This is a genomic window from Streptomyces sp. NPDC034099, assembly GCF_055575415.1.
The window spans coordinates 1-56,013 of sequence record NZ_JBVISR010000005.1 but is presented as its reverse complement, the minus strand read 5'-3'; the positions used below and the strand labels follow the sequence as shown (position 1 = coordinate 56,013).

47 protein-coding genes and 2 pseudogenes (1 of these 49 only partly in view) are annotated in these 56,013 nt (G+C 73.5%); 13 read left to right on the top strand and 36 right to left on the bottom strand.

Annotated elements, in window-relative coordinates; all coding sequences use genetic code 11:
• Nucleotides 1-399, top strand: the 3' portion of a protein-coding gene (locus ACZ56V_RS15970) for a DUF6328 family protein (protein ID WP_241965406.1). 24 nt of this gene lie to the left of the window's left edge; the window shows 399 of its 423 coding nt (coding positions 25-423); the start codon falls outside the window, past its left edge; its stop codon occupies nucleotides 397-399.
• Nucleotides 400-441: 42 nt separating this feature from the next.
• Here ACZ56V_RS15970 and ACZ56V_RS15965 read toward each other — a convergent pair whose 3' ends face one another.
• The 10 genes and pseudogenes from ACZ56V_RS15965 to ACZ56V_RS15920 all read right to left on the bottom strand — a co-directional run bounded on the left by ACZ56V_RS15965 (nucleotide 442) and on the right by ACZ56V_RS15920 (nucleotide 13,483).
• Nucleotides 442-870 (bottom strand): SsgA family sporulation/cell division regulator, encoded by a 429-nt coding sequence (locus ACZ56V_RS15965; RefSeq protein ID WP_398910213.1) that lies wholly within the window; start codon nucleotides 868-870, stop codon nucleotides 442-444.
• 93 nt (nucleotides 871-963) lie between these two features.
• Nucleotides 964-1,941 carry an LLM class F420-dependent oxidoreductase gene (locus tag ACZ56V_RS15960; protein WP_398910211.1) on the bottom strand — a complete coding sequence of 326 codons (978 nt, stop codon included), beginning with the start codon at nucleotides 1,939-1,941 and terminating at the stop codon, nucleotides 964-966.
• Nucleotides 1,942-1,998: 57 nt separating this feature from the next.
• Nucleotides 1,999-3,630, bottom strand: coding sequence for a serine/threonine-protein kinase (locus ACZ56V_RS15955; RefSeq protein ID WP_468942756.1), 1,632 nt, complete (start codon nucleotides 3,628-3,630; stop codon nucleotides 1,999-2,001).
• 146 nt (nucleotides 3,631-3,776) lie between these two features.
• A complete protein-coding gene (locus ACZ56V_RS15950; protein ID WP_468942753.1) occupies nucleotides 3,777-4,736 on the bottom strand; it encodes a threonine/serine dehydratase in 960 nt (319 codons plus the stop codon).
• A gap of 100 nt (nucleotides 4,737-4,836) precedes the next feature.
• Nucleotides 4,837-5,515, bottom strand: a pseudogene (locus ACZ56V_RS15945) (AIM24 family protein).
• A 58-nt stretch (nucleotides 5,516-5,573) separates the two neighbouring features.
• Nucleotides 5,574-6,878: a CAP domain-containing protein gene (locus tag ACZ56V_RS15940; RefSeq protein ID WP_468942750.1), complete on the bottom strand. Its 1,305-nt coding sequence runs from the start codon at nucleotides 6,876-6,878 to the stop codon at nucleotides 5,574-5,576.
• An 85-nt stretch (nucleotides 6,879-6,963) separates the two neighbouring features.
• Nucleotides 6,964-9,930 (bottom strand): helix-turn-helix transcriptional regulator, encoded by a 2,967-nt coding sequence (locus ACZ56V_RS15935; protein WP_468942747.1) that lies wholly within the window; start codon nucleotides 9,928-9,930, stop codon nucleotides 6,964-6,966.
• Nucleotides 9,931-9,984: 54 nt separating this feature from the next.
• Nucleotides 9,985-10,338, bottom strand: coding sequence for a UBP-type zinc finger domain-containing protein (locus tag ACZ56V_RS15930; protein ID WP_398910200.1), 354 nt, complete (start codon nucleotides 10,336-10,338; stop codon nucleotides 9,985-9,987).
• Nucleotides 10,335-11,810 (bottom strand): ATP-binding protein, encoded by a 1,476-nt coding sequence (locus tag ACZ56V_RS15925; RefSeq protein WP_468942744.1) that lies wholly within the window; start codon nucleotides 11,808-11,810, stop codon nucleotides 10,335-10,337. Before ACZ56V_RS15925 ends, ACZ56V_RS15930 begins: the two co-directional genes overlap by 4 nt.
• Nucleotides 11,807-13,483 carry an NAD(P)/FAD-dependent oxidoreductase gene (locus tag ACZ56V_RS15920; protein ID WP_398910196.1) on the bottom strand — a complete coding sequence of 559 codons (1,677 nt, stop codon included), beginning with the start codon at nucleotides 13,481-13,483 and terminating at the stop codon, nucleotides 11,807-11,809. Before ACZ56V_RS15920 ends, ACZ56V_RS15925 begins: the two co-directional genes overlap by 4 nt.
• A 210-nt stretch (nucleotides 13,484-13,693) precedes the next feature.
• Between ACZ56V_RS15920 and ACZ56V_RS15915 the strand changes: the two genes are divergently transcribed.
• Complete coding sequence (locus ACZ56V_RS15915; protein WP_467384077.1) at nucleotides 13,694-14,566, top strand: universal stress protein; 873 nt, start codon at nucleotides 13,694-13,696, stop codon at nucleotides 14,564-14,566.
• A 16-nt stretch (nucleotides 14,567-14,582) separates the two neighbouring features.
• Here ACZ56V_RS15915 and ACZ56V_RS15910 read toward each other — a convergent pair whose 3' ends face one another.
• From ACZ56V_RS15910 to ACZ56V_RS15900, 3 genes are all read right to left on the bottom strand, one after another.
• A complete protein-coding gene (locus tag ACZ56V_RS15910; RefSeq protein ID WP_398910192.1) occupies nucleotides 14,583-15,815 on the bottom strand; it encodes a DUF4032 domain-containing protein in 1,233 nt (410 codons plus the stop codon).
• 9 nt (nucleotides 15,816-15,824) lie between these two features.
• Nucleotides 15,825-16,571 (bottom strand): MBL fold metallo-hydrolase, encoded by a 747-nt coding sequence (locus ACZ56V_RS15905; protein WP_468942739.1) that lies wholly within the window; start codon nucleotides 16,569-16,571, stop codon nucleotides 15,825-15,827.
• Between the two features lie 77 nt (nucleotides 16,572-16,648).
• On the bottom strand, nucleotides 16,649-17,281 hold the full coding sequence (locus tag ACZ56V_RS15900) for an alpha-ketoglutarate-dependent dioxygenase AlkB (protein ID WP_398910189.1): 633 nt from the start codon (nucleotides 17,279-17,281) through the stop codon (nucleotides 16,649-16,651).
• Nucleotides 17,282-17,409: 128 nt separating this feature from the next.
• Between ACZ56V_RS15900 and ACZ56V_RS15895 the strand changes: the two genes are divergently transcribed.
• Nucleotides 17,410-18,033, top strand: coding sequence for a TetR/AcrR family transcriptional regulator (locus ACZ56V_RS15895; RefSeq protein ID WP_468942736.1), 624 nt, complete (start codon nucleotides 17,410-17,412; stop codon nucleotides 18,031-18,033).
• A 23-nt stretch (nucleotides 18,034-18,056) separates the two neighbouring features.
• The gene (locus ACZ56V_RS15890) at nucleotides 18,057-19,730 is read left to right on the top strand and encodes an FAD-binding dehydrogenase (RefSeq protein WP_467384121.1); all 1,674 of its coding nucleotides are present in this window, start codon (nucleotides 18,057-18,059) and stop codon (nucleotides 19,728-19,730) included.
• Nucleotides 19,731-19,762: 32 nt separating this feature from the next.
• On the opposite strand, the gene ACZ56V_RS15885 is transcribed toward ACZ56V_RS15890, so the two are convergent.
• From ACZ56V_RS15885 to ACZ56V_RS15875, 3 genes are all read right to left on the bottom strand, one after another.
• Entirely contained in the window at nucleotides 19,763-20,116 is a 354-nt protein-coding gene (locus ACZ56V_RS15885) for a DUF488 domain-containing protein (RefSeq protein WP_467384083.1), read from the bottom strand.
• A 61-nt stretch (nucleotides 20,117-20,177) separates the two neighbouring features.
• Nucleotides 20,178-20,429: a WhiB family transcriptional regulator gene (locus ACZ56V_RS15880; protein ID WP_104631312.1), complete on the bottom strand. Its 252-nt coding sequence runs from the start codon at nucleotides 20,427-20,429 to the stop codon at nucleotides 20,178-20,180.
• 124 nt (nucleotides 20,430-20,553) lie between these two features.
• Nucleotides 20,554-21,468 carry a LysR family transcriptional regulator ArgP gene (locus ACZ56V_RS15875; protein ID WP_398910183.1) on the bottom strand — a complete coding sequence of 305 codons (915 nt, stop codon included), beginning with the start codon at nucleotides 21,466-21,468 and terminating at the stop codon, nucleotides 20,554-20,556.
• 77 nt (nucleotides 21,469-21,545) lie between these two features.
• Here ACZ56V_RS15875 and ACZ56V_RS15870 point away from each other — a divergent pair, with 77 nt between their 5' ends.
• Complete coding sequence (locus tag ACZ56V_RS15870) at nucleotides 21,546-22,160, top strand: LysE/ArgO family amino acid transporter (protein WP_398910181.1); 615 nt, start codon at nucleotides 21,546-21,548, stop codon at nucleotides 22,158-22,160.
• 81 nt (nucleotides 22,161-22,241) lie between these two features.
• Nucleotides 22,242-23,576: an MFS transporter gene (locus tag ACZ56V_RS15865; RefSeq protein ID WP_398910179.1), complete on the top strand. Its 1,335-nt coding sequence runs from the start codon at nucleotides 22,242-22,244 to the stop codon at nucleotides 23,574-23,576.
• A gap of 7 nt (nucleotides 23,577-23,583) precedes the next feature.
• Here the strand turns inward: ACZ56V_RS15865 and ACZ56V_RS15860 are convergent, their stop codons facing one another.
• The 3 genes from ACZ56V_RS15860 to ACZ56V_RS15850 all read right to left on the bottom strand — a co-directional run bounded on the left by ACZ56V_RS15860 (nucleotide 23,584) and on the right by ACZ56V_RS15850 (nucleotide 26,077).
• On the bottom strand, nucleotides 23,584-24,039 hold the full coding sequence (locus ACZ56V_RS15860; protein ID WP_104631308.1) for a cyclic nucleotide-binding domain-containing protein: 456 nt from the start codon (nucleotides 24,037-24,039) through the stop codon (nucleotides 23,584-23,586).
• A 294-nt stretch (nucleotides 24,040-24,333) separates the two neighbouring features.
• A complete protein-coding gene (locus ACZ56V_RS15855; protein ID WP_468942729.1) occupies nucleotides 24,334-25,812 on the bottom strand; it encodes an aminotransferase class I/II-fold pyridoxal phosphate-dependent enzyme in 1,479 nt (492 codons plus the stop codon).
• A 49-nt stretch (nucleotides 25,813-25,861) separates the two neighbouring features.
• Nucleotides 25,862-26,077 carry a hypothetical protein gene (locus ACZ56V_RS15850; RefSeq protein WP_356367048.1) on the bottom strand — a complete coding sequence of 72 codons (216 nt, stop codon included), beginning with the start codon at nucleotides 26,075-26,077 and terminating at the stop codon, nucleotides 25,862-25,864.
• Between the two features lie 154 nt (nucleotides 26,078-26,231).
• Here ACZ56V_RS15850 and ACZ56V_RS15845 point away from each other — a divergent pair, with 154 nt between their 5' ends.
• From ACZ56V_RS15845 to ACZ56V_RS15825, 5 genes are all read left to right on the top strand, one after another.
• Complete coding sequence (locus ACZ56V_RS15845; RefSeq protein WP_356367050.1) at nucleotides 26,232-26,690, top strand: ATP-binding protein; 459 nt, start codon at nucleotides 26,232-26,234, stop codon at nucleotides 26,688-26,690.
• Between the two features lie 183 nt (nucleotides 26,691-26,873).
• Nucleotides 26,874-27,743, top strand: a complete 870-nt coding sequence (locus ACZ56V_RS15840) for a SigB/SigF/SigG family RNA polymerase sigma factor (RefSeq protein ID WP_468942724.1) — start codon at nucleotides 26,874-26,876, stop codon at nucleotides 27,741-27,743.
• Between the two features lie 77 nt (nucleotides 27,744-27,820).
• The gene (locus tag ACZ56V_RS15835; RefSeq protein ID WP_468942721.1) at nucleotides 27,821-28,096 is read left to right on the top strand and encodes a DUF5133 domain-containing protein; all 276 of its coding nucleotides are present in this window, start codon (nucleotides 27,821-27,823) and stop codon (nucleotides 28,094-28,096) included.
• Nucleotides 28,097-28,233: 137 nt separating this feature from the next.
• Nucleotides 28,234-29,067: a DUF1206 domain-containing protein gene (locus ACZ56V_RS15830; protein WP_398910169.1), complete on the top strand. Its 834-nt coding sequence runs from the start codon at nucleotides 28,234-28,236 to the stop codon at nucleotides 29,065-29,067.
• A gap of 28 nt (nucleotides 29,068-29,095) precedes the next feature.
• On the top strand, nucleotides 29,096-29,530 hold the full coding sequence (locus ACZ56V_RS15825) for a hypothetical protein (RefSeq protein WP_042825638.1): 435 nt from the start codon (nucleotides 29,096-29,098) through the stop codon (nucleotides 29,528-29,530).
• A gap of 23 nt (nucleotides 29,531-29,553) precedes the next feature.
• On the opposite strand, the gene ACZ56V_RS15820 is transcribed toward ACZ56V_RS15825, so the two are convergent.
• The 10 genes from ACZ56V_RS15820 to ACZ56V_RS15775 all read right to left on the bottom strand — a co-directional run bounded on the left by ACZ56V_RS15820 (nucleotide 29,554) and on the right by ACZ56V_RS15775 (nucleotide 45,285).
• Complete coding sequence (locus ACZ56V_RS15820) at nucleotides 29,554-31,800, bottom strand: FUSC family protein (RefSeq protein WP_398910167.1); 2,247 nt, start codon at nucleotides 31,798-31,800, stop codon at nucleotides 29,554-29,556.
• Between the two features lie 143 nt (nucleotides 31,801-31,943).
• On the bottom strand, nucleotides 31,944-33,320 hold the full coding sequence (locus ACZ56V_RS15815) for an NAD(P)/FAD-dependent oxidoreductase (RefSeq protein WP_398910166.1): 1,377 nt from the start codon (nucleotides 33,318-33,320) through the stop codon (nucleotides 31,944-31,946).
• Between the two features lie 231 nt (nucleotides 33,321-33,551).
• A complete protein-coding gene (locus ACZ56V_RS15810) occupies nucleotides 33,552-35,291 on the bottom strand; it encodes a PP2C family protein-serine/threonine phosphatase (RefSeq protein WP_468942716.1) in 1,740 nt (579 codons plus the stop codon).
• Nucleotides 35,288-36,349 (bottom strand): ATP-binding SpoIIE family protein phosphatase, encoded by a 1,062-nt coding sequence (locus tag ACZ56V_RS15805; RefSeq protein ID WP_467384096.1) that lies wholly within the window; start codon nucleotides 36,347-36,349, stop codon nucleotides 35,288-35,290. Before ACZ56V_RS15805 ends, ACZ56V_RS15810 begins: the two co-directional genes overlap by 4 nt.
• Nucleotides 36,349-36,789 carry an anti-sigma regulatory factor gene (locus ACZ56V_RS15800; protein WP_468942712.1) on the bottom strand — a complete coding sequence of 147 codons (441 nt, stop codon included), beginning with the start codon at nucleotides 36,787-36,789 and terminating at the stop codon, nucleotides 36,349-36,351. The genes ACZ56V_RS15805 and ACZ56V_RS15800 overlap by 1 nt, the downstream gene beginning before the upstream one ends.
• Nucleotides 36,789-37,220 carry an STAS domain-containing protein gene (locus ACZ56V_RS15795; protein ID WP_467384100.1) on the bottom strand — a complete coding sequence of 144 codons (432 nt, stop codon included), beginning with the start codon at nucleotides 37,218-37,220 and terminating at the stop codon, nucleotides 36,789-36,791. Before ACZ56V_RS15795 ends, ACZ56V_RS15800 begins: the two co-directional genes overlap by 1 nt.
• On the bottom strand, nucleotides 37,217-38,116 hold the full coding sequence (locus ACZ56V_RS15790; protein ID WP_468942709.1) for an STAS domain-containing protein: 900 nt from the start codon (nucleotides 38,114-38,116) through the stop codon (nucleotides 37,217-37,219). Before ACZ56V_RS15790 ends, ACZ56V_RS15795 begins: the two co-directional genes overlap by 4 nt.
• 158 nt (nucleotides 38,117-38,274) lie before the next feature.
• Nucleotides 38,275-38,667 carry an STAS domain-containing protein gene (locus ACZ56V_RS15785; RefSeq protein WP_398910159.1) on the bottom strand — a complete coding sequence of 131 codons (393 nt, stop codon included), beginning with the start codon at nucleotides 38,665-38,667 and terminating at the stop codon, nucleotides 38,275-38,277.
• A 118-nt stretch (nucleotides 38,668-38,785) separates the two neighbouring features.
• Nucleotides 38,786-41,293 carry a SpoIIE family protein phosphatase gene (locus ACZ56V_RS15780; protein ID WP_468942706.1) on the bottom strand — a complete coding sequence of 836 codons (2,508 nt, stop codon included), beginning with the start codon at nucleotides 41,291-41,293 and terminating at the stop codon, nucleotides 38,786-38,788.
• Nucleotides 41,290-45,285, bottom strand: coding sequence for a HAMP domain-containing protein (locus tag ACZ56V_RS15775; protein WP_467384103.1), 3,996 nt, complete (start codon nucleotides 45,283-45,285; stop codon nucleotides 41,290-41,292). Before ACZ56V_RS15775 ends, ACZ56V_RS15780 begins: the two co-directional genes overlap by 4 nt.
• Nucleotides 45,286-45,706: 421 nt before the next feature.
• Between ACZ56V_RS15775 and ACZ56V_RS15770 the strand changes: the two genes are divergently transcribed.
• Nucleotides 45,707-46,180 (top strand): ATP-binding protein, encoded by a 474-nt coding sequence (locus ACZ56V_RS15770; RefSeq protein ID WP_467384105.1) that lies wholly within the window; start codon nucleotides 45,707-45,709, stop codon nucleotides 46,178-46,180.
• Between the two features lie 6 nt (nucleotides 46,181-46,186).
• On the opposite strand, the gene ACZ56V_RS15765 is transcribed toward ACZ56V_RS15770, so the two are convergent.
• Together ACZ56V_RS15765 and ACZ56V_RS15760 are read right to left on the bottom strand one after the other, a co-directional pair.
• Complete coding sequence (locus ACZ56V_RS15765) at nucleotides 46,187-46,621, bottom strand: ATP-binding protein (RefSeq protein ID WP_398910153.1); 435 nt, start codon at nucleotides 46,619-46,621, stop codon at nucleotides 46,187-46,189.
• A 131-nt stretch (nucleotides 46,622-46,752) separates the two neighbouring features.
• Entirely contained in the window at nucleotides 46,753-48,660 is a 1,908-nt protein-coding gene (locus ACZ56V_RS15760; RefSeq protein WP_468942702.1) for an AMP-dependent synthetase/ligase, read from the bottom strand.
• 154 nt (nucleotides 48,661-48,814) lie between these two features.
• On the opposite strand from ACZ56V_RS15760, the gene ACZ56V_RS15755 reads away from it, so the two are divergent.
• Entirely contained in the window at nucleotides 48,815-49,051 is a 237-nt protein-coding gene (locus ACZ56V_RS15755; protein ID WP_398910149.1) for a DUF6480 family protein, read from the top strand.
• Between the two features lie 28 nt (nucleotides 49,052-49,079).
• On the opposite strand, the gene ACZ56V_RS15750 is transcribed toward ACZ56V_RS15755, so the two are convergent.
• The 5 genes and pseudogenes from ACZ56V_RS15750 to ACZ56V_RS15730 all read right to left on the bottom strand — a co-directional run.
• Nucleotides 49,080-50,171, bottom strand: coding sequence for a glutamate--cysteine ligase 2 (locus ACZ56V_RS15750; RefSeq protein ID WP_468942698.1), 1,092 nt, complete (start codon nucleotides 50,169-50,171; stop codon nucleotides 49,080-49,082).
• Nucleotides 50,172-50,243: 72 nt separating this feature from the next.
• A complete protein-coding gene (gene glgB / locus ACZ56V_RS15745) occupies nucleotides 50,244-52,469 on the bottom strand; it encodes a 1,4-alpha-glucan branching enzyme (protein ID WP_468942695.1) in 2,226 nt (741 codons plus the stop codon).
• Between the two features lie 3 nt (nucleotides 52,470-52,472).
• Nucleotides 52,473-53,834 carry a maltokinase N-terminal cap-like domain-containing protein gene (locus ACZ56V_RS15740; protein WP_398910144.1) on the bottom strand — a complete coding sequence of 454 codons (1,362 nt, stop codon included), beginning with the start codon at nucleotides 53,832-53,834 and terminating at the stop codon, nucleotides 52,473-52,475.
• Between the two features lie 28 nt (nucleotides 53,835-53,862).
• On the bottom strand, nucleotides 53,863-55,581 hold the full coding sequence (gene treS, locus ACZ56V_RS15735) for a maltose alpha-D-glucosyltransferase (protein WP_468942691.1): 1,719 nt from the start codon (nucleotides 55,579-55,581) through the stop codon (nucleotides 53,863-53,865).
• A pseudogene (locus ACZ56V_RS15730) lies at nucleotides 55,578-56,013 on the bottom strand (alpha-1,4-glucan--maltose-1-phosphate maltosyltransferase); the annotation flags it as partial. The gene treS and the pseudogene ACZ56V_RS15730, both read right to left, overlap by 4 nt.

Here is a 56,013-nt window from a genome sequence, read left to right as displayed (position 1 = left end):
GTCCGCGTCGCGCAGATGGGCGTGCAGATCCTGTTCGGCTTCCTGCTGACGGTCGTGTTCCAGCCGAAGTACGAGAGCCTCTCGGACACCGATCAGATGATCTACCTGATCACGGTGGTCCTCGGCGCCGTGACGACCGGTGCCCTGATCGGCCCGGTGTCCCTGCACCGCCTGGTCTCCGGACGGCGGGTGAAGCCCCAGGCCGTGCGGTGGGCGTCGCGGCTGACCGTGCTCGGCCTGGTGCTGCTGCTCGCCACGACGGCCTGCTCGCTGCTGCTGATCCTGCGCGTCGCGACCCACGACGGTTTCGTGCCCTACCTCGTCACCGGAGTGGTGCTCTGGTATCTGCTGTGCTGGTTCGGGATCCCGCTGTGGACCCGGCACCGCCACACCCGCTGAGCAGCCGCGGTCCGCGGTCCCGCGGCTGTCACCCCTCCGCCGTCACCCCTCCGCCGTCAGCTCGGCGAGGAAGTCGTCGACGTGTACGCGTTCCCGCCCCGGCCGGACCACCGTGTGCGTCTCGCGCAGGAAGGCGTCGACGGCCGCGGCCCACGCGAACACCACGGCACGGTGGCGGCCTCCGTCGGCCCGGTCGTCGCCCAGGAGTTCGATGCGCAGCTCGTCCCACATCCCCCGGGACTCCGGCCGCAGCCGCACGTCGCCCACGCCCACCGGACGGGTGAGCCCCTCGGCGACCATCTCCCGGTCCAGCGCCCAGCGGGCCAGCACCCGGCCGTCGTGGCTGAAGACCACGGTGAGGGCGAACGGGTCCGCCGCGTCGTACCCGAAGTGCGCGAGCACGGGGAACCGGTGGGCGGTGTCGCCCGCCTGGAGCTGCACGACCAGGGTCTTGTGCACGGCGGTGTTCACGAGGGCCTCCAGGAGGACGGACGTAAAGCCTCCTAGTACCCCGCACAGCGGCAAGATGCTCAGCCATCCGGGTGATTCGCCTGTCCCGGGGTTTCAGTCGCGGCCGAACTCCTCGCGCAGCGCGGGCAGCAGGGTCTTCTCCGACCAGTCCAGGAAGGCGGGTTGCGACTCGCCGCCGATCTGCACCAGGGCGATCTCGGTGAACCCGGCCTCGACGTAGGGGCGCACGGCTGCCACGAAGGCGTCCGGGTCGTCGCCGCACGGGATGGACTCGGCGACGTCGTCGGGCGTCACGAACTGCGTGGCCGCCTCGAAGGAGTCCGGGTGCGGCAGTTCGGAGTTGACCTTCCAGCCGCTGCCGAACCACCGGAACTGCGCGTGGGCCCGCTTGATCGCCGTGTCCCGGTCGGGGTCGTAGGAGACGGGCAGTTGGCCCACGCGCGGCTTGCCCGTTCCGCCGTGCCGGTCGAAGGACTCCAGCAGCCCCGCCTTCGGTTCGGTGGCGATCACCAGGTCGGCGGACTCGCCCGCCAGCTTGCAGGAACGCTCGCCGGAGACGGCGATGCCGATGGGCGGCGCGCTCTCCGGCAGGTCCCACAGCCGGGCCGACTCCACGTCGAAGTGCGTGCCGCGGTGGTTGACGTGACCGCCCGCGAACAGTCCGCGGATGATCTCCACGGCCTCCTGGAGCATCTCGTGCCGTACGTCGACGGACGGCCAGCCGCCGCCCACCACGTGCTCGTTGAGGTTCTCGCCCGATCCGAGACCCAGCCGGAACCGGCCCCCGGACAGCAACTGAAGCGTCGCCGCCTTCTGCGCCACCACCGCCGGGTGGTAGCGGAACGTCGGACACGTCACGTACGTCATCAGCGGGATGCGGGAGGTCGCCTGCGCCGCGGCGCCCAGCACGCTCCACGCGTAGGGGGCGTGGCCCTGTGAGCGCAGCCAGGGGAAGTAGTGGTCCGAGGTCACCGAGAAGTCGAAGCCCGCCTCCTCGGCCCGCACCAGATGGCCGACGAGTTCCCGCGGGCCGGCCTGCTCGGTCATCATCGTGTATCCGATGTGTGCCATGGCGGCCGAGTCCCCGCACGGGCCGAGGGAAAACAGGTGGAAACGGCGCGGAAGGGGTCAGCTCGCATCCTCCCGGAAGGTCGCCAGGAAGGCGGCGAGCGCCCGCTCGTTCGCGGTGTCGTCCCAGTCGCCCGCCGGAGTCGTCCAGCGCAGCGAGAAGCTGCGTCCGCCGCCGAGCAGGAAGCCGCGGCCGAAGGTGTGGACCCGGGTGCCGTCGCCCCCGGCCAGCCACTCCATGTCGGCCGCCGCACGCCCCCGGTAGGTGGTCGCGCGGATCTCGCCGATCCGTCGGTAGTCGTCCGAGCGTGCGAGGTCCGGCTCGACGTCGTCGCGCCAGACGGCCACCGGGTCCGTGCCCGCGCTCCTGCTGTAGGTGACGGCGAGGGTGCGCGGGTCGCCGGACGCGCCGAAGACCACCCGGTACGCGCCGTCCGGCACCCGCGAGGTGTCCAGTCGGCGCCAGCTGCCGGGAAGGGCGACGGAGAAGCCCTCCGGCGCCTCGTAGCGGCGGAACCCGGCCGGAACGGGGACATCCGGCCGCGACGGTGAGGCGCTCGGGCTCGGGCTGACGGCGGGGGAGGAGGGCGGCGCGGAACCGGAACCGGGGCCGGGACCGGAGTCGGAGTCGGAGCCGGTGGGCGGGGCGGCGGGCGACGAGGAGCGCTGCCGGGCGTCCGGGGCGGCGCCGTCGTCCGTGCCGGGGAGCCCGTCGGTGACGGTGAGGACCGCCAGGACGGCGACCGCGACGGTCACGAGGGCCAGGGCCGTCCCGGCCGCCATGGCCCGCCGCGACCGGTCGCGGCCGGCCCGCCGGGCGGCGGCGTACACACCGCGCAGCCCCGGCCGGGTGGCCACCTCGGTCACGGGGGTGCCGGGTTCCTCCGTCAGCGCCCGGGTGAGGGCCGCGCGCACCACCGGGCGGGTCAGCCGCTCCCGGGAGTTCTTGCGCAGCAGTCCCTGCACGGCCCGGGCGAGCGGACCGGCGCGCACCGGCGTGCGCAGCGGCAGCCGGTCCACCCCCCGCAGCGTGGCCTCCGGCCGGCCCCGGTCCCGGAACGGCGGCCGGCCCTCGACCATCGTGTAGAGGATCGCGCCCAGCGTCCACAGGTCGGCCGCGGGCCCGATCCGCTCGTCGCGGGCCTGCTCGGGCGAGGCGTACGCGGGTGCGGTCAGCCGCGGGGCGAGGGTGGCGCCGGCCAGCCCGAAACCGGTGACGACGACGGAGCCCTCCTCGCGCACGAACACCTGCCCCGGGCTCAGCTCGCCGTGCGTCACGCCGTGGGTGTGCGCCGCCTCCAGCACCGCCAGCAGCTCCAGGCCGACGCGCGCGGCCCGGGCGTGGTCGAACGCGCCCCGGCGGTCGAGGAGGTCACCGAGCGGAACACCGGCGACCCATTCGGTCACCGTCCACAGCATGCCGTCCGCGACCACCGCGTCGAGCACCACGGCGATCCGCCCGGGGCACAGCGAGGCCATGGTCCCGCCGGTGCGGATCACCCGGTCCGGGGCCCGGCGGACGGCCTCACCGGGCCCTGCCTCCGGCAGCGCGATCTGCGTGACCAGGCACGGGCGGCCCGTCGTCGCGTCCTCCCCGGACCAGCAGACACGGTTCGTCTCGCGCTGGACGACCTCGAACAGGCGGTAGCGCCCGGCGACCAGCTCGTGTGGGGAGACGTGCGCCCTGCCCATGGCCCTCCCTCGTTCGCACCGCCGGCTCTCTGCTCGACCAGAGGTACGTCGGGGGGACGGGGATGCGTTCAGCGAACGCGCCCGGCGGCCCCGTTTCTGACCCTTCTTCAAAAACGGGGCCCGCCGGGGCCGCACCAGGTCCCGCGTCAGCGCAGTCCGAAACGGTCCGCCCACACCGCCATGTCGGCCACCGTGGCATTGCCCCCGCACACCACGAGCCCGATCCGGGCGTCGCCGCCCACCCGCTCCACGACCCGCCGGGCCGCCGGGAGCAGACAGCCGGCGGCGGGCTCGGTCCACACCTTCGCGTGCTCGGCGAGTGCCAGCGAACCCCGCACCGCCTCCCGGTCCGGCACCACGAGCACCTCGCTGACCAGCTCCGCCACATGGTCGTACGTCACCTGGGAGACGGCCGGCGCGCTGAGCGTGGTGACGACCGAGGACAGGGGCACCGCGAGCGGCCCGCCCGCCGCGAGCGCCCGGGACATGGCCTCGGCGCCCTCGGTCTCCACGCCCCAGATCCGCACCCCCGGCCGCAGCGCCCGCAGCGCCGCCGCCACGCCCGCGATCAGCCCACCGCCGCCGATGCTCACCAGCACGTCGGTGAGGTCCGGGGCGTCCTCGGCGAACTCCAGTCCCACGGTGCCCTGTCCGGCGATCACCACGGGGTCGTCGAAGGGGTGGACCAGGGTCAGCCCCTCCTCACGGAGCCGGGCGACGAGCGCGAAGGCACTGTCCATGCCGTCGGTGAGCCGCACCATCGCGCCCGCCTCCTCCGCGATCTCCACGGAACGGGCCGGAGCCGTACGCGGCATGACCACCGTGGCCTTCACGTCGAGGGCGGCGGACATCACCGCCACCGCGATGCCGTGGTTGCCGCCGCTGACCGCGACGACACCGGCGGCCCGCTCGGCCTCGGTCAGCGACAGCAGCTTCGCCGTGGCACCGCGCGCCTTGAACGAGCCGGTGCGCTGGAGCAGCTCCAGCTTCGCGGTGACCGGGACGCCGAGCAGCGCGGACAGCCCCGGGCTGGGCACGGTCGGGGTGCGTACGACATGTCCGGCGATCCGCTCGGCCGCGGCTTCGATCTCCGTGATCCCGATCAAGGCACTCTTCCTTCCGGCGCGGGCGGTGATCCGCGCCCCCTCGCACCCTTTCGCGCGACGCACCCAAGGTCAACACGGATCCCGGGGGAGGAAGAAGGGGTCAGTGCTGCTGCGTCTTCTGCGGCGTCGCCTCACTCGGCCGCACGACGACGAAGCCCTCGCCCTGGAGCAGCAGCTGGACCGCCTCGCCCGAACCGCCGCGCAGCATCGAGCCGATCGACTGCGAACGGTGCAGGGAGGTCGAGAGCCCCGCGGACCAGCCGACGATCGCGTCCGTGTCGACGTAGACCGGGTACTGGTGCGAGACCGGGATGACGAGCGGATTGCCCTCGCACACCAGGCCCAGCCGGCCGTGTCCGGTGAAAACGCTGTTGAACAGTCCGCCACCGGCGATGCCCGATCCCTTGACGGTGGCGATGCGGTAGGACAACGAGGCGTCGAAGCACAGGACGTTGCGGCCGTTGACGGTGAACTCGTCTCCCGGCTCCACCTCGACGATGAAACAGTTCTGGGCCTCGTTCGCGAACCAGGCCTCGCCCTGTCCGCGCACCGCCATCAGCGGCAGCCCCTCGCCGGTGACCCGCGCGCTTGAGCATGCCGCCCACGCCCTGACCCTTGCGTTCGAACTGGAGATCGCCCCGGTAGGCGATCATCGCGCCCTGCCGGGCGAGCATCTCGCCGTTCACCGCGTAACGGATGCACTTGGAGTTCTGGACGGTCATGCCCGGCGCTGTGGCGGGCTGCACCATGTGCTCGCTGGAAAAGAGGTCACCCTTCATGACGGCATCCTGTCCCGGAGTGTCCCGTTCCGCCAAGATCCGGGGCCGGTGGACGCGTTCAGCCCCCGAAGAGCTGGGTCCAGTACGTGCCCGCCCGGCCGCCGCCGGCCAGCCCGACACCGATGTGGGTGAAGTCGGCCTTGAGGATGTTGGCCCGGTGCCCCGGGCTGTTCATCCAGCCCTCGACCACGTCGGCGGGGGAGCGCTGGCCGCAGGCGATGTTCTCGCCGACCGTGCGCCGGGCGGCGCCCGCGGCGGCGGCCCGGTCCCAGGGCCTGCCGCCGTCCGGATCGGTGTGGGAGTAGAAGTCGCGGGCCATCATGTCCGCGCTGTGCGCCTGCGCCGCGGCGGTCAGCCGGGCGTCGGCGGACAGGGCGGGCAGCCCCGCCCCCGCCCGCGCCCGGTTGGTGAGGGCGACGACTTCCGACGTCGTACGGGCCAGGCCGTCCGGGGTGAGCGGCACCGCCCACACCGCCGTCCAGTACGTGTCGCCCGCGGGCCCGCCGGTGGCGTGCGCCCACCCGGCGTGCGTGAAGCGGCCGTCGTGCAGCGTGCGCCGGGTGCGCTCGGTGCGCAGGCAGTACGCGACGAACTCGGCGGGCGTGCGCGGGCCCGAGACCAGGTGCTCGCCGACGGTGAGATACGCGAACCCGGCCGAGACGACACGCTGGTGGACCGAGACGCCGTCCCGCGTCTCGACACTCAGGGTGCCCGCGGCGGCCATGGCGGCGGCGTGCGCCCGGGCCGCGGCGAGCAGCCGGGAGTCGGCCCGCACCGAGGGCGAACCGGCTGCGGCGCGGGCCGGGTTGACCAGCCCCAGGAAGCCGTCGGACTCGGCCCCCGGCGTGACCGGGTCCGGCCCCGCGGCGGACTCCGGGGGCGCCTCGTCGGTCACCTCCACGCCGAAGTCCCGGGCGAGTCCGGCGAGTCCGTCCGCGTACCCCTGCCCCAGGGCGCGCACCTTCCAGCCCTCGCCGCGCCGGTAGAACTCCACGAGCAGCAGCACGGTCTCCTGCCCGGCACGCGCGGGGGTGAACCGGGTGACGGCCCGGCCGCGGGCGTCGGTGACATGGGCGGTGGGGGAGGGGAGCGCGCTCAGGGCGGTGCCGGGGTCCGACGGGCCGACCGCCACCGTCACCCGGGTGGCGCCCGGCCGCAGCCGCGCCGGATCGACGGTGAGCGTGTCCCCCCGCAGCCTCGCGCCGGGCGCCTCCGGCTGGTTGTAGAAGACGAAGTCCTCGTCGCTCCCGACCTTGCCGTCGTCGTCCGTGACGAGCGCCGACACGTCGAAGCCGGCGGGCACCCGTATGCTCACGGGGCCGCCCGGCAGAGGGACGTTGCCCCCGGGGACCAAGTCGCTCATCGTGCCGTCCTGTGTCGTGGTGCGCGCTCCGGGTACCGGTGCCGGGTCAACGTCCGCCCGGCGGCGGGGGTTCCCGGGGCCGGCCTCAGTGCGACGACGTCGGCTCCGGGGCGATCAGGCCCTGCCGGTGGGCGACCGCGACCGCCTCCGTGCGGCTGGCCGCGTTCAGCTTGGCGAGGATGTTGGACACGTGCACGCTGGCGGTCTTGGCGCTGATGAACAGCTCCTCCCCGATCCGGCGGTTGCTGTGCCCCAGCGCGAGCAGCCGCAGCACGTCCTGCTCACGGGCGGTCAGCGCCGCGGCGCCCGCTCCGGCCGGTGCCGGGCCCGTGAGCCGGCCCCGGCGGGCCAGGTCGTCGAGCCGCTCGCGCAGCACCGTCGCGCCGAGCCGGTCGGCCTCCCGGCGTACGGCGTCGGCCTCGGCGGCCGCCTCCTCGCGGCGGTCGGCGGCCAGCAGGGTCTCGGCCAGCCGCAGCCTGCACCGCGCCCGTTCGTAGGCGTCGCCGTACGTGAACGCGGCCACCGCCTTCTCCCACGCCGCCGGGTCCGGAGCGGCGTCGGCGACCCGGGACCACTCGGCCTCCGCGCGCGCCAGCCACGCCTGGCCCTCCGGGCCCTGCGGGTCGTCGTCGTAGCCGTGCGCGGCGGACCAGCGGGCGTCGGCCAGCAGTTCGGCCGCCGTCTCCTTCCAGCGGGCCACCCCGGCGTCGTCCCCGGCCCGGCGCAGCTCGCTCACGGTGTCGGCGACGGCGGACAGCGCGAGGGTGGCGAGGCGGAGGGTCACGGTGGGCCGGGTGCCCGCCTCGGTGAGCGTCTCGACGCTGGACCGCATCCACCGCACGGCGTCCTCCGCGTCCCCGCGCAGCGCCGCCGCGTCGGTCAGCACGATGCCCGCGACCATCCGCGCCATCCAGTCGAACGGCCCGCTCAACAGGGCGCGTGCCCGGTCGGCCGCCCCCGAGTCACCGCGCGCCAGCGCCACGTACAGCCCGGGCCCGAGGGCGTGGCCGTCCAGGGCCGGCCGCTCCCCGGCGTCCCCGGCGGACTCGCGCAGCACCTCGTCCCAGTGGCCCAGCGTGTACCGCACCAGCAGCCGCAGATACCGCATCTCCCGCGGGTACGGCGAGGACAGCAGCCCGGAGCGGCGGGCCCGGTCCAGTCCCTCCGACGCCCAGGGCAGGCACTCCTCCAGGTCGCCGGACTCGAAGCAGCCGATGGCGAGGTTGAACAGCGCCCGCAGCTCCACGGGCGCGTTGCCCGCCCGCCGCGCCAGCTCGCGTGCCTCCAGGAGCCGCTCCCGGCCCTCGGGGGTGGCGCGGTTGTGGCCCTCCAGGCTCGTCAGGGAGATCAGCAGATCGGCGCGGGCGTCGGTGACCCCCAGCTCCTCGGCGGCCCCCAGCGCCCGGCGGGCCACCCGCAGCGCCGTCTCGTTCTCACCGACCTGGCGGGCCGCCGTCACATGCGTGGCCGCCGCCCACACCCACGTCGACGAGGGCGGCTCGGCGGGGATCAGGCCCAGCGCCTCGCTGCTGTGGGCGTACGCGGACTCCAGGTTGTCGACGCTCAGCAGATTGCCGGCCAGGGTGTAGCGGACGCGGGCGGCCAGCTCCAGGTCCGCGTCCTGGCCGAGGCCCGCCAGCGCGGAGCGGGTGAGGGAGACCGCGCGGTGCAGTTCACCGGCGTGCACGGCGGCCGCCGAGGCGCGCAGCGTCAGCGTCACCGCGTCGGGTCCGGCGGGACGCGCGGCGGCGTCGACCACCGTCCACAGGTCGAGCGCCGCCTCGACGTGCCGCAGCTCCTCGGCGGGCGCGCCGACCCGCTGGGCGTGGTCGGCGGCCTCCAGGGACGCGGCGAGCGCCTCCGGCAGGTCGTGGCTCTCGCGGGAGTGGTGCGCGCGTTCGGCCGCGTGGTCCGACCGGCGGTCCGGACCGGCGAGCAGCCGGGCGAACGCGCCGTGCAGCCGGGCCCGTTCACCGGGCAGCAGGTCCGCGTAGACCGCCTCCCGGGCGAGGGCGTGCCGGAAGGAGTAGGCGCCCCCGTCGCCGGAGACCAGCAACTGCCGCTCCACCGCCTCGCGCAGTGCCGACTCCAGCTCCTCCTCGGGCAGCCCGACGGCGTCCCGCAGCAGGTCGTGCCCCACCCGGCGGCCCGCCACGGCGGCGGTGCGCAGCACCTGCTGGGCGGTCTCGGACAACTGCTCGAAGCGGATGAGCAGGACGTCGGCCAGCCCGCTGGGGACGCCACCGGCCGGCGCGTCCGTGGCGGCGACCAGCTCCTCGGCGTAGAAGGCGTTGCCCTCGGCCCGTTCGACGATCCGGCGCACGGTGGTGTCCGGCAGCCGCCGCTGCCGCAGCGAGCGCACCAGCCGGGCCACGTCGGCGTCCGGCAGCGGACGCAGCTCCAGCCGCTCCACGCCGGGCAGGCGCACCAGCTCGGCCAGCAGCGGGCGCAGCGGGTGGCGGCGGTGCAGGTCGTCCGCCCGGTAGGAGGCGAACAGCGCGAGCCGGTGGCCGGGCGCCCCGCCCGCCGGACGCTGCAGGACTCCCCGGCTGAGCAGGAACCTCAGCAGGTCCCGGGAGGACTGGTCGGCCCAGTGCAGGTCCTCCAGGACCAGCAGCAGCGGTGCGACGTCCGCCAGGTCGGTCAGCAGGGCGGCCACGCCCTCGAAGAGCCGCAGCCGCGAGGGCGCGGCGTCGGTCCCGTCGTCCGGGCCGCCGCCGAGCAGCCGGTCGGCCACCGGATGCCCGGCCAGCACGGCGGCGAACCGCTCGTCGGCGGCGAGCAGGCCCAGGATCTCGGTGAACGGCAGATACGGCAGACCCACGTCGCCCAGGTCCACGCAGTGACCGGTGAGCACGGTCGTCCCGGCCGCGGCGGCCCGCCCGGCGACCTCGTCCAGGGTCCGGGTCTTGCCGACCCCGGCGTCCCCGGCGACCAGGACCGCGCGGGCCTCGCCGGCGCGGGCGCGCTCCAGTACGCCGGTGAGACGCGCGAGTTCGTCCTCGCGGCCGACGAGCGGGCTGGTGAGTGAGGTCTGCGACACGCCGCCCATCCTGACACGCGGGCCGGGCGGCGAGCCTCCCCGTTCCCCGGCCCCGCGGCCGGGTCAGCGGTGGAGGGCGGCCGCCCAGTTGGCCGGGACCCGGCCCGCCGGGCCGGGCGACGGCTGGTCGGCCGGGTGGCTGCCGGGCGGGGCGAGGTCCGGGCCCGACTCGCGGACCTCGTTGGTCGCGTAGTCCCAGTACCAGTCCTCGCCCGGCTCGAAGCTCTGCACCACCGGATGCCCGGTGGACCGGTAGTGGCCGGTCGCGTGCTGTCCCGGCGAGCTGTCGCAGCAGCCGACGTGGCCGCAGCTCGCGCAGCGCCGCAGGTGGAACCACCAGCCGCCGGCCGCGTCGCACTCGGCGCAGCCGGTGCCGCTCGGCGGAACGGTGGGGTCGATTCCGGTGTCGCTGGTCATACCGGCTCCTCGGTCGGATCGGCTGGATCGGTCGGATCGGCTTCCGCGGCGGTGAGCGGCAGGAGCACCTGGAAACGGGTGTCGCCCGGCACGGACTCGACCTGGAGGCTGCCGTGGTGCTTGTTGACCACGATCCGCCAGGAGATGTCCAGACCGAGCCCGGTGCCCTCGCCCACCGGTTTGGTGGTGAAGAACGGGTCGAAGATGCGCTCCCGGATCTCCGGCGCGATCCCGGTGCCGGTGTCCCGGAACTCCACCAGCAGCCGGTCGTGGTGGAGCGCCGTCCGCACGGTCAGTGTCCCCTCACCGCCCGCGCCGTTCACCGCGGCGACCGCGTTGTCGATCAGGTTGGTCCACACCTGGTTCAGCTCCGCCGGATACGCCGGGACCGGGGGCACCGTACGGTCGTACTCCTTGACGACCTCGATCCGCGGGCCGATCTTCCCGGAGAGCATCAGCAGGGTGCTGTCGAGGAGTTCGTGGACGTCGACCGTGCGGTGGGGTGCCCGGTCGAGCTGCGCGTACTGCTTGGCCGCGTCCACCAGGTGCGAGATGCGGGCGGTGGAGTCCGCGATCTCGTTCATCAGCAGCTCGGTCTCGACCGTGTAGTTGAGCCAGCCGACCGCTCCCGGCAGGATCTCCGCGTCCACGGCCGCCGCGACCTGCTCCAGCCACTCGGTGTCCAGACCGGCCTGCACGAAGGTCGGCGCCAGCTGCCAGCCCTGCTCGATCCCGTGGTCCTCCAGCCAGTCGCCGAGGGCGTCCTCCCGGTCGGCGGCCTCCAGCGGGCTGAGCGAGGGCGCCTTGGCGACTCGCTCCGCCGTGCGCTCCTGTATCTCGATGAGCCCCGCGAGCGCGTCGCGGGAGAACGGGCCCTCGGCGATCACGGCGAGCTTGTGCCGCATCTTCGCCACCCGCTCCCGCAGCGTCGAGGTGGCCCGCACCGCGGCCGCCGCAGGGTTGTTCAGCTCGTGGGTGAGACCCGCGGACAGCGATCCCAGCGCCAGCAGCCGCTCGCGCTGGCCGATGGCGCGCTGGGTGTTCTTGGACCCGAAGAACAGCCCCTCCAGCAGATGCACCGCCATCGGGAACCACTCCCGCATGACGGCCGCGAAGGTGTCGGCAGGGAGCACGAAGAACCGCGTCGGCTCGGTGACCCGCATCGAGTTGTTGTAGACCTGCGGCACCCGGTCGCCGACGTACGCCTGCATCGCGCCCGCGTACACCCCGCGCTGCGAGGTGCGGTTGGTCTCCACCTCGTCCCCGCCGACCCGGCGGGTCAGCACGACCGTCCCCTCCAGCATCACGTAGAAGCAGGTGGCGTCCTCGCCCTCCGCGTACACGGGGCCCGGGTCGAACAGCTCCACCCGGCCCTCGGCGCACAGCCGGCCCAGCTGCTCGGGCGTCAGCCCCTCGAACAGGAACAGCTTCCCGATCTTCTCGGGGCTGCACGGCATCGGCCGCCCGCTCACGACTGCTCCAGGTACCGGTGGACGAGCATCACGGCCATGGCTCCCTCTCCGACGGCGGACGCGACCCGCTTGGCGGACTCCGCGCGGGCGTCGCCCGCCACGAACACGCCCGGGACGCTGGTCTCCAGGTGGTACGGCGGCCGGTCCAGCTCCCAGTCGGCCGGTGGCCGCCCGTCCGGCGTGAGGTCCGGCCCGGCGAGGATGAAGCCGCGCTCGTCCCGCAGCACCGTGCCGTCCAGCCAGTCGGTCAGCGGGGCCGCGCCGATGAACACGAACAGCCACTGCGCGTCGACGAGTTCGGTGCCGCCGCCGACCGCGTCGCGCAGGGTCAGACGCTCCAGGTGGCCGTCGCCGTGCGCGCTCTCGACGACGGTGCCGCAGCGCACGTGGATGTTGGGCGTCTCCTCGATCTGCTGGATCAGGTAGTACGACATCGACGCCGCCAGGGAGTCGCCGCGCACCAGCAGCGTCACGGACTTGGCGCCCCTGGCCAGGTACATCGCCGCCTGCCCGGCCGAGTTGGCACCGCCGACGATGTACACGTCGTGGCCCTGGCAGGAGGCCGCCTCGGTCAGCGCCGAGCCGTAGAACACCCCGCAGCCGGCCAGGTCGTGGGTGCCCGGCGCGGTCAGCTGCCGGTAGGACACGCCGGTCGCCAGGATGACGCTGTGCGCGGCGATCTCCGAGCCGTCCGAGAACCGGACCACCCGCGCCGCGCCGTTCGCCTCCAGGCCGGTCACCTCCCGTGCGGTGAGGATCTCGGCGCCGAACTTCGCCGCCTGCCGCCGGGCCCGCTCGGTGAGCTGGCCGCCGGAGACACCGTCGGGGAAGCCCAGGTAGTTCTCGATGCGGGAGCTCTGCCCGGCCTGCCCGCCCGTCGCCGACCGCTCCACCAGGACCGTCCGCAGCCCCTCCGAGGCCCCGTACACGGCCGCGCCGAGCCCCGCCGGGCCGCCGCCGATCACCACCAGGTCGTAGAAGTCGGCCGTCGGCGTGGTCGCCAGGCCCACCCGCGCGGCCAGGTCGGGCGCCTCCGGCTCCACCAGCGGGGTCCCGTCCGGCGTGATCACCACCGGAAGCCGCTGTCCGTCCTGCCCGGCCGCCGACAGCAGCCGCCGCCCCTCCGGCTCGTCCGCGGAGTACCAGCGGTAGGGCACCTGGTTGCGGGCCAGGAACTCCCGGACCTCCGAGGACCGCGCCGACCAGCGGTGCCCGACGACCTTGGTGCTGGGCACCGGACGGTGGTCGCCGGTGCGCCAGGCCTGCAGCAGGTCGTCCAGGACCGGGTAGAGCTTCTCCTCGGGCGGGTCCCAGGGCTTGAGCAGGTAGTGGTCCAGATCGACGACGTTGATCGCGTCGATCGCCGCGTTGGTGTCCGCGTACGCGGTCAGCAGCACCCGCCGGGCGCCCGGATACACGTCCAGGGCCTGTTCCAGGAACTCGATGCCGTTCATCTGCGGCATCCGGTAGTCGGCGAGGATCACGGCCACCAGGTCGCCGCGCAGTTTCAGTTCCCGCAGTGCGCCGAGCGCCGACTCGCCGGACTCCGCGCGCACGATCCGGTACGTGGCCCCGTAGCGCCGCCGCAGGTCGCGGGCGACGGCACGGGAGACCCCCGGATCGTCGTCCACGGTCATGATGACGGTCCGTGTCTCCCCGTCGGCCTGTGCCATACGTCCCCCACGTCGAGCGGCCGGATTCACGGCACGGCGTCCCCGTCACCGCACCGGCCTGCGGCCATCGTATGTTCGATCGCCGGTCCTCGCTCGGGCGGCGGGGGGACACCACCGGCGTGCGTCCGCTCCCCCCGTGCGGCCGTGCGGAGGGCTTGGGGAAGACTGGGCCGCGAGAACGACGTTCCCGCGACCCAGGGAGGGACCCGTATGACGCGCCCGATCACGGCAGGCTCGGACGGTTCGGAGGAGAGCCTGGCCGCACTGGCCTGGGCGGCGAGGGAGGCGGTCCGCCGCCGGGCCCCGCTGCACGTCGTGCACGCCTGGCGGTTCCAGGGGCAGGGCGCGGCCGGCACGGTGGACCGGGAGACGCAGGAGGCCTGGGCGCGCGATGCCCTCGCCCAGGCGGTCGGGACGGTCACCGAACGGCACCCCGACCTCACGGTGACCACCGACGTCCGCGAGGGCGACGCCGTCGCGGCGCTGCTCGCCGCCGCGGCCGGGGCCGAGACGCTGGTCCTCGGCTCGCGCGGCCACGGGGCGGTCGTCGGCTTCCTGCTCGGCTCGGTCGGCCGGCAGGTGATCGCCGAGGCGACCCGGCCGGTCGTCCTCGTGCGGGCCGGTGACGAGGCCGCCGCCGAGGCCGCGGGCCGCGAGGTCGTCGTGGGCCAGCAGGGCGAGCCGGAGGACAGCGCCGACGTCATCGGATTCGCCTTCGAGGCGGCCGCCGCGCGGGGGGCCACCGTGCGCGCCGTGCGGGCCTGGGCCCTGCCGACGGTCTTCACCTACAGCCCCGGCTCGATGGCGCTGGCCGACGAGGCCGGGGGCCTGGAGCAGTACGAGTACAAGGCGCTCGGCGAGGCGCTCGCACCGTGGCGCGAGCGCTTCCCCGACGTCCCGGTGGTCGAACACGTGGAGATGGGCAGCGCGGGCCAGGTGCTGCTGTCGGTGTCCGCGAACGCCCAGCTGATGGTCGTCGGCCGCCGCGCCCGCCGTACGGCCGTCGGCGCCCGGATCGGCTCGGTGGCGCACGGCGTGCTGCACCACGCGGGGTGCCCGGTGGCGGTGGTCCCGCACACCTGAGCCCTGGCCGCGCCGCTCAGTCCGCCGTGGGCCGCAGGGTCTCCCGGGCCGTGGGCAGGATGTTGACGAGGTAGTCCTCGACGGCCGTGTCCAGGCCGATGTCGTGCTGGGCCCGCTCGGACAGGTACCAGCGGTGCTCCAGCAGCTCGTGGTAGATCTCCGCCGGGTCCATCGCCCCGCGCAGCTCCAGCGGCACGGCGCGCACGGTGGGCCTGAAGACCTCGCGCACCCAGCGGTGGGCGAGTACCTCCGGGCGGGCGCCGAGGGGATCGCCCGGGGCGTAGTCGTCCTGGGTGGCCATCCAGCTCTCCAGGTCGTTCAGCAGCCGCCTGGCCTGGTTCTCCTCGGCGTCCAGGCCGGTCAGGCGCAGCAGCTGGCGCTGGTGGTGACCGGCGTCGACGACCTTGGGCACGAAGGTGACGGTGTCGCCGTTGGAGGCGTGCTCGATCTGCATCTCGGCCACGTCGAAACCGAGGTCGTTCAGGCGCCGGATCCGGCGCTCGATGTAGTGGTACTTGCCCGCCGGATAGACGGAGGTGCGGGTCAGCTCCTCCCACAGGCTCCGGTAGCGGGCGCAGATCTCGGTGCCGAAGTCGACGGGGTCGACGGAGGGGTGCAGCGCCCCCGAGGCCTCCAGGTCGAGCAGTTCCCCGCTGATGTTCACCCGGGCGAGGTCGAGGTCGTAGTCGCGCTGGCCCTCGCTCAGCCGCGGGTGCAGTTCCCCGGTCTCGGCGTCGACCAGGTAGGCGGCGTAGGCGCCCGCGTCGCGCCGGAAGAGGGTGTTGGACAGCGAGCAGTCCCCCCAGGCGAACCCGGCCAGGTGCAGCCGGACCAGCAGCACCGCGAGGGCGTCCATCAGCCGGTGCATGGTCGCCGGGCGCAGCGTCGTCTCGAACATCGACCGGTACGGCTGCGAGCCGCCCAGGTGCCGGGTGACCAGCACCGGTTCCAGCGCCTCACCGGCGGCGTCGGAGCGGCCGGTGACCACGGCCAGCGCGTCCACCGCCGGGATGGCGAGCCGGTCCAGGTCGCGCAGCAGCTGGTACTCGCGCAGCGCGGGCCGCTCGGCCAGCTCCTTGACGGCGATCACCTCGTCCCCGGCGCGCGCGTAGCGGACCACGTGCCGGGAGATGCCGCGGGGCAGGGGCACGAGGCACTCCTCGGGCCACTGCTCCAGCGGCAGCTGCCAGGGCAGTTCGAGCAGGAGCGCGGGGTGCTCCGGATTGGTGGCGCTGATCTGCAAGGCCATGCCCCGACTCTAGAACGCCCGTTCCCGGGCCAGGTCCGCGGCGTCCTTCACCGGCCCCCGGTGGACCGGACCGTGGCCCGGCAGCAGCACGTCCCCCGCCAGCCCGGCGATGACGTCGAGCGAGGCGATCGCGCGCGTCCGGTCGTGGTGGAACAGGTCGGGCAGCAGCTGCGGTCCCTCGATCCGGGAGATGGCGTGCCCGCTCACCAGCGCGTCGCCGGAGATCACCACCCCCGCGTCGGGGAGGTGGTAGACGCAGTGGCCGTCGGTGTGCCCGGGGGTGTGCACCGGCACGGGCCGGCCGGGCAGGTCGAGGGCACCGTCCGCCGGGAAGGGCGCGGGAGCGGTCACCGGGTGCTGTTCGGTGCCGCCGGTGCGCAGCACGTGCGCCATCCACGGCAGTACGCCGGGGCGCCAGGCGTTGCGCAGCACCGTGCCGACCGACACCTGCTGGAGGAAGTCCCGCCGCGCGTGCGGCACCTCGGCCTCGTGCAGCAGGACCGGGGTGCCGTGGGTGGCGCGCAGGTACTCGGCCGAGCCCAGGTGGTCGTTGTGGGCGTGGGTGATCAGCACGGCCACCACCGCCTCGGGTGAACTCCCGACGGCGGCCAGTGAGTCGAGCAGTGCCCGGCGGTCGCCGGGGTAGCCGGTGTCGACGAGGGTCACCGCGTCGCCGTCGGTGAGGATGACCCAGTTGGTGTTGCCGCCGTGCACCAGGTAGGTGCCGTCGGCCACTTGCCGTACGTCCGCGCTCATGGTCTCCCGCGTTCCAGGTCGGATGCCCCCGCGCGGAACAGCCAACCAGAAACCGTGCGCGGGCGGTCGACCGGCCCTCAGCGCACGCCGTGCGGGCGGAACTGGACGCTGATGCGGGGCCCGGCGGCGCGGGTGCTCTTGGGGACGCAGTGCTCCCAGGTGCGCTGGCAGGAGCCGCCCATCACGATCAGGTCGCCGTGGCCCAGCGGGCGGCGCACGGTCCGCCCGCCGCCGCCGCCCGCCGGGCGCAGCAGCAGGTCCCGGGGCGCGCCCACCGAGAGGATGGCGACCATCGTGTCCTGGCGGGCGCCGCGCCCGGTCCGGTCCCCGTGCCAGGCGACGCTGTCCCGGCCGTCGCGGTAGTGGCACAGGCCCGCGGTGGTGAAGGGCTCGCCCAGCTCCTCGGCGTAGTGGGCCGACAGCGCGTCGCGCGCCTCGGCCAGCAGGGGGTCCGGCAGCGGGTCGGCCGCGCCGTAGAACGCCAGCAGCCGGGGCACGTCGACGACGCGCTCGTACATCTCCCGCCGCTCCGCGCGCCAGGGGACCTCGGCGGACAACCGCTCGAACAGCGCGTCGGCGCCGCTCAGCCACCCGGGGAGCAGGTCGATCCAGGCTCCGGCGCCGAGGTGGGTGCGGCGCAGTCCGTCGAGCGGGCCCAGCCGGACCTCGTCGGTCTGGTCGAAGAGCGAGCCCTGGAGGTGCGTGGTCATGGGACCAGCCTACTCCTTGTTCGAAAATGTGTTCTAACCGCTCGTGAGCCTCTCTTCCGTGGCCGCCTCTTTCGATACGCCGATGTATCCGATACATTCGCGCATCGCACCGAGCGAAGGGGCCGGACATGACGGCGAAGGCGACCACCGGGCGGGTGACCAGGCGGCGCGTGCGCACCCGCGCGAACCTCCTGGACGCCGCGTTCGCGGTGTTCGCCGCCAAGGGCTTCGGGCGGGTGTCGATCGAGGAGGTCTGCGAGGCCGCCGGGTACAGCCGGGGCGCCTTCTACTCCAACTTCGACAGCCTCGACGAGCTGTTCTTCGCCCTCTACGAGCAACGGGCCGACCTGATCGCCGAACAGGTGACCGCCGCCCTCGCCGCCGACGGACCCGACCTGGACGTGCCCGCCGCCGTGGAGCGCGTCACCGAGGTGCTGCTCCTCGACCGCGACTGGCTCCTGGTGAAGACGGACTTCCTGGTGCACGCCGCCCGCGACCCGGAGGTCGCCCGGGTCCTGCTGGAGCACCGGGCCCGCCTCAGGCGCGCGATCGCCGACCGGCTCGCCCGGGCCCGCGGACACACCGCGCTGCCCGCCGTCCTCGGCGACGCCGGGGAAGCCGCGCACGCCGTGGTCGCCGCCTACGACGGGGTCACCACCCGACTGCTCCTGGACCGGGACGTGGCAGGCGCCCGGGTCTGGCTGGGACAGCTGCTCACCGCGCTGCTCGCCGACGGCAGCACGCGTCAATGACAGAACAGGAAGGGACGGTCGCCATGGATGCCGACGTCATCGTGGTCGGAGCGGGTCTGGCGGGCCTGGTCGCGGCCCACGAGCTGACCAGCCGGGGCAGGAGGGTCGCCCTGGTGGACCAGGAGAACGCGGCCAATCTCGGCGGGCAGGCCTTCTGGTCCTTCGGCGGCCTCTTCCTCGTCGACTCCCCGGAGCAGCGCCGGCTCGGCGTCAAGGACTCCTTCGACCTGGCCTGGAACGACTGGCAGGGCAGCGCCGGCTTCGACCGGACCGAGGACGAGGACTCCTGGGCGGTGCGCTGGGCGCGGGCGTACGTCGAGTGGGCGGCGGGGGAGAAGCGGTCCTGGCTGGCCGGGCACGGCATCACCTTCCTGCCCACCGTCGGCTGGGCCGAGCGCGGTGACCTGAGGGCGGGCGGGCACGGCAACTCGGTACCCCGCTTCCACATCGCCTGGGGCACCGGCACGGGGGTCGTCGAGCCCTTCGTGCGATACGCGAAGCAGGCCGTGCGGGACGGGCTGCTCACCGTTCACCACCGCCACCGCGTCGACCACCTGGTCGTCGAGGGCGGCACCGCGCGCGGGGTGCGCGGCACGGTCCTCGCGCCGGACGACTCACCGCGCGGCGTCGCCTCCAGCCGCGAGGCGGCCGGTGAGTTCGAACTCACCGCCCAGGCCGTCGTCGTCACCTCCGGCGGCATCGGCGCCGACCACGACATCGTCCGCCGCCACTGGCCCGAGCGTCTGGGCACCCCGCCCGCCGAGATGGTCACCGGCGTCCCCGCCTACGTCGACGGGCGGATGCTCGACATCAGCGCCGAGGCGGGCGCCCGCCTGGTCAACCGGGACCGGATGTGGCACTACACGGAGGGCGTGCGCAACTGGGACCCGATCTGGCCCGGTCACGGCATCCGCATCCTGCCCGGGCCGTCCTCCATGTGGTTCGACGCGCTCGGCCGCCGGCTGCCCGAGCCGTACCTGCCCGGCTACGACACCCTGGGCACCCTGCGCCATCTGCGCACGGCCGAGGGTCTCGCGGAACACGACCACTCCTGGTTCGTCCTCACCCGGAGGATCATCGAGAAGGAGTTCGCGCTCTCCGGCTCCGAGCAGAACCCCGACATCACCGCCAAGGACCGCGCCGGCTTCCTGCGCGAACGCGTGCTGGGCCGGGGGGCACCGGGCCCGGTGGACGCGTTCCTGCGCAACGGCGCCGACTTCGTGACCGCGCCGGACCTGGAGCAACTGGTCGAGAAGATGAACCGGTTGACCGACGAGCCGCTCCTGGACGCCGCGGCGCTCCGGCGCCAGATCGAGGCCCGCGACCTGCAGTTGGCCAACCCCTACGCCAAGGACGCCCAGGTGCAGGGCATCCGCAACGCCCGCCGCTACATCGGTGACCGCCTCGGCCGGGTCGCCACCCCGCACCGCATCCTCGATCCCGCGGCGGGTCCGCTGATCGGCGTCAAACTGCACATCCTCACCCGCAAGACCCTCGGCGGCATCCAGACCGACCTCGACTCCCGTGCCCTGGGCGCCGACGGCACCCCGGTCGAGGGCCTGTACGCGGCCGGTGAGGTGGCCGGATTCGGCGGGGGAGGGGTGCACGGGTACAACGCGCTGGAGGGCACCTTCCTCGGCGGCTGCCTGTTCTCCGGACGGGCGGCGGGCCGGGCCGCGGCACGGCAGACCGCCTGAGCGACGCGCGCCCGTCGGCCGCTCCGCGCCCCTCAGCCCTCGTCGAGGAGGCGGAGCAGCACGGCGGCGTGGCTCTCGCCGGGCGACTTGGCCGCGGTCAGCAGCGTCACATCGCCCGCCCCGGCCATGTCCCGTACGCGGTCGAGGAGTTCGCTCGCCTCCGGGGCGGTCAGCTCCGCCTCGTACCGGCGCGCGAACTCCTCGTACGAGCCCTCGCCCGCGTGGTACCAGCGGCGCAGCCCGGTCGACGGGGTGAGCCCCTTGGGCCACTCGTCCACCCGCGCCGCGTCCTTCGACACGCCCCGGGGCCACAGCCGGTCCACCAGGACCCGCACGCCGTCGTCCGGCTCCGGCGGGTCGTAGACGCGTCGTACGCGCACGCTCATGGCGGTCCTCCCACGGCCGACGATGCTGCTGCCGGGCTGTGTCCGGCGAGGGCGCCGGGGATCAGCCGGACCTGCGCCGCGATGCCTCGCGCCGCTTGAGCGCCCGGCGTTCCAATTCGCCGGTGCCGCCCCAGACTCCGATGGTCTGTCCGGTGTCGAGCGCCCAGCGCAGGCACTGCTCCTGGACCGGACAGGTCCGGCAGACCGCCTTCGCCTGCTCGGTCTGCAATGCGGCCGGGCCGGTGGTGCCGATCGGGAAGAAGAGGTCGGGATCCTCCGTCCGGCATGCGGCGTGCTCTCGCCAGTTGTCCATCAAAGTCACCTGCGATCGGTATCGTTCGCGTCTTCGGGCATGGCCTACTCCGTTGCGGGTGACCGGTCGACAGCGGTGCGAAACCGGCGAGACCGCCCCGGGTCGCCGTGCCGGTGCCGGGCGCCTACCGGCGCAGCGCCCGCGCGGCCGCCGTCACCACGGCGTCCGCCACCGCGGCCAGCGCGGGGGAGTCGAGCCTCCACTGCTGCCAGTACAGCGTGACGTCCACCGCCAGGTCCGGGGCGAAGCAGACGAGCCGGCCGGTGCCCAGCAGTGGATCCGCCTGCGGCTGCGGCACCATGCCCCAGCCGAGACCGGCGGCGACGGCCTCGGCGAAACCCTCCGAGGTCGGCACGTGGTGCCGCACGGCACTCGCGCCCTCGTGGCCGAGCCGCCGCGCGAAGGCGTCCTGGAAGTCGTCCCGCCGGTCGAAGACCACCACGGGGACGTCGGCGACGGACTCCCGCGGCGGCCCCGCCAGATGCCGGGCGGCGAATTCGGGAGCGGCGCAGGGGAGATAGCGCATCCGGCCCAGCTCCCGGACCGTGCAGCCCGGCACCGGTTCGGGCGACGACGTCACCGCCGCCATCACCACGCCCTCCCGCAGCAGCGTCGCCGTGCGGCCCTCGTCCTCGCGGCGCAGTTCGAAGCAGAGGGCGGGATCCCGGGGCAGGCGGGTCAGGGCGGGCAGGAACCAGGTCGCCAGCGAGTCCGCGTTCACCGCCACCGACACCCGGGTCGGCTCGCCCTCCCCCCGCAGGCCCAGCTCGGCCGAGGCGTCCCGCTCCAGCCGCGCCACCTGGCGGGCCAGCCGCACCAGCACGGCACCGGAGTCGGTCGCCCGCACCGGCTTGGTGCGCAGCAGCAGCACCCGGCCGGTGCGCCGCTCCAGCGCCTTCACCCGCTGGCTGACCGCGGACGGCGTCACGTGCAGGGCGGCTGCGGCCGCGTCGAACGTGCCCTCGTCCACCACGGCCAGCAGGGTGCGCACGTGGTCCAGCGGCAGATCCGCGAAGGTCGGCGCGTAGGCCGGCGTCACGTCGTCATCACAGTGGCTAATGATACGTAAGAATCCTTAGCTGTACGTCCTGTGATCGTCCGCTTAGCGTCGAGGGCATGAACAACGCCCTCACGGCGGCCGCCGCCGGCTTCGGCACCGGACTCTCGCTCATCGTCGCCATCGGCGCCCAGAACGCCTTCGTCCTGCGGCAGGGGGTCCGCCGCGACGCGGTCCTCGCCGTGGTCGGGATCTGCGCGCTGTCCGACGCCGTGCTCATCGCCCTCGGCGTCGGCGGGGTCGGTGCCGTGGTGGTGGCCTGGCCGGGCGCGCTGACCGCCGTCGGCTGGATCGGCGGTGCCTTCCTGCTCTGCTACGGCGCCCTGGCCGCCCGGCGGGTGTTCCGTCCGTCCGGCGCGCTGCGGACGGACGGCGACGCCGCGGGCTCGCGCCGCCGGGCCGTGCTCACCTGCCTGGCGCTGACCTGGCTCAACCCGCACGTCTACCTCGACACGGTCTTCCTGCTGGGCTCCGTCGCCGCCGACCGGGGGCCGCTGCGCTGGACCTTCGGCCTCGGGGCCGCGGTCGCCAGCCTGGTCTGGTTCGCCGCGCTCGGCTTCGGCGCCCGCTACCTCGGCCGCTTCCTGGCCCGGCCCGCGGCCTGGCGGGTCCTGGACGGCCTGGTGGCCGCCACCATGATCGTCCTCGGCCTCTCCCTCGTCGCCGGGGCCTGAGCCGGACCGGGCCCGGCTCAGGCCCCCGGCCGCTCCGGTGTGCTCGAACGGAGCTGCGATAGTGATCCCCGCAACCGGAAGATGTACCGAGCACGTAGGAAGCGCGTGGACACCAGCGAGAGCAGCGGCGAGAGCGCCACCGAACCGGACACGAAGGTCCCGGCGCCGGACGGAGCACGGCAGCGGGGGTGGCGCCGCTGGGCCATGGACACCCGCCCGCTGCGCCGCCCGGCCTACCGCAGACTGTGGTCCTCGACCATCGTCACGGCCGTCGGCAGCCAGCTCACCGCGGTCGCCGTACCGAAGCAGATCTACGACATCACCGGCTCCTCGGCCTGGGTCGGCGCCGCGAGCCTCGCCGGTCTGCTGCCGCTCGTCGTGTTCGCGCTGTGGGGCGGTGCGGTGGCCGACACCATGGACCGCCGCAAGCTGCTGCTGATCACCAACACCGGCATCGCGGTGACCTCGCTGCTCTTCTGGACACAGGCGGTCGCCGGCCTGGAGTCGGTGGCCGCGCTGATGCTGCTGCTCGCGCTGCAACAGGCCTTCTGGGGCCTCAACGCCCCGGCCCGCAACGCCTCCATCGCCCGCCTGGTGCCCGAGGACGAGCTGCCCGCCGCCAACGCCCTCGGCTCGACCGTCATGCAGACCGGGCAGGTGGTCGGCCCGCTGCTCGCCGGTGCGCTGATACCGGTGATCGGACTGCCCGAGCTGTACCTGATCGACGCCCTGGCCCTGTGCGTCACCGTGTGGGCCGTCTACAAGCTGCCTTCCCTGCCGCCGTCGGCGGGCACGGCGGTGCGGCGCGCGGGCGTGCGCGAGGTCGTGGCCGGCTTCCGCTACATCGCCGGGCACAAGGTGCTGCTGCTGTCCTTCCTGGCCGACATCGTCGCCATGGTCCTCGGCATGCCCCGGGCCCTGTTCCCGCAACTCGCCGCCGAGACGTACGCGCCCTACGGCGAGGGGCTCGCGCTCGGCCTGCTGTTCGCGGCGATCCCCATCGGCGCGGTGGCCGGCGGACTGTTCTCCGGCACCTTCTCGCGGGCCCGCCGGCACGGCTGGATGGTGATCGGCGCGGTCGTCGTCTGGGGGGCCGCCATCACCGGTTTCGGCCTGAGCGGCAGCCTGTGGCTCGCGGTGGCGTTCCTGGCCGTGGCCGGCGTCGCCGACATGGTCTCCATGGTGTTCCGCGGGGCGATCCTGCTGTCCGCCGCCACCGACGAGATGCGCGGGCGCATGCAGGGTGTGTTCACCGTCGTCGTGGCGGGCGGTCCCCGACTGGCCGACGTCCTGCACGGCGGCGCGGGCTCCGCCTTCGGTGCGCGCGAGGCCGTGGCCGGCGGCGGGCTGCTCGTCGTGGCGGTGATGCTGGCCCTGGCCGTCGCGGTGCCGGCGCTGCGCCGCTACCGCGTCTGACCGCCCCTCACAGGGAGCCGCGCCCGTGCATCGCGTAGTGCTCCATGAGCCGGCCCCTGGTGGACTCCAGCCGGTGGGCGAGGATCTCCGCGACCGACCGCACCAGCACGATGCCCAGCGACGGGTCCTCCTCGCACAGGTCGAGCACCGCGGCCGCGTCGAACTCGTAGGCGCGCACCGGGCTGAACGCCTCGGCGCCGAAGTCCCACTCGTAGGGCGGGAACAGCCAGGACCAGCCGAGCAGGTCGCCGACGCCGAGACTGGCGACCGTGACCCGCTGCAGGGACGTCACCTGCTGGGTCAGGGAGACCGCGCCGGAGCGGATGACCCAGAAGCGGTCCGCCCTGCCCCCCGCCTCGAAGATCCGGTCGTCCTCCGGGAAGGAGACCTCCCGGGCGAGCCTCATCAGCCGCTCACGCTGGGGGAGGGGCAGGGCGGTCAGGAGTTTGATCGCTTTGGTCATGGCAGGGGACTCCTCGCCGGCGATTCGGTTCCGGGTCTTTCCCTCTGCCCATTTCAGTCGCTGTCGCCGCACTGAGCACCTCGGCGGACGGCGGGATCCCGTACGGATTCCGTGCCGGAACCGGGGACGGGAGTGCGAGGACATGAAAAAGCCCTGGCCGGACGGGGGAGGCCGGCCAGGGCCGTAAGCGGTGACCGCGGAGGACGTTTCGGTCGACTCCGTCGCCACGTATGGATGAACGCTAAACCATCTTGGTCCGTTCCGCGAAACCGGCCCGCCGTCACGTGATCCGTCTCACTCGCCGTGCTCCGCGGCGACCCGGACCGTCTCCAGCGCCGGATCGGTCGGGTCGGGGAGGTACATCCCGGCCTCCAGGCCGCTGCGCAGATAGCGCAGGACCGGCCCGGCCAGCCGCTCACCCGGCAGCACGGCCGGAATGCCCGGCGGATACGGCGTGATCATCTCCGCAGCGATCCGCCCGGCGGCCCGGTCCAGGGGCACGTCCTCGGTGGGCCCGAAGAACGCGTCCCGGGGCAGGCACACCTGCGGCATCCGCAGCTCGGCCGGCGACGGCACCTCGACCCGCGGAGCGGGGGCGAGGCCGGGGGCGGCGCGGGCGAGGTCCTTGAGCGCGGTGAGCAGTTCGTCGGCGGTCTCCCGGTCGTCGCCGTGGGTGATCTGAGCGCCGATGCGGCGGTGGTCGGTGATGTGGGCGATCACGCCGCGGTTCTCCCGCAGCCAGTCCGCCGCCCGGAAGCCCGAGATGCCGAGCCCGTCGAGGTCGATGACGACCGGCAGCGGATCGAAGCCGTGGGCCGCCCCGGGGCCGCAGAAGTCGTCCCGGTCGTTGACGTGCATGCCGTCGATCTCCTCGATCGCCGCGCGCACGTCGGCCGCCAGTTCCAGCGCCCCGCCCATCAGCTCCTGTCCGCCGAGCGCCATCTGCCGGCGCCAGCCGTCGAGACCGGCGAAGATCAGCACCGAGGGGCTCGTGGTGCTCAGCAGGTCGGCGCGCATGCCGAGGAGCTTCGGCTGCACCAGGTCGCCGCGCAGATGGAACACCGAGCCCTGCTCCAGACCGCTGCCCATCTTGTGGATGCTGGTCACGCAGACGTCGGCGCCCGCGTCCATCGCCCAGGACGGCAGATCGGGGTGGAAGGGCAGGTGCGCCCCCCACGCCTCGTCCACGATCAGCGGCACCGAACGCCGGTGGCAGACCTGGGCGACGGCCCGCAGGTCGGCGCTCGCGCCGTACGGCGTCGGACTGGTGACCAGGGCGCCCTTGGCGTCGGGGTGGGCGGCGAAGGCCTCCTCGAACGCCTTGGCGGACGGCGGATGGGCCAGATGCCGCTCCGCGTCCCAGCGCGGTTCCACCCACACCGGCTCGATGCCGGACAGGATCAGCCCCGAGACCACGGACTTGTGGGCGTCCCGGCCGATCAGTAGCTTCTCGTGCGGCCCCGCGACCGCCAGCATCGCCGCCTTCACCGACAGGGAACTCCCGCACGTCGAGAAGAACGTGTGATCGGCGTGGACGGCGTCCGCCATCAGCTCCTGGGCGCGCTGCAGCACCCGGCCCCGGGTGAGCCGGTCGTCGAGTCCGGCCGTCGCCAGCACGTCGCCGTGGAACACGGCGTCGCCCAGCACCTCGCGCACCGCGGGGTCCGCCCCGCGCGCCTGCTTGTGCCCCGGCGGCGTGAACGACAGCCGTCCCTCGCGGCGGTACTCGACGAGGGCTTCCAGGACCGGTGCTCGGCTGTGATCGGCTGTCATGCCCGACCGGTTTCCCGTCCGGCGCCGCGTCAATCCGTCCCGCGGCCCCTCACCGGGCGTTCCGCCCCGGGGTCAGCACCTCGTCGAGCACCCGCAGGACGGCCTCGTACGCCACCGTCCGCACGGCCGCCTCCCGCGAGGCCTCCGGGTCGGTCGACCGCAGCTCCTCGCTGCGCGCCCGCCAGCTCCGCCCCTCCTCCAGCGCGCAGGTCCTCGCGCGGTGCATCCGGCGCAGCAGTTCGTCCGAGTCCACAACATCCGTCATGCACTCCGCGTACCCCCGCTGGGCGCCCGGATGGCTCCCGGGCCGCACGGAGGGCCGGAGGTTTGCCCGTACCGGCAGAGGTCAGCCGACAAAGACGAGGCCGCGGCGCGCACACGGCCCGACCGGACCGTCCCACCGACCAGGGAGCTGACGGATGCGTGACAGGGACACGACTCAACCCGCTGTCGAACAGCGCGGCGGGGGCACCCGCCGCCGGAACCGGCCCTGCAGGCCGGCCGACGCGCGCAGGGCGGTCGAACGGGCCGTCACCGACTGCCCCGGCACCCACGGCGGCGCGTCGTGCGACGCGGGCGCCCTGTCGGACGCCGTGCTCGTCGCCTCGGAGCTGACCACCAACGCCATCCTGCACGGCGGCGGCGTCACCGACTTCCGGGTCGACGTCGTGGGGCCCGGCGTGCGACCGGGCGTGCGCCTGTCGGTGTGCGACCGCAGCCACGACCTGCCGGTGGCGGTGCCCGCCACGGACGACCGGGGCCGCCGACGCCTCGGCGGCCGGGGCTGGCCGATCGTCTGCCGGCTGGCCCGCGAGGTGCGGGTGGCAGATCTTCCCTCCGGAGGCAAGTGCATCACCGTGGTCGTTCCGCTGTCCTGATGACTTTTCGAAAAGCGGAGTTTGTTCCACCGGGGCAGGGGCAGTCGCAGATTCGTGCTTCGGACCGGAGGCGCAGCAGCGGGAGCGGTACGGCTGCTTCGGTGCCCCGGGTGTGCCCGGGCGCCCCGGACAGCACCGTTCCCGCGGAAGTCCCCTGAGACCACCGTTCAGGAGCGGATCCGCATGCTCATAGAAACGCCCACCATCCGTCCCGATACCCCCCAGTCCACCCAGCCCGCCGACCCCACGAACGCTTCCGCCCGCCGCCGGCACGACGACGCCCCCGACACCATGGCCCTCTTCGGCCGCCTCGCGGGGCTGGCGGACGGACCCGAGCGTGACGCCGTCCGCGACGAACTCGTCACGGCCTGGCTGCCCATGGCCCACCGGATCGCCGGGCGGTTCCGGGACCGCGGGGAGTCCATCGAGGACCTCCGCCAGGTCGCGGCGCTCGGCCTGGTCAAGGCCATCGACCGCTTCGACCCGGAGCGCGGGGCCTTCGAGAGTTACGCCGTGCCCACCATCACCGGTGAGGTCAAGCGCCACTTCCGCGACCGGATGTGGGCCCTGCGGGTGCCCCGCCGGGTCCAGGAACTGCGCAACAAGGTGCGCGTCGCCCGCCGGGAACTCGCCCAGAGCCCGGGCAGCCCCGAACCCTCGGTGGCCGCCCTGGCCGCCCACACCGGGCTGACCGAGGACGAGGTCGGCGCCGGCATGGAGGCGCTGGAGAGCTTCAGCACCCTGTCGCTGGACGCCGAGCTGTCGGCCGGCGACGACGGCTACAGCCTCGCGGACACCCTCGGCGCGGCCGACACCTCGTACGAGACCGTGATCGACCGCGAGTCCGCCAAGGAGGGACTGCGCAAGCTGCCCGAGCGGGAGCGCGCCATTCTCTACATGCGCTTCTTCGAGGACATGACGCAGAGCCGGATCGCCGACTGCCTGGGCATCTCGCAGATGCACGTCTCGCGGCTCATCAGCCGCAGCTGCGCCCGTGTCCGCGACGAGGCGCTGGGACAGCACAATCGCTCCGGCCACCCGGCGCGGACCTGATGAACCGACGGGACGACGAGCCGGACGACGGGACCGGCAACACCGGGAACGCAGGGAACACAGGGAGGGACGGACGGATGCTGATGCCACACCCCGCGGTGCTGCGCAGACTCCTGGCGGAGTACGAGGCCACCGCGGTGAACGAGCCCGCCGACGCGACGGGCAGGCCGGGCCCGCGGACCCGGGACCTGGAGTACACGCTGTGCGTGTCCACCGGTACCCGTGATGTGCGGCAGGCCCTGGAGACCGCCCGGCGCCGGCTCGCGGACGCGTCGGCACCGGCACCGGCACCGGCACCGGCACCGGCACCGGAGCCCGTACCCGGTGCCGCGCACGCGGGAGTGGCGGACTGACGCGAGGAACGGCCAGGGGAACGACGGACGACCGCCCGTACACCATCAGTCGGTGTACGGGCGGTCGTCCGTCCACCGGCACTCCGGTGTACGCGGCCGATGCCGGGGCATGCGGAAGTCCGGGAGGGGAGGTCCACATGAACGCACGCGTCCTGGCACGTACCGGCCGAGGCCACGCCCGGCGGGCCGCGAACGGATCGGCGGCCGAGGGGGCCGCCCGGGCGGGGCTCACCGCTCGCGGCGTCATCTACCTGCTGGTCGGCATCCTGGCCCTGCGGATCGCCTTCGGCAGCGGAGACCGGCAGGCGGACCGGGGCGGCGCCCTGGCCGAGCTGTCGGACCGGCCCTTCGGCGCGGTGCTGCTGTGGGCGCTCGGTGCCGGACTCGTCGGAATGGCCCTGTGGAGGCTGTCCGAGGCGGTCTTCGGAGTCACCGGCAAGGACGGGCACACGGCGAAGAAGCGCCTGCCCGCCGCCGCCCGCTGCGTCTTCTACGCGTTCGTCGCCTACTCCGTCCTGGCCTTCGCGGCCGGAGCCGGCGGCAGCGGCTCCAGCGACCGGCAGTCCCGGGACGTCACGGCCCGGGTGATGGAGATGCCCGCCGGCCGGTGGCTCGTGGGCGTCGCCGGCGCCGCGATCGTCGTCGCCGGGGTGGTGATCGCCGTACAGGCGCTGCGCCGCACCTACCGCAAGAAGCTGAAGCCCGGCGGGCTCAGCCCCCGGGCCCGGCTGCTGGTCGACGTCACCGGCGTCGGCGGCGGAACGGCCCGCGGCATCGTGTTCGCCGTGGCGGGGGCCTTCGCCGTACGGGCCGCCGTCGACTACGCACCCGACCGGGCGAAGGGACTGGACGACACCCTGCGCTCCTTCGCCGACACCTCCCTCGGCCCCTGGCTGCTGGCCTGTGTCGCCGCGGGTCTGGTGCTGTTCGGCGTCTTCTCCTTCGCGCTCGCCCGCTGGCGGAGGGTCTGAGCGGCCCGGCACGGGGAACACGGGGCAAATGAACGAACACGAGATTCCTCCGCCGGACGGACGTCCCGTGGACGTCTACCTCGACCTTCTGCGCGTTCGCATGCCGAACGACGACTACCAGCTGCTGCTCAGCGTGGTGGAACCGGTCCTCCAGGCGATCGACGAGCAGCAGATGCCGACCATCGACTTCTCCCTGGACGGGGACAACGCCGAGGCGCTGCCCCAGGAGATCAGGGACGAGGCCGCCCTCGTCATCGCCACCGCCGTCACCGGACGTCTCGACAACGAGGTCGTCGAGATCGACACCGACGAGACCGGTCCGGTCCGGGTCGTCACCGACGCGGCCACCGCCTCCGACCCCGAGCGCCTCGGCGAGATCGCCGACTACCTCAAGGAACGCCACCAGCAGAACGAGGAACTGCGCGGGATCGCCGAGGCGAGCGGTCTGCCCAGCGACTTCTGACCCCCATCAGCCCGGAGGCCCCGTCAGCGCTGCGGCGCCCTGACGGTCACACCCAACGGCCGGGCGAGGCCGACCACCGCCTCGTCCAGCCGCTCCAGGTGCCGCAGCACCCGGCCCGTGATGCGGCCGTACCGCGGCACTCCGGCGGCGTCCGGCTCCAGCAGCGAGGCGATGCTCGGGCCGGTCTCCACCTGTGCCACGGCGTCCTCGTCGGCGACATGGGCGGCGATCGCCTCGATGTTGCGCACCGTGCGCCGCACCGCGCCGCGCAGCCGCGGGTCGGCCGCGATCGACGGATGGGTGGGCAGCAGCTCGGCCGTCGCCGCCAGCGACCGCGCGTGATAGGCGCAGGTCTCCAGCAGCGCCACCACGTACTGGGCCGTGTCCCGCCGGGCCCGCAGCGGCGTGATCGGATGGGTCAGAGGCTGGGTGGCGGCCCGCAGGTCGCCCAGCGCCTGGTCCAGCTCCCGCGCGGTGTCCAGCAGGTCGGCCTCCGGCCCGCCGCTGAGCTGGTCGACGGCGCCCTCCGTCACATCGGTGAGCCGCTCCAGCACCGTGCCGAGGAGCTCGTTCGTACGCCGGTCCGTGCGTATCGGCAGCACCAGCGCCGCCGCCACGATGCCGCAGGCCGCGCCGAGCGCCGTCTCCTCGATGCGCAGCACCAGCACCGACATGCTGTAGGTGTGCAGCAGCGTGTACAGCAGTCCGAGCATCGCGGTGACGAAGAACGACATCAGCGTGTAGGACAGCGGCGCGGTGTAGAACATCGCGAAGATCAGCACCAGCACCAGTCCGAACGCGGTCCAGGTGTGGTTGCCCACCAGACCGGCCAGCACGATGCCCGCCACCACCCCCAGCACCGTGCCGAGCAGCCGACGGTAGCCCTTGACCAGGATCTCGCCGGTGGAGGCGGTGTTGATGAAGACGATCCAGCAGGTGAGCACCGCCCAGTACCAGCGCTGCGAGGACAGGAACTCGCCGCCGACGATCGCCAGCGAGGACCCCACGGCCACCTGCACCGCGGCGCGCGTGGTGGGCCGCCGCAGCCCGGTCTGCTCCTCCTCCTCGGCCGCCTCCTCACCGGCGTCGATGGCCGCGTCCTCGGCGTCCAGCTCCTCCCGGGAACGGGCGGTGGCCGGTGAGTCGTCGGACTCGTCCTGCGGCCCGTCCAGCGCGATCCTCAGGCCCATGACCGCGCGCGCCGTCTCACCGATGGCGCGGAACACGTCCTGGACGGCCGCGGTGGCCTCGGGCAGGTTCTCCTCGTCGCGGTAGCCGAGCAGCCGGTTGCGCAGGTGGGACAGCGCCGTTCCGCGCGCCTCCGCGGGCGGCCGCAGCACCAGGGTGCGCAGCGCCGTGAGATCGCGGCGCAGAGTCTCCGTGGCCTCGCCGGGCGCGGGGGAGTGGCCCACCGTGGGGGCCGGCGCGCCCGGCAGGTGCAGCGTGAGGGTGTCCGCCCGTTCGGCGCTGCGCGCGGTCAGCAGCAGCAGACCGAGGCGCTCGGCGGCGATCTCGGCGTCCGCGATGCGCCGCTGCACCAGGCGTGCCGTGGACGCGTCGGGCGTGCCTTCGTCCAGCCGGGACTGGATCATCAGGGCGGTCTCGTGCAGGCGCGCGGTGCCGTCCCGCAGGCGCTCCAGCGTCCTGTCGATGTCGTCGGGACCGGCGTCCAGCAGATCGAGCTGTGTCGCGATCAGCTGGGCCAGCCGGGCGCGGAAGGCCTGCCGCAGCAGGCTCAGGATGCGCGCGGGCGTCGCCGGGACCACCCCGAAGCGCACCACCGCGCTGGACGCGAACGCCACGGCGATGGCGGCCCACAGCCCCGGCAGCCCGGAGACCCTCGCACCGACGAACAGCGACACGAAGTAGACCTGGAAGCCGATCAGCCCGAGCGCCGTTCCCCGGTCGCCGAACCGGCGGACGAAGACCGCGCAGAAGATCAGCACGACGAAGAAGGCGTCCCCGAGGACGACCCGCGAGGTGAGCAGCGTGCTCAGCGAGACCGAGGCCAGGGCTACGGGCAGCCCCAGCGCCAGCGTGACGGCCTGCGGGCCCGGCTCCTTCTCCCGGATGGCGAACGTCGCGACCATCGCCGCCATGGCACCGGCCACCAGATGCTTGACGTCCACGCCGAACACGGCGAGCACGCCCAGCGTCAGCGCGATGGCGCCCACCGTCCGCAAGCCCGCCGTCAGCCGCAACAGCCCCGGGTCGGACGCGGCGACGCGGTCCCGCAGCCGTGTCCGCGCCGAGCGCCCCGCTGCCTTCACGCCGCCGTACACTCTCCCGATTCACCACCGGCCCTCACAGCCGGTTCCAGCCACGTCCCGGCCGGTTCATGCCGAGATCCACTTCTCAGCATGTCATGCCCCGGCCCGCCACGGGCCGCGGGGGCAGCCGGGGCGGCCGGGGATCAGGGCTTCGCCCGGTCCGCCTCCGCGACCCGCTCCCGCACCTGTTCCGGCGTCAGATACGCGTCGGTGTACTCGAAGTCCTTCAGCTTGGCCGGCTTGCGGGCCTGGAAGCCGGTGCGGACGAAATCGTCACCGGCGACCGCGTTCAGCGCCCAGTTGGCCGCCACCCGGGCCTTGGCCACGCCCGTGCGCAGCGCCGACCAGTGGTAGCCGCGGGCCACCGCCTGCGCGGGCAGGCCCGTCAGCTCGACCCCGAGCGGCTTGGAGACCGCGTCGGTGCCGCCCAGGTCGACGACGAGACCCAGGTCCTTGTGGACGTACGGCCGCATCGGCTGGTTGCGCAGGGTGGCGATGAGGTTCTCGGCGACGTGCCGGCCCTGCCGCATCGCGTGCTGGGCGGTGGGCGGGCAGACCGCGCCCTCCTGACCCTTGGCGAGGTCGGGCACGGCCGCGGAGTCGCCGAGCGCGAACACCCCGTCGTGGTCCGGCAGGCACATCTCCGCGGTGACCGCGAGCCGGCCCTTGACCGTCTCCGCGCCGAGCGTGGCCATCAGCGGGCTCGCGACGACGCCCGCCGTCCAGATCAGCGTGCGGGTGGGCACCACCCGGCCGTCCGTGAAGGTGACCTCCTCCGGGGCGGCCTTGGCGATGGAGACACCCAGCGAGATGTCGATGCCGCGCCGCGTCAGGATCTCCTGCGCGTCGCGGCCGAGCTTCTCGCCCAGCTCCGGCATCAGCTTCGGCGCGATGTCGATCAGATGCCACTTGATCAGGGCCGGGTCCAGCCGGGTGTAGCGCTTGACGGCGGCGTGCGTCAGCCGCTGCAGACACGCCGCGGTCTCGGTGCCGGCGTAGCCGCCGCCCACCACCACGAACTGCAGCCGGGAGGCGCGCTCCACGGGGTCCTGGCTGGCGTCGGCGAGGTCCAGCTGGGAGATGACGTGGTCGCGGATGTACGCGGCCTCCGCCAGCGTCTTCATGCCGAACGCGTTGTCGGTGAGCCCGGGGATGTCGAAGGTGCGGGTGATGCTGCCGGGCGCCAGCACGATGTAGTCGTAGGGCTCGTCGACGATCCGGTCGGTGATGGTGCGCACCACGCAGACCTTCGCCTCGAGGTCCACCCCGATGGCGCCGCCCGGGATGATCCGGGTCCGGTACTTGCTGCTGCGGCGCAGCGAGAGCGCGATCGACTGGGGGGTGAGCACCCCGGCGGCGACGTGCGGCAGCAACGGCAGATAGAGCTGGTAGGAGAACGGTGTCACCAAGGTGATCTCGGCCTCGCTCGGCGAGAGCCTGCGTTCCAGACGACGGACGCACTCCACGCCGGCGAAGCCTGCGCCCACCACCAGGATCCTGGGTCGTGTCACGGTGTTCATCCCTTTCTGCGGCTCCGGGGCGGTCTGCCGCGGACGCCATTCGCCTGCCCGAGGATCGCCGCTTCGCACCTCGTCCATGCGACCGCGCCCGGACCGCTTCGGCCAGCCGGGTGCGGCAGGCAGGCGACACGTCCTGATCACCACCATGCCCCGCCCGGACCCGGAGCGCACCGGGCGGGAGCGGACCGCGCGGAACTTCTCCCGCGGGAGGGGTCCGTACCGCGCGGTGGATCAGTCCGTTCCGCGCAGGTGGCACAGCAGCAGGCACACGTCGTCGTCCCGTTCGGAGTCGCTGAGCATCGGACGCAGGATCCCGTCGGCCGAGCCCTCCAGGTCCGTGTCCAGCTCCGCCGGGCCGAACGACCCGAGCGCGTCCGTCAGCCGCGCGATGCCCGGGTCTATGCCGAGGGCACGGCGCTCCACCAGACCGTCCGTGTACAGCGCGAGCGTCGAACCGGGCGCCATGGGCACCGTGTGGTCCGCGATCTCCTGGCGCAGCGGGATGCCGAGCATCGCACCGGGTTTGGCGTCCAGGGTGCGCACCCGCCCGTCGGGGGTACGCAGCACCGGCGGCGGATGACCGGCGGCCGCCCACGTCACCGTCGGGTCGTCGGGGTGGAAGCGCGCGATGACCGCGGTGGCGAACAGGTCGGGTTGGAGGTGGTGCAGGAAGATGTGCAGCCGGGTCAGCAGCTGCCCGGGGCTGCCGCCGTCGACCGCGTACGCGCGCAGGGCGGTGCGCAGCTGACTCATCATCACCGCCGCGCGCAGCCCGTGCCCGGTGACGTCCCCGACCACGGCGATGACACCGCCGTCGGGCTGCCGGAACGCGTCGTACCAGTCGCCGCCGATGTTCAGCCCGTGGGTGGCCGGCAGATAGCGCGCGGCCAGGGAGAGCCCGGGCGGGGCCGGCAACTCCGTCAGCAGCGCCCGCTGGAGGGTCTCGGCGATGTCGCGGTTGTGCTGGTAGCGCTGGGCGTGGTCGATCGCGATGCTGGCCCGCCGGGTCAGCTCGACCAGCATCACGGCGTCGTCCGCGTCCCAGCGCTCCCCGGGCGGGGACAGGGTCACCACCCCCAGGGGTGCCTGCCGCGTCGGCAGCGGGATGCACAGCAGGGGCCGCTCCGGGGCCAGCGCCGAGGGCGGCTGGTCGTCCACGCCGGGCAGTCCGCCCGGTTGCGCGGCGGCGTACTGCGGGCGCCCGGTGCGGGCGGCGACCACCGCGGCGGCCGCGTGGGCGGGTCCCGGCCGGTCGCCGTCCTGGTCGAACAGCCAGATGTCGACACTCGCCGCGTACTCGGGCACCAGCAGCTCCGGCAGCCGGCGCACGATCTCGTGGTGGTCGAGCGACGCCGTCAGCACCGCGCTGGCGTCCGCCAGGAACGTCAGCCTGCGCCGGGCGTTCTCCGCCTCCGTACGCGCCTTGCGCTCGGCGGCGAACGCCTCGCGCTGGGCGCGCCCGGCGGCGTCCAGTTCGGCGTGCAGCGCCACCACGCCCTGGTTCGTCTGCTGGAGCTCCTCCCGGTGGAACTCGACGAGGCCCTCCTGCTCGGTGAGGCGTTCCAGCACCAGCGTCGTGTCCTCGTCGGCGCCCAGCAGGGCCTCCGCCAGCAGCGCCGGATCGTCCGCGCCGGCGTCGGCGCCGGCGTCCACGTCCGCCGCCGGCTCGGGGCACGGCACCGTGACCCGCCACGGCGGCTGCCCGGCGGCAGCGGCCTCGGGCGACGGCGTCACCACGGCGTGCAGCACGCTCTGCCCGGCCCCCGGCGCGGTGCGGGAGTCCGTCCCCGTGTCCAGGGTGAGCCGCCAGGTGCCGCCCTTGGTCAGGCACAGCAGCAGCTGCGCGCCGAGCGAGGCCGTCAGCCGCGCACGCTCCACGGGCGGCACGCCGAAGGCCGCCGCCAGGCGCGCGGTGGCGATGCGCGCCCGCGCCGCGTCGGCGACGTCGGTGATCTGCCAGGTTCGGGTCATGGGCCGTCCGGCGGGGTCGGGGCCAGCACGGCGACGGCGGTGTCGTCCCGTACGGGCCGGGCCGGGCTGCTGGCGTCGCGGATCGTGACGGCGGCGGTCACCGCCGGGTCGGCCGCCGTGCGGCACGTGTCGGACGTCGGCGACCAGCGGCTCGGCAGGCCGTCGCTGTGCAGGACCAGCACCCGGTCGTCGGCCCAGGGCGCCTCGTCCTGACGCAGCGTGGTGGGCCGGTGGGTGCCGACGATGCCGGGCCGCGACACCAGGTGCCGCCAGGTGCCGCCCTCGCACAGCCGCGCCCCGATGTTGCCGACGCCGGTGAAGCGGAGCACCGCGGCCCGCGTGTCGACCTGGGCCACCGCGACGGCGGCGCCGCGGGTGCCGGACAGCGCCCGGTCGAGCCGCCGCACCGCCTCGGCCGGCGGCAGGTGGGCCGCGGTGCGCAGCGCCTCGACGGCGGCGTCGGAGGCACGGGCGGCCTCGGGACCGTGGCCGAGACCGTCGGCCAGCATCAGCGTGACCAGGTCGCCGTCCCGGACCCAGGCCCAGGCGTCACCCGAGTAGTCCGCACCGCCGAACGGGACGTTCACCGCGCCGGCCCGCAGGCGGCCCGCCGGACCGGTGCCGGTGACGCGGGGCCCGGGTACGCCGACCCGGGCGACGACCACCGTGCCCCGGCCGGGGACACTGTGCAGGTCGAAGTCGTCGGCGAGGCGCGCACAGGTGCCGAGGCCCGCACCGAGGGACCCCGTGGTGGTGAAGCCGTCGCGCAGCGCGGCGGACACGTCGGCGATGCCGGGCCCGTGGTCGACCGTGGTGATCTGCACGCGTGGCCTCGCCTGCCCGTCGGCCGGGAGGACGGGCGGGGCGACCACGTCGACGATCACCCGGCCGCCACCGGCGTGCTTGAGCAGGTTGGTGGCCAGCTCGGTCGCCACGAGCGCCGCCGTCGAGGTCCGCTGCTCGTCGAGACCGGCCAGGGCGGCCGCGTGCTCGGCGGCCACCCGGGCGTCGCGCACCCGGGTCGAGTCGTGCACCGGGACGTCCCACACGCGGGGCATCAGGACTCCCCTCGCGGGCGTGGCGGGCGGCCCACCCAGGACGTCACCCGCACGGTCGTCCCGGAGCCCGGGGCGCTCTCGATCGCGAACTCGTGCACCAGGCGCCGCGCGCCGCCCAGCCCCATGCCGAGACCGTCGCCGGAGGTGAAACCGTCGCTGAGCGCCTGTTCCAGGTCCGGGATGCCGGGGCCCTCGTCGCTGAAGGTCAGCCGCAGCCCGTGCGCGGTCCCCTCCACCAGCGACTCCGTCTCCATGGTGCCGCCGCCCCCGTACACGAGGGTGTTGCGGGCCAGCTCACTGGCCGCCGTGACCAGCTTCGTCTGGTCCACCAGGCCGAAGCCGAGCTGGGCGGCCGCCTGCCGCACATGCTGCCGCACCCACACCAGATCCATGTCCGAACGGATCGGCAGGCGGGCCTGGGAGCCCGCTGCAGTGTGCATCACTGACTCTCCTGGCGCAGGCCGCCGAAGCGGGACGACGGAGCCTGCTGCCTGAGGAGGTCCATGGCCACCTCGGTACTGAGCGCGGTGTGCACGCCCGGCAGCGTCAGGCCCAGCTCCACCAGCGTGATGGCGACCGCCGGGCGCATGCCGACCAGCACGGTCCGCGCGGCCAGCAGACCGGTCTGGCCGGCGATCTCGGCCAGGATCCGGCCGAGGAAGGAGTCGACGATCTCCACCCCGGAGACGTCGATGACCACGCCGGTGGCGCCGCTGCGCACGATGGTCTCGGCGAGATCCTCCTGGAGCTGCTGCGCCGAGCTGTCGTGCAGATCCCCCTGAAGGGTGACCAGCAGGACCTCACCGAGCCGCAGGACCGGAACATGCCCCGTCACCGGAGCCCCGTGGGGCCCGGACCATGCCTGGCTCACCGCGCGACCGCGCCGTTCGTGCCGGGCGTCACGATGCCCACCCCGAGCTGGTGCAGCACGTATCCGAGCGCGTCGGCGAGGCTGGCCCGGGTCACCACCGTGCCCAGGTCGAGACCCAGGTGGACCATGGTCTGCGCGATCGCGGGCCGGATGCCGGAGACGATGCACTCGGCGCCCATGAGCCGGGCCGCCGCGACCGTCTTCATCAGGTGCTGGGCCACCAGCGAGTCGACGGTCGGCACACCGGTGATGTCCAGGATCGCGTAACGCGCCTGCTGCTCGACGATGGACTCCAGCAGGGTCTCCATCACCACCTGGCTGCGCTCGCTGTCCAGCGTGCCGATCAGCGGAACGGCCACGATGCCGTCCCACAGCTTGATGACCGGCGTGGCCACTTCGAGCAGCTGGAGGCGCTGGCGGTCGATCAGCGCCTGCCCCTCGCTGAGCGCCGTCTGCATCACCACGACCCGCAGGGTGCCCATCAGCACGCTCAGCGTGGTGACGCAGTGCCGGACGTGCTCGGCCGGGGCGTCCTCGGGCAGGTCGGCCACCAACAGGTTCTCGACGGGCGGACGCAGCGCGGCCAGTTCGCTCGACACCTGCGCGGTGCTCAGCCCGGAGCGCGAGCGGGCCGTGCCCATCCGCGCCAGCTGCTCGCGCACCGTGGTGAACCCGGCGGCGTCCGGGTCCTCGACCCGCGCCGCGTCCGCCACCTGCGCCAGCGCGTCCACGACGGCCTTGCCCGCCTCCACCGCCTCGTCGCGCGAGACGGTGAACACGGCCCGGAACAGGGGCTCGTCCGCCCACCGCTGGGCGATCTGCTCACGGCGGCGCCGCAGGAAGTCCCTGACCTCCCCAGTCGACGCTGCCGCCGTTCCCTCCGCGTGCTCCGGCACCTGTCCCACTCCTCATCCGCGTAGCGCCGCACGTCACCCCACCGGGGTGACGTGCCGGCGACGTGACCCAGCCGGTCGACAACTCTAACCACCCGTCGACCTGGCACGGCACCTGCTTCCGCACTACCGGCTCGGAGGGGACGCGGGCACCCGGCGGCTCAGGCGTCGGGCACCCGCGGACCCTCCGGCTGGGCGTCGATGCGGGAGAGGGCCTCCTCGACGCTGTCCGAGACCGGCACCGTGATGCTCACCCCGGTCAGGTCCAGGACGCGCCGCACCGCGGGGGGCGGCGAGATGATGTGCACGCTGCCCGGCAGCTCGCGCACCTCCTGGTAGACCCGCAGGATGATGTTCATGCCGGACGAGTCCATGAACGGGACCGCGGACAGGTCCAGCAGGAAGTGCCGTCGGCCGTGGTGGAGCTGGTTGGCCAGATGGTGCTGGAACTCGGTCGCCGTGTCGACGTCCAGGTAGCCCTCCACCTTCAGCAGCGCGACCTCCTCCCGCTCCAGCGTCACCTCGACGGACAGCGGGTTGTGGGCTATGGGCACGTGTACCTCCAACAACGCGGCGGCGCGGCGGACCGTCGTGTGGCCCGCCGCGCCGGGCGGATACCCCCGAAACCCGTCTCCACACCCCCCGTCCGGGGCCGGACGGGGGTGCCGTGCGTCACCCCACGCGGATGCCCACCAGACACGTGTCGTCGTCCGTGTCCGACCTGCTGTAGGTGAGCAGCCGGTCCAGTTGCTGGTCCAGGGTGTTGGGCGTCGGGCGCACGGTGCTGAGCAGCTGGGTCAGCGCCTCCTCCACCGGGCGGTCACGGCGTTCGATCAGACCGTCGGTGTACATCAGCAGGGTGTCCCCGGCGGCCAGCTGCGCCTCGGCCTCCTCGTACGAGGCCTCCGCCACCGCCCCCAGCAGCATGCCCCTCACCAGCGGCAGCGGTTCCGCCCCGGGGCCCCTCACCAGCACCGGCGGCAGGTGGCCCGCCCTGGCCCAGCGCAGCGTGCGCCGGGAGGGGTCGTACAGGCCGCACACCGCCGTGGCGGTGACCCCGCCCGTCAGATGGTGCGCCACGATGTTGAGCCAGGACAGCAGCTGTCCCGGACCGGCCCCGGTCACCGCGAGACCGCGCAGCGCGTTGCGCAGCACCACCATGCTGGTCGCCGCCTCTATCCCGTGCCCGGCGACGTCCCCCACGCACAGCAGCACAAGCCCGCTGGGCAGCCGCACGGCGTCGTACCAGTCGCCGCCCACCAGCTGCTCCGTCTCCGCGGGCCGGTACCGGACGGCCACCTGGAGGTCCGGCACCCGCAGCGGGGTCTGGGCGGGCGGCATGATGGCGTGCTGCAACTGCAGGGTCAGCCGGGCGCGCTCGACGGCCTGCTGCTCGGTGTGCGCGAGCTGGTCACGGGTCGCGGCGAGCGCCACCTCCGTCCAGTGCTGGGCCGAGATGTCCTGGCAGGCGCCCCGTACGAGGAGCAGCCGGTCGTCGGTGTCCAGGACCGGCTCGGCCACCACCCGCACGTGCCGGGTCACTCCGTCGGGCCGCCGCAGCCGGAACGCCGCCGACGCGGGCCGCCGGTGGTGCAGCAGGGTGCGCAGGAACCGCCCGATGGCGACGGCGTCGTCCGGGTGGGCGTGGGCGGCCAGCTCCTCCAGCGGTACCGGCGTGCTCGTCTGCGGGCGCCCGTAGAGGTCGAACAACTGCCCGTTCCAGGTGATCTCGCCGGTCAGCAGGTTCTCCTCGAAACCGCCGATGCGGCCGATCCGCTGGGCGTGCTGGAGGAGGCTGGCCAGCCGCGCCGTCTCGTCCTCGATGCGCCAGATGAGCAGCACGGCGTTGCCGTGCCGGCTGATGCTGATGTCCGCCACCGCCGACAGCGGCACCTGGTCCACCAGGGCGGTCAGGTTCATGTGCCGGGCCCGGAACGGCTCGCCCGTGGCGTACACGCGCTCCACGTTCCGGAACAGCTCGCTGTCCCCGGCGGCCATCGGGTAGGCCTCCAGGAGCAGCGCACCGCCCACGACGGCCCGCGGCCGCCCGGCCGGATCCAGGAAGCGCTTGTTCACGTGCTGGATGCGGAAGTCCGCCAGCTGCCCCGCCGCGTCCAGGTGCGGCACCAGCACCAGGGCGGGGTCGTGCAGCCCGTCGGCCAGGTCCATCAGCTCCACCGCGTCCGGGATGACCCGCGGCTCCTGCCCGGCCTCGCGCGGCGGCGTGTACGACTCCAGGGTGTGCGCGCACAGCTCCGCCAGGGCCTCCACCTGGCGGACCACCTGGGGCGGCTGCGGGGCCAGCGGCATCGGCCAGGCGATCTCCAGCACGCCGTGGACGCGTCCCCCGGTACCGGCGGGCAGGGCGACCCTGCCGCCGTCCGGGTACTGGTGCCGGCCCACGCTGGGCAGCCCCGTGCCCGCCAGGGACGTGATCCACTGCCCGGCACGCTCGGTCAGCCCCCGCCGCGCCACCGTCGCCACGTCCGGCGGCACGTACCGCCAGCGGGCCGCCTCGGCCGGGGGGAACCCGGCGCTGCCCACCAGGGTGAGCGACCCGTCGTACCCGGCCGCCCAGATGGCCACCGCCACCGCGCCGAGCGGGCGCAGCGCCTGCTCCAGCAGCGCGTCGGCGACGGCCTGGGTGTCGTCCGCGGCCAGTGCGCCGCTCTCGGCCGCCCGCAGGCGTACGGCGGCGGACTCGGCCACCTCCCCGGCCGCTCCCGCAGCCGCGGTGCCCTCGCCGTCCGTGTCGTCCGTGTCGTCCGTGTCGTCCGTGTCGTCCGTGTCGTCCGTGTCGTTCCCGGGATCCGCGGTGCGCACGGCCGCGGTGGCCGCGAGGAACGCGTCGGTCACCTCCGACATGCGGTCCCGGGCGGACTGGTTGATGACCTCGACCGCGAACTCCAGCGGCGTCACCTGGGACTGCTCGGCCAGTTCGGCGAGCTGCCGGGCGGCCTCGGCCGGACCGCAGCCCAGCCGCGCGACCAGGATGCCCTTGGCCAGCTCGATCAGCGCCCGCCCCTCGGCCTCCGCCTGGGCGGCCCGCACCTCGCGGCTGAGCCGGTCCACCGTGGCCGCCAGCCTGCCCACGGGCGACAGCGGCGTCATGCCGGCCGGGCCGGACGCCTCCCGCCGGACGACGCCGCCCGGCTCGCCGGACTGCTCGGACACGCTCATACGGGCAGCCACCGTCGGACGCACGCGATGAGGTCCTGGGTGTCGACGGGCTTGGTGACGTAGTCGCTGGCGCCCGAGGCGAGGCTCTTCTCCCGGTCGCCGGGCATCGCCTTCGCCGTGACCGCGATGATCGGCAGCTCGGAGTAGCGCGGCATCCGGCGGATCTCGGCCGTCGCCGTGTAGCCGTCCATCTCCGGCATCATCACGTCCATCAGGACCAGCGCCACGTCCGGGTGGTCCACGAGGGTCTCGATGCCCCGGCGGCCGTTCTCCGCGTGCAGCACCCGGAAACCGTGCAGCTCCAGGATCCCGCTGAGCGCGAACAGGTTGCGCGCGTCGTCGTCGACCACGAGGACGGTGCGCCCGGCGGGCGGGTCCTGACCGGCCCGCGGGTCCGGACGCGGCGGCTCCTCCGGCCGCACCAGGGGCAGCACGTCGCCGGGTTCCTCCGCGGCCAGGTGCAGGGCGATGCGCTCACGCAGCTCGTCGAGGCCGGCCAGGAACTCCAGGGTCCCGTCGGCCGAGCGCGAGCGCAGGTCCTCCTCCACGGCGGCGTCCGCGCGGTGCCCGCTGTGCACGAGCACCGGCACGTTCGCCAGCGCCGAGTCGCCCCGCAGCGCGCGCAGGAAGCGGGTCGCCTCGTCGTCGGGCATGCCCAGCTCCAGTACGACGCAGTGGCACGGCTCGGCCGCCAGCGCGCCGGCGGCCTCCTCGGCCCCCACGGCCGTGATGACGTCGAGCGGGGGCCGGTCTCCCGCGTCGTCCCGCCCGTGCGTCAGATCGGCGACCACGCTCTCCGCGACGAGGGTCAGCAGGCCGCGCGGACGCTCCTCCACGACCAGCAGGCGCCGCGGCCGCTGCCGGTGGCCGCCGGTCAGCTCGGCCACCGGCGCCGGACGGTCGAGGACGTCGGCGGACACTTCGGCCCGGATGTGCTCCGGACCGCGGGAGAGCAGGTCCTCGAAGTCGGGCCGGGCCACCGGCAGGTACAGCGTGAAGGTGCTGCCCCGGTCGGGCGTGCTGTCCACCGTGACGGCGCCGCCCAGCAGCTGCGCGATCTCCCGGGTGATGGACAGACCGAGCCCGGTGCCGCCGTACTTGCGGCTCGTCGTGCCGTCCGCCTGCTGGAAGGCGCCGAAGATCGACTCCAGGTTCTGCTCGGGGATGCCGATGCCCGTGTCCTTCACCCGGAAGGCCACCACCGCCCCGCCCCGGATCACGCCCGCGGGCACCTCGTCGTCCGGTGCCGGTTCGACGGCCAGCTCCACGCCGCCCCGCTCGGTGAACTTCACCGCGTTGGACAGCAGGTTGCGCAGCACCTGCCGCAGCCGGGAGTCGTCGGTCAGCAGGTCCGCCGGCGCCCCGGCGGCCGTCGTGACCGTGAACTCCAGGCCCTTCTGGCTGGTCATGGGCCGGAAGGTGGCCTCGACGTACTCGATGAGCTGGCGCAGCGTCACGCGCTCGGGGGACACGTCCATCTTCCCCGCCTCGACCTTCGACAGGTCCAGGATGTCGTTGATCAGCTGCAGCAGGTCCGAGCCGGCCGAGTGGATGATGCCCGCGTACTCGACCTGCTTCGGGGTGAGGTTGCGCGAGGGGTTCTGGGCCAGCAGCTGGGCCAGGATGAGCAGGCTGTTGAGCGGGGTGCGCAGCTCGTGGCTCATGTTGGCCAGGAACTCCGACTTGTACTTCGAGGCCAGCGACAGCTGCTGGGCGCGCGCCTCCAGCTCCTGCCGGGCCTGCTCGATCTGGAGGTTCTTCGCCTCGATGTCCCGGTTCTGCGCCGCGAGCAGGGACGCCTTGTCCTCCAGCTCGGCGTTGGAGTGCTGCAGCTCCTCCTGCTGCGACTGCAGTTCGGCGGAGCGGGCCTGGAGCTCGGCGGTCAGGCGCTGGGACTCGGCGAGCAGCTCGTCGGTACGCGCGTTGGCCACGATGGTGTTGACGTTCACGCCGATGGTCTCGATCAGCATCTCCAGGAAGTCCTGGTTGATCTGGCTGAACGGGGCGACCGAGGCGAGTTCGATGACGCCGAGGACCTGCCCCTCGACCACGATGGGCAGCAGCACCAGCGCCGCCGGCACCACCTCGCCGAGCCCGGAGGAGATGGTCAGATAGCCCGGTGGCAGTTCGTTCACCATGATGGTGCGCCGGCTGCGCGCGGCCTGGCCGACCAGGGTCCGGCCGAAGGCGATGCGGGTGGGTCTGTTCGTGTCCTCCGGGTAGCCGTAGGAGCCGACGAGCCGCAGCTCGGGACCGTCGTCGCCGTCCTCGGCCAGGTAGAAGGCGCCGTACTGGGCCGACACCAGCGGCACCAGCTCGTCCATGATCAGCTCGGCGACCACGGGCAGGTCCCGGTGCCCCTGCATCAGACCGGAGATGCGGGCGAGGTTGGTCTTGAGCCAGTCCTGCTCCTGGTTGGCCCGCGTGGTCGCGCGCAGGGACTCCACCATGGCGTTGATGTTGTCCTTGAGCTCGGCGACCTCGCCGGACGCCTCGACGTTGACCGAACGGGTCAGGTCGCCCTCGGCGACGGCGGAGGTGACCTCGGCGATCGCGCGGACCTGGCGGGTCAGGTTGCCGGCCAGTTCGTTGACGTTCTCCGTGAGGCGCTTCCAGGTGCCGGAGACGCCCTCCACCTCGGCCTGGCCGCCGAGCCGGCCCTCGGTGCCGACCTCGCGGGCCACCCGGGTGACCTCGTCGGCGAAGGCGGAGAGCTGGTCGACCATCGTGTTGATCGTCGTCTTGAGTTCGAGGATCTCGCCGCGCGCGTCGACGTCGATCTTCTTCGACAGGTCGCCCCGGGCCACCGCGGTCGTCACCAGGGCGATGTTGCGCACCTGGTTGGTGAGGTTGTTGGCCATCGAGTTGACGTTGTCGGTGAGGTCCTTCCAGGTGCCGGCGACGTTCGGCACGTGCGCCTGGCCGCCCAGACGCCCGTCGGTGCCGACCTCGCGGGCGACGCGGGTGACCTCGTCGGCGAACGCCGACAGCGTGTCGACCATGGTGTTGATCACGTCGGCCAGCGCCGCGACCTCGCCCTCGGCGTCGACGGTGATCCGCTGCGACAGGTCGCCGCGGGCCACCGCGGTGGCCACCTGGGCGATGGAGCGCACCTGGCCGGTCAGGTTCGACGCCATCACGTTGACGTTGTCGGTGAGGTCCTTCCAGGTGCCCGACACCCCGCGCACCCGGGCCTGCCCGCCCAGGTTCCCGGCCGTGCCGACCTCGCGGGCCACCCGGGTGACCTCGTCGGCGAAGGCGGAGAGCTGGTCGACCATCGTGTTGATGGTGTTCTTCAGTTCCAGGATCTCGCCGCGGGCGTCCACGGTGATCTTCTGGGACAGGTCGCCCTTGGCCACGGCGGTGGCCACCTGGGCGACGTTGCGGACCTGGTTGGTCAGGTTCCCCGCCATGAAGTTCACCGAGTCGGTGAGGTCGCGCCAGGTGCCCCGGACGCCCTGCACGTCGGCCTGGCCGCCGAGCCGGCCGTCGGTGCCGACCTCGCGGGCCACCCGGGTGACCTCGTCGGCGAAGGCGGAGAGCTGGTCGACCATCGTGTTGATGGTGTTCTTCAGCTCAAGGATCTCGCCGCGGGCGTCCACGTCGATCTTCTGGGAGAGGTCCCCCCTGGCGACCGCCGTGGCCACCTGGGCGATGTCACGGACCTGGGTGGTGAGGTTGCCCGCCATGGCGTTGACCGAGTCCGTCAGATCGGCCCAGGTGCCCGAGACCCCCGGCACCTTCGCCTGCCCGCCGAGCGCGCCCTCCGTGCCCACCTCGCGGGAGACCCGCGTGACCTCGGAGGTGAACACGGACAACTGGTCCACCATGCCGTTGAAGACCTTGGCGATGTCGCCCATCAGTCCGTCCGCGTCGTCCGGCAGACGGGTCCCGAAGTCGCCGTCCCGCACGGCCGTCAGGCCCGCCAGGAGACGGCGCAACTCCTGATCGCCCGGAGCCGTGTCGACGGATCCGGTGCTGTCGCTGGTCATGCGCATCCTCGTTCCGCTCCCCGGGGCCCTCGCCGCGAGGACCCCGCCACCCCCTGCCGGACCGTTCGGGCCGTCCGGCCTGCCGTGTCCGCGTGCGCGCAGTTCACGGATTCGCCCCGGGAGAAAAATACGCCAGAGGCTAACCCAGGTCCCCGGCGCGGACCAAGCGATGCGTCACCCGGCCGGACGCGTACCCCCGCACGGGTCACGCCGGGCGGGCGGCACCGCCGGTACACCCGGCCGGCCTCCCACCCCCGCCGAAGGGCCCGCCGGGCCGAATACGGCGGCCCCGGGCGGGGTATGCGCCGCTGTGGAGCCGGTCCGGCCCGTCGCGTCCGCCCGGCCCGGTGGTCGCCGCGGGGGAGCCCCGCGAGCAGACCGGACCGGACGACAGCACGCGGAAACCGGGGGCACCACTGACATGGAAGCAGCCGAGCGAACCAGCACGAGCGCCGCCACCACCACGGCACCGCCCCGTCCCGCGCCTCCCGCCATGCCGGCGCGGGGCGCCGGGGGCGGCGCGGCGGCCGCACGGGCGTACGCCGAGTCGGTGGCACGGACGGTCTGGGGCGGCCCCGGGCGCGAGGTGCGCGAGGAGGACGTCGGCGACCTGCTGCTCGTGGTCTCGGAACTGGTGACCAACGCGATCCGGCACGGCGAGGGGCTGGCCGGCTTCGAGGTCCGGCCCACCGAGGAGGGGCTGTGGATCGCCGTCCACGACAACAGCTCGGTGGTGCCCCGGGCCGCGTACGCGTTTCCCACCACCCACCCCGGTGGCGGTTACGGCTGGCCGCTGGTCACCCGCCTCGCCCGGGACATCACCGTCGACCCGCGGCCCGAAGGCGGCAAGACGATCGGCGCGCTCGTGCCCCTGCGCGTCGCACCGGCCCCGTGATCCCGGTCACCAGGGCAGGAAGACGTGGATGTCCTTGCCCTGCTCCCCGCTGACGACGCTCACCTGGTCGGACAGGGTGTGGATCAGATGCCAGCCGATGCCGCCGCCGCCTTGGCTCGGATGGAAGGGACGCGGGGCGGGCTCCGTCGTGCTGGTGTCGTGCATCACCACGTGCACGCCGTCGAAGGTACGGCGCAGCCGTAGCTGGAACGGCCCCGGAGCGTACTGCACGGCGTTGGCCGCCAGCTCCGTGACGACCAGGAGGATGTCGTCCCAGTGCTCGGGCGCCGCGGGCGGCGCCGCACGGGCGAGGTCGTAGAGGAACTCCTCCGCGACCAGCCGCGCGCCGGTCACATTGTGCAGCTCCCCGGCGAAGCTGGCGGTGCGATTCGTGATCTCCTCGGAAGCCAGTGTCCTGTCCCAACGCGACTCGGCTGCCATTGCGCCTTCCCGGCCCGGCCCCGGCCGGGCGCCGTCCCTTCTCCTTCGGATGCCCTCCGTTGGTAAGTTCCCGTGCCGGCCGAACCTAGTCGCGCCGGTGTGCCGGTCCGGCGGCGGGACGGGACCGCGGATCAGCGCAGGAAGACGTTGTCCGCCTCCTCCCAGCCGGCGGGCTCCTGCGGCGGCCGCTCCGGCCGGCGGTGCGAACGCGCCGCGTACATCGCGTCGATCTCCAGCGAGTAGGTACGAACGATCTCGTCGCGGCGGAGTTTCATCGACGGGGTGAGCAGACCGCCCGCCACGTCGAAGGGCTCGGGCAGGACCCGGAAGACCCGGATGGACTCCGAGCGGGACACCGCGCTGTTGGCCGCCGCCACGGCCCGCGCGATCTCCTCCCGCAGCGCGTTCTCCTCGCGCGCCTCCCGGGCCGGGGCGTCGCCCGGCAGGGCCAGGGACGCCCGCCAGTGCGTCAGGAACTCCGGGTCGAGCGTGATCAGCGCACCGACGCAGGGCCGGTTGTCGCCGACCAGCACCGCCTGGTGGACCAGCGGGTGCATCCGCAGCCGCTGCTCCAGGGCGGCCGGGGCCACGCTCTTGCCGCCGCTGGTGATGATGACGTCCTTCTTGCGGCCGGTGATCGCCAGGTAGTTCTCGTCGTCCAGGTGTCCGAGGTCGCCGGTGGCCAGCCAGCCGCCGCGCAGCACCTCGCGGGTGGCGGCCCCGTCACCGACGTACCCCTGGAACAGCGACGGCCCGCGCACCAGGATCTCCCCGTCGTCGGCCACCCGGATCTCCATGCCGGGCAGCGGCTGCCCGACGGTGCCCGACTTCTCCCGGCCCAGCGGCTGCATCGTCAGTCCGCCGCTGGTCTCCGTCAGCCCGTAGCCGTCGTGCACGTAGACGCCGATGCCCTCGTAGAAGAGGGAGAGCTCGCGGCTGAGCGGCGAACCGCCGGACGTCGCCCGGCTCACCCGGCCGCCCAGGGCGGTGCGCAGCCGCCGGTACACCGTCCGCTCGTACAGGGCGTGCTGGAGGCGCAGGTCGAAGCCGGGCCCGGCCCTCCGGCCGAGCCGCTGGCGCTCCAGCGCGGCGGCGAAGTCCCGTGCCGTGTCCGCGGCCCGCTCGAACAGGGCACCGCGCCCCGCCTGCTGGGCGGTGCGCAGGAAGTTCTTGTAGATCTTCTCCAGGACCGACGGCACGGCGTACAGATACGTCGGCCGGAAGGAACGCAGGGCCGAGGAGAGCGCGTCCCCGGTCATCACGGGCTCGTGCGCCATCAGGAACCCGCCGCGGACGCACAGGTTCTGGATCATGAGCCCGTACACGTGCGAGAAGGGGAGGTAGGCGAGGACCGCGCCCTGTTCTCCCGGCGGCGCCACCGTGTGGCCCCAGCCCGCCAGCAGCGTGTCGCAGGGCGCGGCCAGACCGCGGTGGCTCAGTGCGCAGCCCAGGGCGCGGCCGGAGGTGCCGGAGGTGTAGGCCACCACCGCCGTGGAGTCCGGCAGCACGATGCGGCGCATGGAGTCCACGGTGGCGAACGGGAGGAACGCGCCGCGCGCCACCAGCGTGTCCAGCGCGCCCCCGTCCAGCTGCCAGACATGGCGCAGCGCGGGCAGCGACGCGCACACCGAGCCGACGGTCATCACGCTCTGCTCGTCCTCGACCAGCACGCCCACGCAGCCCGCGTCCCGCAGGATCCACTCGACCTGGTCGCGCGAGGAGGTCGGGTAGATCGGCACGACCTCGGCGCCCACCGTCCACAGGGCGTAGCAGAAGACCGTCCACTCGTACCGGGTGCGGGCCAGGATCGCCACCCGGTCGCCGGGCGAGATCCCGCTCGCGATCAGGCCCTTCGCCAGGTCGACCACCTCGTCGCGGAACTCGACGGCCGTCACCTCGTCCCAGAACGCCGAGCCGGGGCCGCGGCGCCGGGCGAGCATCGGCAGGGTCGGTGTGCGGGCGGCCGTCTCGAAGAGGCTGTCGGCCAGACCTCCGGCCAGCGGCGGGACGGCCCGGGGAGCGAGTGCGGTCTCGCGCATGCGCCGGCTCCTGACGTGTACGGACGGTGACGCCGACGACGATCACCGTGGTCGACGGTGCTCGGAGGCTAGCTCAGCGGCAGGCGGCGGGGGGCCGGGAACGCAGAAGTGTTCCCACCCGGTGATCCGGCCGGATCGGGGGACCCGGGGTGACATGACGTACGTGAATCCCGACCCCGAACCCCGACTCAGCACCGGCCTGGAACCCGGCGGCGGCGTGCCGCCCGGGGAGACCCCGCCGGCGGAGAGCAGCATGCCCGAGGCCGGCCCCCAGGACCTGCTCAGCAATCCGGCCAAGGGCTGGAGCAAGGGGCCGATGGCCCTGATCCTCGCGTTCGTGCTGATCTTCGCGGTGGGTCTCCTGGGCTACGCCCTGGCCCTGATCTACTGATGCCCCGCGCCGCCCGGGTGCGGCTGCCTCATGCCGCCTGGGTGCGGCGTACGCACGCGGCGACGACCTCGCGCAGGCTGCCCGTGCGCTCCAGCAGCTCGCGCTGCACCCGGGCGCCGTTGCCGTGCCGCAGCAACGCGTCGACCTCCTCGCGCACCCGTTCCAGGTCGCCCGCGTCCGCGAGGGCCTCCTCGGCATGCTCCAGCAGGGCCCGCACGACCGTCTCGGCCGGCATCCGACGCATCGTGGCTGGGTGCAGCAACTCCTCCGTCAGCCCGGACCGGGCGGCCCGCCAGGACGCGAGGCGGAGCAGGCTCACACTGTGCCCGGCCGGTTCCACGCCCCGGCGCCACTCCCGCGCGGCCGTGTCGACCAGCGCGCGGGCGAGCGCGGCGAGGACGGCGGCCGTCGAGGCGTCCAGGCAGACGTCCGCGACCCGGAACTCGACCGTCGGATACCGCTGGGAGAGCCGTACGTCGAAGTAGACCATCCCGTCGTCGAGGATCGTCCCGGTGGCCAGCATGTCCGCGACCCGGCGGTGGTAGCGCTCCGCCGAGCCGAACAGCTCCGTGGGACCGGCCGACGGCCAGCGCTGCCAGACCCGGCTGCGATAGCTGCTGTAGCGGGAGTCCTGACCCTGCCAGAACGGCGAGTTCGCGCTCAGCGCCGTCAGCACCGGCAGCCACGGCCGCACCCGGTCGATCACCGCGACGCCCTCCTCGTCGGAGTCGACCGACACATGCACGTGGCAGCCCAGGACCAGCTGCTCCTGGACCACGACGCCGTACTGCTCGGCCATCCACTCGTAGCGCCGGTTCACGCCGATGGAGGGCGTCACCGGCAGCGGTGAGCTGGCGAGCGCGGCCACGGCGCACCCGATCCCCCCGGCGTGCCGCCCGGCCTCCTCACGGCAGCGGACGATCTCCGTGTGCAGCCGCTCCATGTCCGTCTGCGGATGCGTGGCGAACTCCAGCATCTGCTCGTGCAGCTCCTTCTCGAACACCTCCTGCCCGGAGTCGTCCAGGAAAGCCCGCGCGAGCACGGCGGCGGACAGCGCCCGCGGTTCACCACTCGCGGGATCGACCAGGAGAAGCTCCTCCTCCACTCCGACGGTGCGCACGTGGTGCCGCCTTTCTGAGAGCCGGTGTGTCCCACCGACTGCCCCCGACAGCCGGTCGGACACCTGGCAGGCTCACGGGGCGTACGGCATCAGCCACACCGTCGCCAGCGGAGGCAGCGTGATCCGGATGCTCCCGTCCTCCGGCTTCACCGGGTCCGGGTTGGCCACGCCGCTGCCGCCGTACTCCTCGGCGTCGGTGTTGAGCACCTCCTGCCACGCGACGGCCTCGTCGCCGACGGCGAGGGAGTACGCGTGCCGCACCACCGGCGAGAAGTTCGACACCGCCAGCAGCGGAGCGCCGTCCGTGCCGTACCGCAGGAACGCGAAGACGTTGTCCTCGGCCGCGTCCACCGACACCCATCGGAAGCCGGCCGGGTCGGTGTCGCGCTGCCACAGGGCCGGAGTGCGCGCGTATCGGGTGTTGAGCTCGCGGACCAGGTCCTGGATCCCGCGGTGGTCGCCCGCCGAGTGGTACCCCTCGTCGAGCAGCCACCACTCCGGGCCCTGCTTCTCCGACCACTCCGCGCCCTGCGCGAACTCCTGTCCCATGAACAGCAGCTGCTTGCCGGGATGGGCCCACATGAAGCCCAGGTAGGCGCGCACGTTCGCGCGGCGCTGCCACCAGTCGCCCGGCATCTTCGCCACCAGCGCCTGCTTGCCGTGCACCACCTCGTCGTGGGAGATCGGCAGCACGTAGTTCTCGCTGTAGGCGTACACCATCGAGAACGTCATCTCGTGGTGGTGGTACTTGCGGTGCACCGGCTCGTGGGCGACGTACTCCAGCGAGTCGTGCATCCAGCCCATGTTCCACTTCAGGCCGAAACCGAGCCCGCCGGTGTCGGTCGGCCGGGTCACCCCGCCCCACGCGGTCGACTCCTCGGCGATGGTCACCACGCCGGGGCAGCGCCGGTAGACCGTCGCGTTCATCTCCTGGAGGAAGGCCATGGCCGCCAGGTCCTCCCGGCCGCCGTACTGGTTCGGCTCCCACTGCCCGGAGTCGCGCGAGTAGTCCAGGTACAGCATCGAGGCGACGGCGTCCACGCGCAGGCCGTCGATGTGGAACTCCTCGCACCAGTACACGGCGTTGGCCACCAGGAAGTTGCGCACCTCGGTCCGCGCGAAGTCGAAGGTGTACGTGCCCCAGTCCGGGTGCTCCGCGCGCCGGGAGTCCCCGGGCTCGTACAGCGGGTCGCCGTCGAAGCGGCCCAGCGCCCAGTCGTCCTTCGGGAAGTGCGCCGGCACCCAGTCCATGATCACGCCGATCCCGGCCCGGTGCAGCGCGTCGACCAGGTACCGGAAGTCGTCGGGCGAGCCGAGGCGCGCGGTCGGCGCGTAGAAGCCGGTGACCTGGTAGCCCCAGGACGGCCCGTAGGGGTGCTCGGCGACCGGCATCAGCTCGACGTGGGTGAAGCCGAGGTCCTTCACGTACGCGGGCAGCTCCTCGGCCAGCTCGCGGTAGGTCAGCCCCGGCCGCCAGGACGGCAGGTGCACCTCGTACACCGAGAACGGCGCCTCGTGCACCGGAGTGTCCGCCCGGGTCCGCATCCATTCCGCGTCGCTCCACTCGTAGCGCGAGGCGGTCACCACGGAGGCGGTGTTCGGCGGCTCCTCGGCCGCGCGGGCCATCGGGTCGGCCTTGAGGAACCGGTGCCCGTACCGGGAGTGGATCTCGAACTTGTACCGGGTGCCCTCGCCGACGCCCGGCAGGAACAGCTCCCACACCCCGGACGAACCCAGCGAACGCATGGGGAACGCCGTGCCGTCCCAGTGCGTGAAGTCGGTGGCGACCCGCACGCCCTGGGCGTTGGGCGCCCACACCGTGAACCGGGTGCCGGTGACCCCCTGGTGGGTCATCGGCTCGGCGCCGAGGGCCTGCCACAGCTGCTCGTGCCGGCCCTCGCCGATCAGGTGCAGGTCCAGCTCGCCGAGGGCGGGCAGGAAGCGGTACGGGTCGTGCGTCTCCTGCGGCTCGCCCTGCTCGTACGCCACCACCAGCGTGTACGCCGGGATCCCGGTCAGCGGCAGGACACCGGAGAACAGGCCGTCCTCCTCCGACCCGAGGGCGTGGCGCTCGCCGTCCACGACCACGCTCACCTCCCGGGCGAAGGGGCGCAGCGCCCGGAAGGCGACACCGCCGGGCACCGGGTGGGCGCCCAGCAGGGCGTGCGGGTCGTGGTGGGCGCCCGCCAGCAGGCGGCCCCGGTCGTGGGGGTCCAGGGGCGGTGCGGTCGCGCACGCACCGGGTGCGGGCGCGACGGGACCGGAGGGCTCGGGGATCGAGGTGTCGCGGAGGGCCACGGGTCAGTCTCCTCTCACGGCGAGTCGTTCGATCGCCGCCATGGGTACGGGAAGCCAGTCGGGGCGGTGCCGGGCCTCGTACAGCACCTCATACACGGCGCGGTCGGTCTCGTAGGCGCGCAGCAGGCCGTGCTTCTTGCGGGGGTCCCATCCGGCGCGGGCGGCGTAACCCGCGCAGAACGCCTCACGGCAGCGGCGCGCCCACTCCGGGCGCCACGGGCGGCGCTGCCGGGCGGCGTAGTCGAAGGAACGCAGCATGCCCGCGATGTCCCGCACGGGGGAGTGGGCGCTGCGCCGCTCGGCCAGCGGTCGGGAGGGTTCGCCCTCGAAGTCGATGACGAACCAGTCCCGGCCGGCCCGCAGCACCTGACCCAGGTGGAGGTCGCCGTGGATGCGCTGGGCGGGCGGCCCCGAGTCGCAGGTCGACAGTGCCGCGAACGCCGCGCGCAGGCCCGGGACGAACGGCTGCAGCGCCGGTACGCAGTGCGCCGCCGCGGTCAGCCGCTCGGTCATCGCCGCCGCCGTGCGGCCGTTCTCGCCGGGCGCGCCGACCGGGAAGGCGGAGGCCAGCGCGAGGTGCACGTCGCCCATCGCCTGCCCCAGCTCATGGGCCTGCACGGTGAACTCGTCCCCGGCGGCGAGCGCGTTCAAGGAGAGGGTCCAGCCGTCGGAGGCGCCGTGCAGGAAGGGCTGGAGCACGCCGAGTGTCGCCTGGTACGGATGGGTGGTACGCATCCACGCCACCGGCGCCGGGACCCGGCCGCAGCCCTGGCGGGCCAGCGCGTCGGGCACCTCCAGGTCCGGGTTGACGCCGGGCTGGACGCGCCGGAAGAGCTTCAGGATGAACTCGTCGCCGTAGATCAGCGACGAGTTGGACTGCTCGGCGTCCAGCAGCCGCGGCGCAAGACCGCCGGGCACCGGCCGCGCGGGATCGGCCTCGAAGCGCAGGGGTCCCGCCTTGCCCGGGTGCCGGAGCCGTTCGAGCAGCAGCTGGGCCATCCGGGGGTCGTGCAGCGCGTCGTAGACCGTCCGTCCCGCCAGCGGCCCGTCCTGCACCTGCCCGATGACGGCGCGGCCCAGCCGCGGCGACGGCTGCTCGCGCACGCCGAGCAGCAGCTGGTAGCAGTCCCCGGCCAAGGGAGTGCCGCCGGGGAAGGGCACGGAGCCCTGCCCGGTGTGCACCAGGAGGTGCAGACAGCCCGGGAACAGCTCGGTCATCGACAGCAGACCCAGCTCGGCCACGGGCCGGTCCTTGCCCGCGAACCAGCGCTGGCGCGGCAGCCACTCCCGCAGCAACTCGCCGAGCGACGCCATCGGCTCGGCGAGCTGCCCGCGTCTCGTGCGCAGGGGTGCGGTCTTCGGCATGGTGACGCGTCCTTTCCTCGGCCCACGCTCAAGCGCGGCGGCCGATGCGGGATGCGACTCGGGTGAGCCGGAACCAGTAGAAGCCGTGGCCCCCGAGGGTCAGCAGGTACGGCAGTTCACCGATGGCGGGGAAGCGGACCCCGCCGAACAGCTCGACCGGATGGCGTCCGGCGAACTCGCGCAGGTCCAGCTCGGTGGGCTGGGCGAACCGCGCGAAGTTGTTCACGCAGAGCACCAGGTCGTCCTCGTACTCGCGCAGGAAGGCCAGGACCGCCGGGTTCGACGACGGCAGTTCCGTGTAGGTGCCCAGGCCGAAGGCGGGGTTCTGCTTGCGGATCTCGATCATGCGGCGGGTCCAGTGCAGCAGCGAGGACGGCGAGGCCATGGACGCCTCGACGTTCGTCACCTGGTAGCCGTAGACCGGGTCCATGATCGTGGGCAGGTAAAGGCGCCCCGGGTCGCAGGTTGAGAACCCGGCGTTGCGGTCCGGGGTCCACTGCATGGGGGTGCGGACGGCGTCGCGGTCGCCGAGCCAGATGTTGTCGCCCATGCCGATCTCGTCGCCGTAGTAGAGGATCGGCGAGCCCGGGAGAGCGAGCAGCAGCGCGGTGAACAGCTCGATCTGGTCGCGGTCGTTGTCCAGCAGGGTGGCGAGCCTGCGGCGGATGCCGATGTTGGCGCGCATGCGCGGGTCCTTGGCGTACTCCGCGTACATGTAGTCGCGCTCTTCGTCGGTGACCATTTCCAGGGTCAGCTCGTCGTGGTTGCGCAGGAAGATGCCCCACTGGCAGCCGGACGGGATCGCCGGGGTCTTGGCGAGGACCTCGGAGACCGGGTAGCGGGACTCGCGGCGCACGGCCATGAAGATCCGCGGCATCACCGGGAAGTGGAAGGCCATGTGGCACTCGTCGCCGCCGGAGGCGTAGTCGCCGAAGTAGTCGACGACGTCCTCCGGCCACTGGTTGGCCTCGGCCAGCAGCACCGTGTCCGGGTACTGCGCGTCGATCTCGCGGCGCACGCGCTTGAGGAACGCGTGACTGGCGGGCAGGTTCTCGCAGTTGGTGCCCTCCTCGGCGTACAGGTAGGGCACGGCGTCCAGCCGGAAGCCGTCGATGCCGAGGTCGAGCCAGAACTTGAGCGCGGCCAGCATCTCCTCCTGGACCGCCGGGTTCTCGTAGTTGAGGTCCGGCTGGTGGGAGAAGAAGCGGTGCCAGTAGTACTGGCCGCGGACCGGGTCGTAGGTCCAGTTGGACGCCTCGGTGTCGACGAAGATGATGCGGGCGTCGGCGTACCGGGTGTCGTCGTCGGCCCAGACGTAGTAGTCGCCGTAGGGGCCGTCGGGGTTCTTGCGGGACTCCTGGAACCACGGGTGCTGGTCGCTGGTGTGGTTCATGACGAAGTCGATGATCACGCGCATGCCGCGCTGGTGGGCGGCGTCCACGAACTCCACGAAGTCGGCCAGGTCGCCGAACTCGGGCAGAACGGCGGTGTAGTCGGAGACGTCGTAGCCGCCGTCGCGCAGCGGCGACTTGAAGAAGGGCGGGAGCCACAGGCAGTCCACGCCCAGCCATTGCAGGTAGTCCAGCTTGGCGGTCAGGCCCTTGAGGTCGCCGACGCCGTCGCCGTTGCTGTCCTGGAAGGAGCGGACGAGGACCTCGTAGAAGACGGCTCGTTTGAACCAGTCCGGGTCGCGGTCCTTGGCGGGGGTGTCCTCGAACTTGTCCGGCACGGGCTCGTTCACGGTCATGAGGCTGCGGACCCTTCGTTCCGGGGCGCGGCGGCGGAGGGCCGGCGGAGGTGGAAGACGTGGGCGGGGGCCCGGCCGGGCTCCAGCCGCACGTAGTTCGTGCGGCCCCAGCGGTAGGTCTCGTCCGTGAGTTCGTCGTGGACCGGCACCGACTCGTGCCAGTCCAGGCCGAGCTGCGGCATGTCGAGCGAGATCGTGGCCTCCTGGGTGCGATGCGGATCGAGGTTGGCGACCACCAGGACGACGTCCGACCCGACGCGCTTGCTGTACGCGATGAGCGCGTCGTTGTCGGTGCGGTGGAAGTGGAGGTTCCGCAGCCGGTGCAGTGCGGGGTGGGCGCGCCGGATGGTGTTGAGGCGGGTGATGAGGGGGGCGATGGTGGTGCCCTCGCGGGCGGCGGTGGCCCAGTCGCGGGGTTTGAGCTGGTACTTC

What these genes read in the sequence shown, in the direction of transcription:
- ACZ56V_RS15805 (WP_467384096.1), bottom strand. Translation starts at nt 36,349, where the DNA reads ATGCCCCGCGTGTGGGACGTCCCGGTGCACGACTCGACCCGGGTGCGC.
- ACZ56V_RS15920 (WP_398910196.1), bottom strand. Translation starts at nt 13,483, where the DNA reads ATGGCACAGGCCGACGGGGAGACACGGACCGTCATCATGACCGTGGAC.
- ACZ56V_RS15800 (WP_468942712.1), bottom strand. Translation starts at nt 36,789, where the DNA reads ATGCACACTGCAGCGGGCTCCCAGGCCCGCCTGCCGATCCGTTCGGAC.
- ACZ56V_RS15760 (WP_468942702.1), bottom strand. Translation starts at nt 48,660, where the DNA reads ATGCGCGAGACCGCACTCGCTCCCCGGGCCGTCCCGCCGCTGGCCGGA.
- ACZ56V_RS15915 (WP_467384077.1), top strand. Translation starts at nt 13,694, where the DNA reads ATGACGCGCCCGATCACGGCAGGCTCGGACGGTTCGGAGGAGAGCCTG.
- ACZ56V_RS15775 (WP_467384103.1), bottom strand. Translation starts at nt 45,285, where the DNA reads ATGACCAGCGACAGCACCGGATCCGTCGACACGGCTCCGGGCGATCAG.
- ACZ56V_RS15930 (WP_398910200.1), bottom strand. Translation starts at nt 10,338, where the DNA reads ATGACCAGCGACACCGGAATCGACCCCACCGTTCCGCCGAGCGGCACC.
- ACZ56V_RS15935 (WP_468942747.1), bottom strand. Translation starts at nt 9,930, where the DNA reads ATGGGCGGCGTGTCGCAGACCTCACTCACCAGCCCGCTCGTCGGCCGC.
- ACZ56V_RS15810 (WP_468942716.1), bottom strand. Translation starts at nt 35,291, where the DNA reads ATGACCCGAACCTGGCAGATCACCGACGTCGCCGACGCGGCGCGGGCG.
- ACZ56V_RS15850 (WP_356367048.1), bottom strand. Translation starts at nt 26,077, where the DNA reads ATGACGGATGTTGTGGACTCGGACGAACTGCTGCGCCGGATGCACCGC.
- ACZ56V_RS15825 (WP_042825638.1), top strand. Translation starts at nt 29,096, where the DNA reads ATGAACGAACACGAGATTCCTCCGCCGGACGGACGTCCCGTGGACGTC.
- ACZ56V_RS15960 (WP_398910211.1), bottom strand. Translation starts at nt 1,941, where the DNA reads ATGGCACACATCGGATACACGATGATGACCGAGCAGGCCGGCCCGCGG.
- ACZ56V_RS15955 (WP_468942756.1), bottom strand. Translation starts at nt 3,630, where the DNA reads ATGGGCAGGGCGCACGTCTCCCCACACGAGCTGGTCGCCGGGCGCTAC.
- ACZ56V_RS15900 (WP_398910189.1), bottom strand. Translation starts at nt 17,281, where the DNA reads ATGACCACGCACCTCCAGGGCTCGCTCTTCGACCAGACCGACGAGGTC.
- ACZ56V_RS15860 (WP_104631308.1), bottom strand. Translation starts at nt 24,039, where the DNA reads ATGACCAAAGCGATCAAACTCCTGACCGCCCTGCCCCTCCCCCAGCGT.
- ACZ56V_RS15940 (WP_468942750.1), bottom strand. Translation starts at nt 6,878, where the DNA reads ATGAGCGACTTGGTCCCCGGGGGCAACGTCCCTCTGCCGGGCGGCCCC.
- ACZ56V_RS15855 (WP_468942729.1), bottom strand. Translation starts at nt 25,812, where the DNA reads ATGACAGCCGATCACAGCCGAGCACCGGTCCTGGAAGCCCTCGTCGAG.
- ACZ56V_RS15865 (WP_398910179.1), top strand. Translation starts at nt 22,242, where the DNA reads ATGTACCGAGCACGTAGGAAGCGCGTGGACACCAGCGAGAGCAGCGGC.
- ACZ56V_RS15890 (WP_467384121.1), top strand. Translation starts at nt 18,057, where the DNA reads ATGGATGCCGACGTCATCGTGGTCGGAGCGGGTCTGGCGGGCCTGGTC.
- ACZ56V_RS15905 (WP_468942739.1), bottom strand. Translation starts at nt 16,571, where the DNA reads ATGAGCGCGGACGTACGGCAAGTGGCCGACGGCACCTACCTGGTGCAC.
- ACZ56V_RS15870 (WP_398910181.1), top strand. Translation starts at nt 21,546, where the DNA reads ATGAACAACGCCCTCACGGCGGCCGCCGCCGGCTTCGGCACCGGACTC.
- ACZ56V_RS15885 (WP_467384083.1), bottom strand. Translation starts at nt 20,116, where the DNA reads ATGAGCGTGCGCGTACGACGCGTCTACGACCCGCCGGAGCCGGACGAC.
- ACZ56V_RS15845 (WP_356367050.1), top strand. Translation starts at nt 26,232, where the DNA reads ATGCGTGACAGGGACACGACTCAACCCGCTGTCGAACAGCGCGGCGGG.
- treS (WP_468942691.1), bottom strand. Translation starts at nt 55,581, where the DNA reads ATGACCGTGAACGAGCCCGTGCCGGACAAGTTCGAGGACACCCCCGCC.
- ACZ56V_RS15880 (WP_104631312.1), bottom strand. Translation starts at nt 20,429, where the DNA reads ATGGACAACTGGCGAGAGCACGCCGCATGCCGGACGGAGGATCCCGAC.
- ACZ56V_RS15835 (WP_468942721.1), top strand. Translation starts at nt 27,821, where the DNA reads ATGCTGATGCCACACCCCGCGGTGCTGCGCAGACTCCTGGCGGAGTAC.
- ACZ56V_RS15770 (WP_467384105.1), top strand. Translation starts at nt 45,707, where the DNA reads ATGGAAGCAGCCGAGCGAACCAGCACGAGCGCCGCCACCACCACGGCA.
- ACZ56V_RS15830 (WP_398910169.1), top strand. Translation starts at nt 28,234, where the DNA reads ATGAACGCACGCGTCCTGGCACGTACCGGCCGAGGCCACGCCCGGCGG.
- ACZ56V_RS15740 (WP_398910144.1), bottom strand. Translation starts at nt 53,834, where the DNA reads ATGCCGAAGACCGCACCCCTGCGCACGAGACGCGGGCAGCTCGCCGAG.
- ACZ56V_RS15840 (WP_468942724.1), top strand. Translation starts at nt 26,874, where the DNA reads ATGCTCATAGAAACGCCCACCATCCGTCCCGATACCCCCCAGTCCACC.
- ACZ56V_RS15815 (WP_398910166.1), bottom strand. Translation starts at nt 33,320, where the DNA reads ATGAACACCGTGACACGACCCAGGATCCTGGTGGTGGGCGCAGGCTTC.
- ACZ56V_RS15765 (WP_398910153.1), bottom strand. Translation starts at nt 46,621, where the DNA reads ATGGCAGCCGAGTCGCGTTGGGACAGGACACTGGCTTCCGAGGAGATC.
- ACZ56V_RS15755 (WP_398910149.1), top strand. Translation starts at nt 48,815, where the DNA reads ATGACGTACGTGAATCCCGACCCCGAACCCCGACTCAGCACCGGCCTG.
- ACZ56V_RS15910 (WP_398910192.1), bottom strand. Translation starts at nt 15,815, where the DNA reads ATGGCCTTGCAGATCAGCGCCACCAATCCGGAGCACCCCGCGCTCCTG.
- ACZ56V_RS15780 (WP_468942706.1), bottom strand. Translation starts at nt 41,293, where the DNA reads ATGAGCGTGTCCGAGCAGTCCGGCGAGCCGGGCGGCGTCGTCCGGCGG.
- ACZ56V_RS15895 (WP_468942736.1), top strand. Translation starts at nt 17,410, where the DNA reads ATGACGGCGAAGGCGACCACCGGGCGGGTGACCAGGCGGCGCGTGCGC.